This window comes from Actinoplanes regularis, from assembly GCF_900188005.1.
GTDB lineage: Bacteria > Actinomycetota > Actinomycetes > Mycobacteriales > Micromonosporaceae > Actinoplanes > Actinoplanes regularis.
Window position 1 is genome coordinate 1 of record NZ_FZNR01000034.1, and the last position, 57,671, is coordinate 57,671.

Annotated in this window: 49 protein-coding genes (1 of these 49 running past the window's edge); 27 read left to right on the forward strand and 22 right to left on the reverse strand. The window is 70.4% G+C overall.

The window, feature by feature from the left end:
• On the reverse strand, positions 1-558 hold a 558-nt coding region (locus CHC09_RS42130), incomplete at its 3' end, for a hypothetical protein (protein ID WP_218827192.1).
• 266 nt (positions 559-824) lie between these two features.
• Between CHC09_RS42130 and CHC09_RS42135 the strand changes: the two genes are divergently transcribed.
• Complete coding sequence (locus tag CHC09_RS42135; protein ID WP_089298883.1) at positions 825-2,186, forward strand: cytochrome P450; 1,362 nt, start codon at positions 825-827, stop codon at positions 2,184-2,186.
• Between the two features lie 32 nt (positions 2,187-2,218).
• On the opposite strand, the gene CHC09_RS42140 is transcribed toward CHC09_RS42135, so the two are convergent.
• Entirely contained in the window at positions 2,219-3,025 is an 807-nt protein-coding gene (locus CHC09_RS42140) for an intradiol ring-cleavage dioxygenase (protein WP_089298884.1), read from the reverse strand.
• A gap of 211 nt (positions 3,026-3,236) precedes the next feature.
• Positions 3,237-4,103 carry an META domain-containing protein gene (locus CHC09_RS42145; protein ID WP_143232892.1) on the reverse strand — a complete coding sequence of 289 codons (867 nt, stop codon included), beginning with the start codon at positions 4,101-4,103 and terminating at the stop codon, positions 3,237-3,239.
• A 177-nt stretch (positions 4,104-4,280) separates the two neighbouring features.
• Here CHC09_RS42145 and CHC09_RS42150 point away from each other — a divergent pair, with 177 nt between their 5' ends.
• Positions 4,281-4,460: a hypothetical protein gene (locus CHC09_RS42150; RefSeq protein WP_089298886.1), complete on the forward strand. Its 180-nt coding sequence runs from the start codon at positions 4,281-4,283 to the stop codon at positions 4,458-4,460.
• A gap of 14 nt (positions 4,461-4,474) precedes the next feature.
• On the opposite strand, the gene CHC09_RS42155 is transcribed toward CHC09_RS42150, so the two are convergent.
• Entirely contained in the window at positions 4,475-5,002 is a 528-nt protein-coding gene (locus tag CHC09_RS42155) for a hypothetical protein (protein ID WP_143232893.1), read from the reverse strand.
• 201 nt (positions 5,003-5,203) lie between these two features.
• On the opposite strand from CHC09_RS42155, the gene CHC09_RS42160 reads away from it, so the two are divergent.
• Positions 5,204-5,974 carry a DUF4352 domain-containing protein gene (locus CHC09_RS42160; protein WP_143232894.1) on the forward strand — a complete coding sequence of 257 codons (771 nt, stop codon included), beginning with the start codon at positions 5,204-5,206 and terminating at the stop codon, positions 5,972-5,974.
• Between the two features lie 52 nt (positions 5,975-6,026).
• On the opposite strand, the gene CHC09_RS42165 is transcribed toward CHC09_RS42160, so the two are convergent.
• From CHC09_RS42165 to CHC09_RS42215, 11 genes are all read right to left on the reverse strand, one after another.
• Positions 6,027-9,296 carry a hypothetical protein gene (locus tag CHC09_RS42165; RefSeq protein ID WP_089298889.1) on the reverse strand — a complete coding sequence of 1,090 codons (3,270 nt, stop codon included), beginning with the start codon at positions 9,294-9,296 and terminating at the stop codon, positions 6,027-6,029.
• Positions 9,297-9,365: 69 nt separating this feature from the next.
• Positions 9,366-10,379 (reverse strand): GNAT family protein, encoded by a 1,014-nt coding sequence (locus tag CHC09_RS42170; RefSeq protein ID WP_089298890.1) that lies wholly within the window; start codon positions 10,377-10,379, stop codon positions 9,366-9,368.
• A gap of 12 nt (positions 10,380-10,391) precedes the next feature.
• Positions 10,392-11,606, reverse strand: coding sequence for an FAD-dependent monooxygenase (locus tag CHC09_RS42175; protein WP_089298891.1), 1,215 nt, complete (start codon positions 11,604-11,606; stop codon positions 10,392-10,394).
• A gap of 12 nt (positions 11,607-11,618) precedes the next feature.
• Entirely contained in the window at positions 11,619-12,641 is a 1,023-nt protein-coding gene (locus CHC09_RS42180) for a GNAT family N-acetyltransferase (protein WP_089298892.1), read from the reverse strand.
• Between the two features lie 10 nt (positions 12,642-12,651).
• Positions 12,652-13,776 (reverse strand): hypothetical protein, encoded by a 1,125-nt coding sequence (locus tag CHC09_RS42185; protein WP_239138879.1) that lies wholly within the window; start codon positions 13,774-13,776, stop codon positions 12,652-12,654.
• A 17-nt stretch (positions 13,777-13,793) separates the two neighbouring features.
• Positions 13,794-15,014 carry an O-antigen ligase family protein gene (locus CHC09_RS42190; protein WP_089298894.1) on the reverse strand — a complete coding sequence of 407 codons (1,221 nt, stop codon included), beginning with the start codon at positions 15,012-15,014 and terminating at the stop codon, positions 13,794-13,796.
• Entirely contained in the window at positions 15,007-16,290 is a 1,284-nt protein-coding gene (locus CHC09_RS42195) for a lipopolysaccharide biosynthesis protein (protein ID WP_089298925.1), read from the reverse strand. Before CHC09_RS42195 ends, CHC09_RS42190 begins: the two co-directional genes overlap by 8 nt.
• Positions 16,291-16,297: 7 nt before the next feature.
• Entirely contained in the window at positions 16,298-17,794 is a 1,497-nt protein-coding gene (locus tag CHC09_RS42200) for a tyrosine-protein kinase domain-containing protein (RefSeq protein ID WP_089298895.1), read from the reverse strand.
• A 12-nt stretch (positions 17,795-17,806) separates the two neighbouring features.
• Positions 17,807-19,042, reverse strand: a complete 1,236-nt coding sequence (locus CHC09_RS42205) for a glycosyltransferase family 4 protein (RefSeq protein WP_089298896.1) — start codon at positions 19,040-19,042, stop codon at positions 17,807-17,809.
• A 6-nt stretch (positions 19,043-19,048) separates the two neighbouring features.
• On the reverse strand, positions 19,049-20,191 hold the full coding sequence (locus CHC09_RS42210; protein ID WP_089298897.1) for an aminotransferase class I/II-fold pyridoxal phosphate-dependent enzyme: 1,143 nt from the start codon (positions 20,189-20,191) through the stop codon (positions 19,049-19,051).
• A complete protein-coding gene (locus tag CHC09_RS42215; RefSeq protein WP_089298898.1) occupies positions 20,184-20,954 on the reverse strand; it encodes a polysaccharide deacetylase family protein in 771 nt (256 codons plus the stop codon). Before CHC09_RS42215 ends, CHC09_RS42210 begins: the two co-directional genes overlap by 8 nt.
• A 184-nt stretch (positions 20,955-21,138) precedes the next feature.
• On the opposite strand from CHC09_RS42215, the gene CHC09_RS42220 reads away from it, so the two are divergent.
• Positions 21,139-22,152, forward strand: a complete 1,014-nt coding sequence (locus tag CHC09_RS42220; RefSeq protein WP_239138880.1) for a lipid II:glycine glycyltransferase FemX — start codon at positions 21,139-21,141, stop codon at positions 22,150-22,152.
• Positions 22,153-22,189: 37 nt separating this feature from the next.
• On the opposite strand, the gene CHC09_RS42225 is transcribed toward CHC09_RS42220, so the two are convergent.
• Positions 22,190-22,789, reverse strand: a complete 600-nt coding sequence (locus tag CHC09_RS42225; protein ID WP_089298900.1) for a lipoprotein — start codon at positions 22,787-22,789, stop codon at positions 22,190-22,192.
• A 93-nt stretch (positions 22,790-22,882) separates the two neighbouring features.
• Here CHC09_RS42225 and CHC09_RS42230 point away from each other — a divergent pair, with 93 nt between their 5' ends.
• Positions 22,883-23,374, forward strand: a complete 492-nt coding sequence (locus CHC09_RS42230) for a hypothetical protein (protein ID WP_143232895.1) — start codon at positions 22,883-22,885, stop codon at positions 23,372-23,374.
• A gap of 265 nt (positions 23,375-23,639) precedes the next feature.
• Here CHC09_RS42230 and CHC09_RS42235 read toward each other — a convergent pair whose 3' ends face one another.
• Both CHC09_RS42235 and CHC09_RS42240 read right to left on the reverse strand, forming a co-directional pair.
• Positions 23,640-24,614 (reverse strand): NADPH-dependent F420 reductase, encoded by a 975-nt coding sequence (locus CHC09_RS42235; RefSeq protein ID WP_307833954.1) that lies wholly within the window; start codon positions 24,612-24,614, stop codon positions 23,640-23,642.
• A 1,059-nt stretch (positions 24,615-25,673) separates the two neighbouring features.
• Positions 25,674-26,375 carry a nucleotidyltransferase domain-containing protein gene (locus CHC09_RS42240; RefSeq protein WP_089298926.1) on the reverse strand — a complete coding sequence of 234 codons (702 nt, stop codon included), beginning with the start codon at positions 26,373-26,375 and terminating at the stop codon, positions 25,674-25,676.
• Positions 26,376-26,448: 73 nt separating this feature from the next.
• Here CHC09_RS42240 and CHC09_RS42245 point away from each other — a divergent pair, with 73 nt between their 5' ends.
• A complete protein-coding gene (locus CHC09_RS42245) occupies positions 26,449-26,670 on the forward strand; it encodes a zinc-ribbon domain-containing protein (RefSeq protein ID WP_089298903.1) in 222 nt (73 codons plus the stop codon).
• Positions 26,671-26,682: 12 nt separating this feature from the next.
• Here the strand turns inward: CHC09_RS42245 and CHC09_RS42250 are convergent, their stop codons facing one another.
• Entirely contained in the window at positions 26,683-27,585 is a 903-nt protein-coding gene (locus CHC09_RS42250) for a LysR family transcriptional regulator (protein ID WP_089298904.1), read from the reverse strand.
• A 128-nt stretch (positions 27,586-27,713) separates the two neighbouring features.
• Here CHC09_RS42250 and CHC09_RS42255 point away from each other — a divergent pair, with 128 nt between their 5' ends.
• A complete protein-coding gene (locus CHC09_RS42255) occupies positions 27,714-28,157 on the forward strand; it encodes a VOC family protein (RefSeq protein WP_089298905.1) in 444 nt (147 codons plus the stop codon).
• 82 nt (positions 28,158-28,239) lie between these two features.
• Complete coding sequence (locus CHC09_RS42260; RefSeq protein WP_143232896.1) at positions 28,240-29,004, forward strand: tetratricopeptide repeat protein; 765 nt, start codon at positions 28,240-28,242, stop codon at positions 29,002-29,004.
• Here CHC09_RS42260 and glpK (CHC09_RS42265) read toward each other — a convergent pair.
• Together glpK (CHC09_RS42265) and CHC09_RS42270 are read right to left on the reverse strand one after the other, a co-directional pair.
• The gene (gene glpK / locus CHC09_RS42265) at positions 29,001-30,494 is read right to left on the reverse strand and encodes a glycerol kinase GlpK (RefSeq protein WP_089298907.1); all 1,494 of its coding nucleotides are present in this window, start codon (positions 30,492-30,494) and stop codon (positions 29,001-29,003) included. The two genes, CHC09_RS42260 and glpK (CHC09_RS42265), sit on opposite strands and share 4 nt — an antisense overlap.
• A gap of 15 nt (positions 30,495-30,509) precedes the next feature.
• Positions 30,510-31,265 (reverse strand): IclR family transcriptional regulator, encoded by a 756-nt coding sequence (locus CHC09_RS42270; protein WP_089298908.1) that lies wholly within the window; start codon positions 31,263-31,265, stop codon positions 30,510-30,512.
• Positions 31,266-31,388: 123 nt separating this feature from the next.
• Between CHC09_RS42270 and CHC09_RS42275 the strand changes: the two genes are divergently transcribed.
• The 10 genes from CHC09_RS42275 (at position 31,389) to CHC09_RS42320 (ending at position 45,136) form a co-directional block, all read left to right on the forward strand.
• Positions 31,389-32,225 carry an MIP/aquaporin family protein gene (locus CHC09_RS42275; RefSeq protein WP_089298909.1) on the forward strand — a complete coding sequence of 279 codons (837 nt, stop codon included), beginning with the start codon at positions 31,389-31,391 and terminating at the stop codon, positions 32,223-32,225.
• Positions 32,218-33,723 carry a glycerol kinase GlpK gene (glpK, locus tag CHC09_RS42280; RefSeq protein WP_089298910.1) on the forward strand — a complete coding sequence of 502 codons (1,506 nt, stop codon included), beginning with the start codon at positions 32,218-32,220 and terminating at the stop codon, positions 33,721-33,723. Before CHC09_RS42275 ends, glpK (CHC09_RS42280) begins: the two co-directional genes overlap by 8 nt.
• Positions 33,723-35,420, forward strand: coding sequence for a glycerol-3-phosphate dehydrogenase/oxidase (locus CHC09_RS42285; RefSeq protein ID WP_089298911.1), 1,698 nt, complete (start codon positions 33,723-33,725; stop codon positions 35,418-35,420). The genes glpK (CHC09_RS42280) and CHC09_RS42285 overlap by 1 nt, the downstream gene beginning before the upstream one ends.
• Positions 35,421-35,552: 132 nt before the next feature.
• Positions 35,553-35,765 carry a transposase gene (locus CHC09_RS42290; protein WP_089298912.1) on the forward strand — a complete coding sequence of 71 codons (213 nt, stop codon included), beginning with the start codon at positions 35,553-35,555 and terminating at the stop codon, positions 35,763-35,765.
• A gap of 1,402 nt (positions 35,766-37,167) precedes the next feature.
• Positions 37,168-39,144 (forward strand): ATP-binding protein, encoded by a 1,977-nt coding sequence (locus CHC09_RS42295; RefSeq protein ID WP_179277524.1) that lies wholly within the window; start codon positions 37,168-37,170, stop codon positions 39,142-39,144.
• 232 nt (positions 39,145-39,376) lie between these two features.
• Positions 39,377-40,639 carry an FAD-dependent oxidoreductase gene (locus CHC09_RS42300; protein WP_203833417.1) on the forward strand — a complete coding sequence of 421 codons (1,263 nt, stop codon included), beginning with the start codon at positions 39,377-39,379 and terminating at the stop codon, positions 40,637-40,639.
• 4 nt (positions 40,640-40,643) lie between these two features.
• The gene (locus CHC09_RS42305) at positions 40,644-41,504 is read left to right on the forward strand and encodes an alpha/beta fold hydrolase (RefSeq protein ID WP_089298915.1); all 861 of its coding nucleotides are present in this window, start codon (positions 40,644-40,646) and stop codon (positions 41,502-41,504) included.
• A complete protein-coding gene (locus CHC09_RS42310; protein ID WP_089298916.1) occupies positions 41,501-43,021 on the forward strand; it encodes an aspartate aminotransferase family protein in 1,521 nt (506 codons plus the stop codon). Before CHC09_RS42305 ends, CHC09_RS42310 begins: the two co-directional genes overlap by 4 nt.
• Before the next feature lie 47 nt (positions 43,022-43,068).
• A complete protein-coding gene (locus CHC09_RS42315; RefSeq protein ID WP_179277525.1) occupies positions 43,069-44,577 on the forward strand; it encodes an FAD-binding oxidoreductase in 1,509 nt (502 codons plus the stop codon).
• Positions 44,578-44,611: 34 nt separating this feature from the next.
• Entirely contained in the window at positions 44,612-45,136 is a 525-nt protein-coding gene (locus tag CHC09_RS42320; protein ID WP_089298918.1) for an ester cyclase, read from the forward strand.
• A 57-nt stretch (positions 45,137-45,193) separates the two neighbouring features.
• Here the strand turns inward: CHC09_RS42320 and CHC09_RS42325 are convergent, their stop codons facing one another.
• Complete coding sequence (locus CHC09_RS42325; RefSeq protein WP_089298927.1) at positions 45,194-45,619, reverse strand: MarR family winged helix-turn-helix transcriptional regulator; 426 nt, start codon at positions 45,617-45,619, stop codon at positions 45,194-45,196.
• Between the two features lie 140 nt (positions 45,620-45,759).
• Between CHC09_RS42325 and CHC09_RS42330 the strand changes: the two genes are divergently transcribed.
• The 9 genes from CHC09_RS42330 to CHC09_RS42370 all read left to right on the forward strand — a co-directional run.
• On the forward strand, positions 45,760-46,845 hold the full coding sequence (locus CHC09_RS42330) for an alkene reductase (protein WP_089298928.1): 1,086 nt from the start codon (positions 45,760-45,762) through the stop codon (positions 46,843-46,845).
• A gap of 274 nt (positions 46,846-47,119) precedes the next feature.
• A complete protein-coding gene (locus tag CHC09_RS42335) occupies positions 47,120-48,628 on the forward strand; it encodes an FAD-binding oxidoreductase (RefSeq protein ID WP_089298919.1) in 1,509 nt (502 codons plus the stop codon).
• A 60-nt stretch (positions 48,629-48,688) separates the two neighbouring features.
• Positions 48,689-49,516, forward strand: a complete 828-nt coding sequence (locus tag CHC09_RS42340) for an NmrA family NAD(P)-binding protein (RefSeq protein ID WP_089298920.1) — start codon at positions 48,689-48,691, stop codon at positions 49,514-49,516.
• Between the two features lie 43 nt (positions 49,517-49,559).
• Positions 49,560-50,480 (forward strand): zinc-binding dehydrogenase, encoded by a 921-nt coding sequence (locus CHC09_RS42345; protein ID WP_089298921.1) that lies wholly within the window; start codon positions 49,560-49,562, stop codon positions 50,478-50,480.
• 282 nt (positions 50,481-50,762) lie between these two features.
• Positions 50,763-52,199 (forward strand): APC family permease, encoded by a 1,437-nt coding sequence (locus CHC09_RS42350; RefSeq protein ID WP_143232898.1) that lies wholly within the window; start codon positions 50,763-50,765, stop codon positions 52,197-52,199.
• 252 nt (positions 52,200-52,451) lie between these two features.
• On the forward strand, positions 52,452-52,664 hold the full coding sequence (locus CHC09_RS42355; RefSeq protein ID WP_089298923.1) for an acyl-CoA carboxylase epsilon subunit: 213 nt from the start codon (positions 52,452-52,454) through the stop codon (positions 52,662-52,664).
• Positions 52,665-52,725: 61 nt separating this feature from the next.
• A complete protein-coding gene (locus CHC09_RS42360; RefSeq protein ID WP_089298924.1) occupies positions 52,726-54,507 on the forward strand; it encodes an acetyl/propionyl/methylcrotonyl-CoA carboxylase subunit alpha in 1,782 nt (593 codons plus the stop codon).
• A 312-nt stretch (positions 54,508-54,819) separates the two neighbouring features.
• Entirely contained in the window at positions 54,820-56,331 is a 1,512-nt protein-coding gene (locus CHC09_RS42365; RefSeq protein ID WP_089298929.1) for an acyl-CoA carboxylase subunit beta, read from the forward strand.
• A 217-nt stretch (positions 56,332-56,548) separates the two neighbouring features.
• Positions 56,549-57,671 carry part of the coding region annotated (locus tag CHC09_RS42370; RefSeq protein WP_143232899.1) for a type I polyketide synthase on the forward strand (this coding region is incomplete at its 3' end). The annotated region continues 7,963 nt past the right edge of the window, so 1,123 of the 9,086 annotated nt are shown.

The window sequence follows — 57,671 nt, forward strand, 5'->3', positions numbered from 1 at the left end:
CGCCGCCGGTGTGCCGGGCGGCGGAAGTTCCGCCGGTACCGGCGCGACCGCGTTCCCCTCGGCCTCGGCTCGATCGCCCGTTTCGCCGCCGCTGGCACGCGGCGGTGCGGTCACCGATCGCCGGCCCTGATCCTGGTCGAGTGGGTTCGCGTCGATCGCGGTGTCGTACGTCTGCACCGGCGTGGAGCCGGTGAGGATCGACGTCGCGATCTGACCGTGGGTCTCCGGTTTGGACTCGAGCGGCTGGGCGGCCGCCTTCAGGAGTCCGCCGGCCACGGGTTCGTCTCCGGTCGCCGTTCCCAGGAAGGAGCCGTTCACCGGCTCGAGCTCGGGACCCGCGGCGTGCGCGGCGGCGCCGGTGAGCAGCCAGGCCGCCCCGGCCAGGCCGCCGATGACGAGTGAACGCAGGACCCACCGGGAACCGGCACGTCCGGCGCGGCGCTCCAGCCGCCGCTCCGCCCCCTGGCTGCGGGCCGGCATGAGCATGGAGCCGCCGAAGGTGCAGGAAACGGCACCGGACGCCGCGCGCGTCGTGCGCTCGACCCTCCAGCCCGGCATCGGACCCACCCCTCGTCGTCGGCCTCGCATTGATGTTCCGGTTCTCCCGGAACAGGCGATGTCGGCCACTCGGTATTGGTAACGAGGTTGGTGATCGGAAAGTCACGCGAGCGAATTGTGAAGATCGCGTAAATCGAACGTGAGCGGAGAAAGGCTGAACGGTCAGTCCGGCGAGCGGTTGGCGGGCCGGCTGCGTCGCGACCGCGTATTGACGTCGCCGTATGTTCCCCCGGACCCTGTAAAGGGGCCGAGCATTGGAGTGGGACATGGCGGCTGCTTCCCCGGCGACCTCCCGGTGGGTCCGGGCGAAGTTGGCGGTGCCCGTGATCGGCGGCCCGCTGGCCTACATGCACGACCCGCTCACCCTGATGCGCCACCTGTACGCCCGCTACGGACCGGTCGCCCCGGTCTCGATGCCCGGTCGGACCACCTTCTTCGTCCTGGGCCCGGACGCCTGCGGCGCTGTGCTGCAGAACGGGGAGCGGGCCTTCGTCAACGGCTGGGAGTTCCTCGTCGGGCCGTTCTTCCAGCGTGGCCTGATGCTGCTGGACGGCGCGGAACACCGGCGGCATCGGCGCATCCTGCAGCAGGCTTTCACCCGGGAACGGATCGAGTCCTACACCGCCGCCCTGGGGCCGGCGATCGCCGACGAGCTCGACGGCTGGCGGCCGCGGGCCGCCTTCCCGGCGTACCCGGCGCTCAAGCGGTTGACCCTCAACCTCGCCACCCGGATCTTCATGGGCGGTCACCGGATCGCCGATCCGGCCGAGCTCGGCCGGATCAATCAAGCGTTCATCGACTGTGTGCAGGCGGGAGGGGCGCTCCTGCGGGTGCCGGTGGCGGGCAACAAATGGCACCGGGCGACGCGTGGGCGGGCGGCGCTGGAGCAGTTCCTGACCGGCCAGCTGCCGGCGGCGCGGGAGGCGTCCGGGGACGACCTGTTCTCCGTGCTCACCCGGGTCCAGGACGAGGACGGTACGCGCTTCGGCGACCTGGATGTCGTCAACCATATGATCTTCCTGCTGATGGCGGCGCACGACACGTCGACCTCGACGGCGTCGACCGCGCTGTATCACCTGGGCCGTGACGACGAGTGGCAGGAGCGGGTCCGCGAGGAGGTGCTCGCGCTCGGGCCGGATCCGACCGTGCGGCAGCTGAGCGAGCTGCGGGATCTGGACATGGTGATCAAGGAGTGTCAGCGGCTGGTCGCGCCGGTCCCCGTGGTCGCCCGGCGCGCGGTCAAGGACACCGAGGTGGCCGGCGGCCGGATTCCCGCCGGCGCCCATACCGCGGTCTGCCTGCAGCTCTCGCACCACCTTCCGGAGTACTGGAGCCGGCCGGAGGTCTTCGACCCCGAACGGTTCGCACCGGAGCGCGCGGAGGACCGTTCGCACCGCTTCGCCTGGACGCCGTTCGGTGGCGGCGTCCACAAGTGTCTGGGCATGGCGTTCTCCGACCTGGAGGTGCGGACGCTGCTGGCGCGGATCCTCGCCCGGTTCCGCTGGTCCGTTCCACCGGACTACGTTCCGCCGATGAGCAACGTCTCGTTGCCCTATCCCAGGGACGGGTTGCCGATCGACCTCCGGTCGCTGCCGGTATCCGCGAGCCGGCGGAGCCCCGAACGGTGATGCCGGAGCTCCGCCGACCGGCTGCATCAGCCCTAGAGGTTGACGGAGATCGTCAGCTTGGCCACGTACCCGGCCGAGACCGAGCCGGTGACGGTCGCCATCTCGCGCGCCGCCAGGTCGTCGCCGAAGACCATGTCGCTGGCCAGAGTGATCCGGCTCAGGTTGGTGACGCTCGAGGAGTATCCGGTGGCGCTGGAGTACACCGTCTGTGACACGTCCTTGGGGAGCGCGATCTGCGAGGTCTTCCGGATCGGCCCGGATCCGCTGGTGGCGGCGGCCAGCGACGAGTAGACCTCGAAGTGGATGTGCGGCCAGCGCCCCGAGTAGCAACCCGGGAAGATGCTGGTGAAGGTGGCCACGCCGGACGAGTTGGTCACCTGGATGCCGCGCAGGTAGTTCTCGTTGGTCACGCCGGACGAGTACAGCGAGTAGCGGCCGGCCCGGTCGCAGTGCCAGGCGTAGATCGCCGCGCCGGAGACGAGGCCGCAGGCCAGGTTCTGCACGGTCAGCGAGAACTGCAGCGGGACGCCCGGCGCGGTCGTCGTCGAGGTGCCGAAGCTCGAGCGGATGTCGCTGCGGACGATGCCGGACTTCACGCGTACGTCCGGGCCGTTGGAGCCGTCGGCCGGGTAGGGTCCGGCGGTCTCCGACTCGACCTCGGCGAGGCACGCGGCGGCGACCGCGGCGTCGGCGCTCCCGGCGGCCAGCGTGCCGCCGACCACGGCGGCGGCACCGACACCGCCGGCGACGGAGAGCATCCGCCGCCGGGACATCGTCGGCAGGTCGAACTGCAGCCCCTTGTCGTGTACCTCGCGTACGTAGGCGTCGTTGTCTTGCATGTCTCCTCCTCGCGGATGGGGGATTGAGGACGGCGATGAGCAAAACATCGAAACCTATGAATGACCTGTGGTTGATCTCCGTGCGCCGGTCGCGGTCTCATACCGGTTCGGTCATAACCCCGAACCACCATCCGGTACGACCATTCGGGCCCCGTCCGCAGGCCTCTCGGCCGAGCCGGCGTGCCGGTCCCGCGCGGCCCGGTGACCTGACTCAACGGGTCAAGCGCAGGAGTTCCTTTCCGGCGGCGTCCAGCAGGACCAGGGTTCCGCCGTCGAGGCCGGCGCGGCGCGTCTGCCTCAGAAACAGGCCGATCGGGACGCTGTCACAACCGACCAGGGTCTGGACGCCGTCGACGGCCAGCAGCGCTCCGCCGGGACCGGCCACCCAGCCGCCGCTCTGACCGTTGCACCCGTCACTGCCCTCCCAGCGACCACCGGCCCGGAACTCCGCATGGGCCTTCGTGGTCCGGCCCGCGGGCCGCCACGTGCCGAGCAGATTCGAGGTCGTGACGGGGGTGAGACCGGCCGGCAGGGGCACGGCGGCGGCGCCGAGCAGCTGCCGGGACTTGTCGGTGACGGTCGGGCGGCCGGTCATCGAGGAGTCCATGTTGGACCGAGTCGCCGGGACGGCGCCGGCCAGCAAGCGGGTGACCACCGTGCCGCTGTCGTCCAGCAGGAGCCGAGAGGCTCCCTCAGCGCGGTAACCGGTGATCCGCGACAACCACTCCGGCTGGACCTCCGCGGCGGAGGTCGGTTTGTCGGCGGCCGCGCATCCGGACTTGCCGTGCTCGGTGCTGAAGGTGCTGATGGAGCCGACGAACTGGCCGGTGTCGTTGGCCCGCCAGCTGCCGAAGCGGTCCACGCAGCGCTGGAACAGGCCGAGCTCGCCGTCCCCATCGACGCGGAGCACCGTGCCGGCCGGCTGCCCGTCGACCTTCCAGAGGCCGATCAGCGCGATCGGGTCGGTTCGTACCGCCGTCTCGCTGGGAGAGGTGGCGGGGGCCTCGGCTGGTGCCGGACCCGCGCAGCCGGCCAGGAGCACCCCGCAGAGGGCCGCGCCGGCCAGTCGTACTCGCATGAAGATCTCCATTGGGGTTCGACGTGAGCGGCGTCGTGCGGGTTCCGGTCGTTGTGAATGGATCTTGGGGGACGTAGCATGTCCCGCCCGTTCCGCGGCCGTGGCCGCGAACGTCTCAGCAGCTGGTTGTCCCCAAAGGAGGGTTCGTGTCCGAAAGCCCGTGCCGCGTCTGCCGGGGTGCTGATCCTGAACACGGCCCGCCGGGCCCGGGTCGCGCTCCTGCCGGACCCCGATCGGCCGGCCAACGACCGCACGCTCGACCCGGGCAAGCCGCTGCTGGACCGCACCGCGGCCTACGGCCTGCTGGTTCCCGCGCTGCTCATCATCTACGTGGCCGTCAACGCCAGCCACTCCTGACCGGCGTACCGCCGCTACAAGATGATGCAGGCTCGGTGTCGGAGCAGGTCCTCCGCCAGCTCGTCGATCCCTGACGCGGCGCCGACGGCACGCAGAGCCTCTGCCACCGTGGTGCGTACGCTCTCGCCCGGATCGTGGTCGCCGAAGGCGGGAAGGGCCATCAGCAGGTGTTCAGGTCTCCGGGGCAACAGTCCCCACGGAAGGCCGGAGCCGGCACTTCGCTGATGGGCCTCTTGCGCGTCGGTGTCGAGCACCCAATCGATCCCCGGGTCATCCGGCAGGTTGCATACGACCAGGTACATGGCCCCGTTCGTGAGGGGAACGGTGAACACCGGCCACTGGTCGGGCTGCTCGAAGCGGTCGAGGTAGACATCCAGATCCGCGAGATCCGCACCGAAGGCGTGCGGGGCTGACCGTGCCATGCCGACCTGAAGCAGGAACGCCGGCCAGAAGAGCTCGTCAGTCGTCCAGCCACTCGCGTCGACCAGCGGCGAGGAACCCAAGGGCGGCTGAAAACCGTCCAGGTAACCGGGAATGCGCACAACGCAGTTTAGGTCGCTGGGACCGTCCCGCCGCCGAGTCGCCCGATTGGGGCATTGCTCAGCCGTTCGTCGATCGTTCCCTGCCGGATCAGCCCATCGCCGCCCGCTCACGGCACGGGTTGGGACTGGTGCGGCCGGGTGTGACCGATTGGGGCCCGGCCGCCGACCAGCCCCGACGTCCCGATCCGTGGAGTTCGCACGATGTCGTACGACCCGCACCAATACCCGCCGACCCGGCAGTTCGAGCCGGCCCCCTATCAGCCACCGGCCTACCAGCCGGCACAGGCCTTCCCGCCCCCGCCGCCGATGCAACCCGGATGGCAGCCCGGGCAACCGGTGGCGCCGGTGCCCGCCTTCCCGCCACCGCCCGGTTCGAGGGGTAGGAAGGGGCCGGCGATCGTCATCGTGGCCGCCGCGGTTCTAGCGATTTGTGTGGGCGCGGTAGTCGCTGACGACGACGCCGATCCGTCGAGCAGTGCCGCGGTGACCCCGCCGGAGACCACAGTCGCCAGAGCGAAGGCCGCCCCGGAGAAGAAGACGCTGGAGAAGGCTCCCGAGACCACCACGTTCGACGTGGCGGTCGGGTCGACCATCACCAGCCGGGACGGTAAGGACGTGCAGACGGCGACCCTCCGGTCGGTGAAGACGTTCAAGAAGGGCTGCAACAGCCTGGACGTCAATCCGGAGCAGGGCCTGTACGTGGTCGTCGACGTCCTGGTCACACAGAAGGCCGGCAGCGGAACGGTGAATCCGCTCGACTTCGAGTTCGTCGCCGAGGACGGCACGACCGCCAACGCACTCTCCAGCGTCTTCTCCGGTTGTGCCGAACCGTCGCTGACCGCCTCCGATCTACGTCCCGGGCAGAAACGGGCCGGGAAGATCGCCTTCGACGCGGGGATGAAGGCCGGCGCCGTGGAATGGTCCCCGGGCGGGTTCGGCTCGGACACCGTCGGTTCATGGGCGACGAGGTAGCGACCTCACCCCGCACCCCCGGTGCGGCGTCAAGACGCGCCGTGCCGGTCGATCAGGTCATGACGATCGAGAAGGCGTCCTCCCGGACGTCGGTGTCGGGATGCGACCGCAGCGCCAGGACCAGGTCGTGCCACCGGCCGGCCCAGCCGTAGTCGGCGCCGGCCCGGACCAGTCGCGTGGCGAACAGGCCCCCGGCCAGATCACCCCGCCAGGCCAGGCTCTCGATGATGTTGTGCAGGAACACCGGGTCGCTGAACGCCCGGTCGTCGCGCAGCCGGGCGCCGACCCGCTCGGCGGTGCGTACGGCGGTCACCGGTCGCCCGGCGCAGAAGTCGGCGATCTCGATCAGGTTGTCCAGGCGTCCGAGATTGATCATCGCGGCCAGGGCGGCGGCGCGGTATCCCGGTCGGCCGGCCAGGTCCCGCATCGCGGCGATCAGGGCGGACCGGGCGCCGCCGGCCGGGAGCGAGCGAGCCAGCACCGACACGCCCTGCACCAGGAGCTCGATCCGTCGCCGGGCCGGGAGGTCGGTGCCCGGCTTCACGTCCGGTTCCGGCGTCGCGGCGAGCCGGGTCAGCGCCTGGTCGAACGCGGTGTCGCCGCCGGAGCGCAGCAGGGCCGCGACCGCGATGCTCGCCAGGTTCTCGTCCAGATCGGTGAGACGGTCCACGACCAGGTCGGTGACGTCACCGGCCCAGCGGGACCACTCGTGCAGCCGGGCGAAGGCGGCCCGGCGGATCTCCCGGTCGTCGGCCCGGCAGGCCGCGGTGACCAGCGTGGCGTACCGGGGGCGGTGCCGGGCCGGGATGGCGTACGCCCAGGTCTCCAGGACGGCCTGGCGTTCCTCACGGTCACCGGCGACGGCCCGGTCGAGGACGGTCCAGCTCGGGTCGGCGTCGAGCCGCTGCCGGGCGGCGCCGACGACCGCTGTCCGGACGTCGCGGTGCTGGCCGGCTTCGGAGTAGACGGTGAGCAGCAGGTCCATCGACGCCGGTGGGCCGTAGCGGGCCAGGATCCGCACGGCCTCCTTCCGGCTGGTCACCTTGACGCGCGGTGCCGAGGGCGCCTCGGATGCGGTCAGCAACGCGCGGAAGGGCGCGACCAGGTCCGCGGGCGGGATGTACTTGGCGGCGCGGGCGGCCGAGTACATGGCGACCCGGGCGCGATCGTCGCCGGCATGGGCGAGCAGGTGGGGCAGGGCCAGGTCCGGGCGGTCGGTGTGGACGAGGGCGGCCAGTGCGGCCTCGGCGACCCGGACCTGTGCCGCGCCGATGTGCCGGAGTATCAGTTCCCGGCCGGGGTCACCGACCGGCGCGGCCCGGTGGATCGCGGCGATCCGCTGATCGAGCGGGGCGCTCGCGTCGGTGAGAGCACGCTCCTGCAGCGCCACGTAGGTCGCCTGTTGCCGGGGCAGCCAGCGTTGCGCCCGCTGGGAGCGGCCACCGGTCCACACGGCCTTGCGGTCGGCGAAGCGGCCTTCCGGGCGGCGGGTGAGCACCTCGTCCAGCAGGTCCGTGCGCCGGGTCGCGATCGTTCGCCAGACCACGTCGAGCAGCACCGCGGACGGGTCGGCCGCCAGCACCTCGGCGACCCGGCGGTCGCGCTCGCGCGGGTCGTCGAGCCAGCGGCTGATCGCGATCGTCGCCACCCACGGTGTGGTGCCCTCGATCGCCCGGCGCAGCAGGTCCTGCAACTCGGGCAGGCGCCACGCGCGCGGGCCGAGCGCGTCGGTGAGGGCGAAGAGCGGGGCGTAGCGGCCGCGGGCCAGGCCGGCCTCGACCCAGCCGCGGAGCCGGTCGAAGACCATCGTCTCCTGGCCGCGGGGCAGCACCCGATCGAAGCGATGCAACGTCGGCGTGGTCGCGGCGGTGCTGAGCAGGTCGATGGTGAGCAGCGCCCACTCGCGCAGCTCCGGGACGTCGACGTGGTGCCGCAGGGTGTCGGTGGCGAGCCGGCTCAGCGCGGCCGTCGTGCCGGTGGAGGCGTCCCGGGCCTCCACCGCGTCCGTGGTGATCGCGGTCAGGTCGGCCGCCGCGGCGGCGGTGAGCAGGCGGGACACCTGGGAGAGGGCGACCAGCGCGGCGGCGCGCACCGGATCCTGCTCGTTGCGCAGACGGGTGAGCCGGGTGATCACCGTGGCCACCGCCGCCGGATCACGGGACCGGCCGGCCGCCGCGGTGAGCCGGGTGTACGCCCGCGCCCGGGTGCCGGCGTCCCCGGCACGCAGCGCGGCCTCCTGTGCCGCGGCCGCCTCCGGCCACTCCAGGTACGCGCTCAGGTCGAGGGTCCACTCCTCGTCCCGGCGGACCCGGTCGAGCCCGATCAGCCGCCGCGCCTCCCGGGCCCGGTCCGCGGCCGGCAGCAGCTCCAGGACGTCGTACGCCGGCATGAACCGCTCGGTGTCGACGTCGGCCAGTGCCGCCTGGTAGATCGCACCGCGCCGGGCCGGCGGCAGCACCCGCAGCAGCGGCGCGAGCGACGGCAGCCGGCGGGCCAGCGGCGTCAGCTCGTGGTCGGGAAGCACGGCGAGCCGGCGTAGCAGACCCGGGGACAGCTTGGCGCTCCGCAGCCAGCCGGCCCGGCCCGGCGTGGCGAGCAGGCGGGTGACCCGGGCGGGGGAGTGCTTGGCGAGCGGACCGTAGTCGTCCAGGAAGCCCGGCAGCGAGCTCTCCGGCGCGAAGCGGTCCAGCAGGTCGAGGGCTTGTTCAGGGGCGAGGGCCAGGACCGCCGGGGTCAGCCGCGCCCACTCCCGGACCAGCGAGTCCGCCGGGGCGGCGGCCAGCACACCGGTCGCGTAGTCGGCGAGCACGTCGGGAAAGCGCCGGGCGATCGTGACGAGGCGGGTCGCGTAGGCGAGATCGGGCAGCGACTCCCGTACCGTCGAAGGGCCGCAGGCCGGCAGCAGCACGGCCGCCTCGTGGTCGCCGAAGTGTGCCCGGACCTCACCGAGCAGGGCGTCCGCGAGCGCCGGGACCGGTGCGGCCCGCAACGTGCGGTAGATCCGCCGCCGGTCCGCCGCGGCCAGTTCGGTGATCTTCCCGGGAAGCCGGCCGGCTCGTAGCGCCGCGGTGCGCGCGGCCGACCGCAGGTTCGGCAGCGGATCGTGGGTCGCCGCGTCGATGGCCGCCCGGTCGTCGACCACCAGCGCGGCGACCAGCGCGAGATGCCGCTCGTAGCCTCCGCCGGCCCGCAGTTCGGCGCAGACCTCGGCGCGGTCCGGCGCGGTCCGGGCCCACGCGGCGAGGTGGCGCATCCGCCGCTGGTACGGCAGGGGGTCGAGCGCGGCCAGCAGGTCCCCGGTGGTGGTTGGCATGTCGCTCATGTCATCACACGGTGAGACCGATGGTCACCATGTTATTGGCACCGTCGCGTTTTGCCTGCTGAAGGGCGCTCAGCGGTACGGCGGGAACCTCCCCGCCAGCGACGACGGCGTGGGCGCCCCGGCGAGCCGCTCGTACGCCGCCGGATCGGTGATCAGCCGCCAGGTGTGGAACTCCTGCCGCCCCGCCCCGAACGCCGCCTTGTACCGGAACAGCGTGTCGTCCACTCCACCCACCCCGCCACCCAGGTGGTAGACCCGGTTGCCGCGTTCCCGCCCCCACAGTCGCACCTCGTGGTAGAGCAGCTTGTCGGCGTGGAAGATCGGCGCGTCCCGGGTGGACTGCAGGTGGGTGTGCATGATCCCGTCGTACTCGAAGAAGAGGTTGCCGCCGAGGACCTCGCCCTCGCGGACCGCCGTGGCCAGGTGGAGATGGGGGCGCAGCCCGTCCCGCAGCCGATGGAAGTGTTCCCGGGCGAAGAAGTAGAAGTCGCGCGCGCCGACCCGGTGCATCGTCGCGTGGTACGTGTCGATCCACGCGTCGAACAGCGACCAGTCGTCGAAGACCACCTCGACGCCGGCCCGCCGGGCCTTGTTCACCTGGTTGCGATGGCTGCGGTGGGTGTCGGCCCAGAGCTGCTCGGCGGTGCGGGTCAGGTCGATCGAGACGGTCTCACCGTGGCTGACGACGGTGCCGGCGGTCTCCAGCGAGACCCGCGGCGCGGGCAGCAGCGGATGCAGCCGGACGAACGTGGTGACGACGCCGTGCGTGCTCAGCAGGTCGACCATGGCGCCGGCGGCCCGCGCCCAGAACCCGGTGTTGACCGGTGCGACGTCACTGACCGGGCCGGGGTATCCGTACGGGGAGATGGCGTCGGTGAGCCCGGTCTCCGGCACCGGGCGCAGGATCAGCGGCAGGAGCAGGACGTGGTCGGCCTCGTCGTAGCGGAACGCCGCCGGGCTGCCACCGGTGAGCCGGGCGTCCAGCCGGGCGTAGCCGGGGAGGTGGTAGATGTCGTGCCGGGTGCGGTCCAGTGCCTCGGCCCAGGCGGTGTCGTCGGGTTCCAGCAGGGCACCTTCGGCCATCGATCCTCCTTCTCATCCGGTCGGGACGGCCGCGCTGAGGTGCCGGGCCGGCCGCCGCCGGGCCCGGTGCCACCGTCGTGCGCTCAACGTCCAGCGCAGCATCGTGCGCGGGACGGTGCCCTGGGTCGACATGTGCAGCAGGTACCGCCACGCCGGATACTCACCGCGACGATCTGACAGGGCGTACGAGAATCGCTTGGCCGGCAGCTCCGCGTACTCCGGCATCCGCTCGAACCAGGCGCTGCTGGCGTGCGCCGCGCGTTGCAGCGGGGCGAGCGCCACCTTCCGCCGATGCTCGTACTGTTCCAGCGCGGCGGCCAGCGCCGCGCTGTCGGCGAACCCGTCCGCGACGGCGTCCGCCAGCGCCATCGCGTCCTGCATCGCCAGCTTGGTGCCGGAGCCGATGGCGAAGTGCGTGGTGTGGGCGGCGTCGCCCATCAGCACCACGTTGCCGTGGTCCCAGCGTTCGGCGGTGACCCGCCGGAAATTCAGCCAGCCCCGCCCGGCGTCGTCGAGCGGCCGGCCGTCCAGATGGTTCTTGAAGATCTCCTGCAGCCGGGCGTTGCCGGCCGCGGAGTCCAACCGGCCCAGGCCGAGACCGGTCCAGGTCTCCGGGGTGCATTCCACGATGAACGTGCTGGCCCCGTCCGCGAAGGGGTAGGCGTGGTACCAGATCCAGCCGGCCTCGGTCCGTTCGAAGCCGAACGTGAAGGTCCGGAAGACGTGCGGGGTGCCGAGCCAGATGTACTTGTTCCGGCCGGTCTCCACCGCCGCGCCGAAATGCTCCGCGTGCCGGTCCCGGAGCCGGCTGCCCGCGCCGTCGCACGCCACGATCAGGTCGGCCGGCGGCAGCGCGGACGGGTCGGTCAGCTCGTCCTCGTAGCGGACCACCACGCCCAGTTCGCGGGCGCGTTCGCCGAGGATCTCGAGGAGCTTGTGCCGGCCCAGGCTGAAGCCGTACCCGCCGAGATGGGTGACCGGTTTACCGGCCGCGCGCACCTCGTACTCGTCCCACTTGTAGGCGGCCGCCCAGATCCGGGCGGCGCTGACCGGGTCGTACCGGAACAGGTCGTCCAGCAGGTCGTCCCAGAAGACCACGCCCCAGCCGTAGGTGACGCCGGCCCGGTCGCGTTCCAGGACGGTGATCTCGCGGGTGGGGTCGGTCAGCTTCGCCAGTACCGCGAAGTACAGGCCGGCGGGGCCGCCGCCGACGCAGGTGATCCGCATGGCATGCACTCCTCATCGGTAGGAGGGGAAGGTGCCGGTCAGGTCCGCCGGATCGGCGCCGGGTCTGCGCTCCACGACCAGCCGGTCGTACGCCGGACGGTCCGTCACCACCCGCCAGGTGTGGAACGGGTGACGGCTCGGGGAGAACCCGGCCTTGTAGGTGAAGAGCGAGTCGTTGCTGCCGCCCTTGCCCCCGCCCAGGTGGAACACCTCGGCGCCACGCTCCTTGCACCAGCGCCGCACCGAGTCGTAGAGCAGTTCGTCGGCGTACCGGCCGCGGGCCCGCCGGGTCGACGAGACGTAACCGGTGGCGATTCCGTCGTACTCGAAGAACGTGTTCCCGCCGACCACCTCGTCGCCTTCCAGGGCGACCGCCAGGTGCATGCGGTCCCCGACGGCGTCGTGCAGGGCGGCCAGGTGTTCGTACGTGAAGAAGTAGTAATCGGCCGCGCCCACCCGCCGCATGTTCTCGTGATAGACCTCGACCCACTCGGCGAGCCGGTCCCAGTCGTCGAAGACGACCCGGGTGCCGGCGCGTTTGGCCCGGTTGATGTGGTTGCGGTGGTCACCGCGGGTCTGCCGCCACATCTCGTCGACGCTGACGGTCAGGTCCATCGAGACCGTCTCGCCGTGCCGGACCAGCGCGCCGGCCTCGCCGAGCACCGGCGACGGCGGCTTCAGCAGCGGGTGCATCCGGACGAACATCGAGATCACGCCGGCCTCCCGGAGCGTCTCGGTGAGGGCCGCGCAGGCCGCGCGCCAGAACGCGGTCTCGTGCGGCGGGGCATCGCTGACCGGACCGGGGTATCCGTACGGCGACAGGGCGTCCCGCAGTTGTGAGCCCGGGATCTCGCGGACGATCAGCGGGACCAGCAGCCGCCGGGCGCCCTGCTCGAAGTGGAACGCGGTCGGCGCGCCGCCGTACAGCCGGGCGTCGAGGACGACGTAGTCGGGCACGTGGTACATGTCGTGGTCGACGTGCGCCAGCGTCTCCTTCCACTCCCGGGCCGCCGGGTCCAGAAGCGATGCCGTCATAAATGTCTCCTCACCCGCGCAGGATCTTTGCGTTGAGCGCCATGTTCGCGGCGAACTGGTCGTTGACCACCTGGTACGACTCCAGGCGGTGCTGGAGGATCGGGTCGTAGCGGCCGAGCTTCACGAAGCCGTCGGCGATCCAGCCGTTGTCCCTGCCGGTGCCGTCCACGAACTTGCGATACGTGGTGCCACCCGGCCAGATCACCTTGTCGAGGAGGCTGCAGAACGCGGCCATGTCCGCCGGGGTCCAGGTCGACCCCTGGTCACGGGCCTCCACGACGTACGCCATCACCCCGTTGCCGTGCCCGACGTCCTGCCCGGGCCGGCGGGTCGAGCCCCACACGTCGCTCCAGAAGTACGCGGTCGGCTCCACCGGGCTGCGCGTCATCTGGTTGTGGATCTGCGCGCCGATCGTGTTCAGCACCTGCCTGTACCGGGTACGGCGGCCGGCGTCCGCGGTGATCCGGCCCAGGTTCAGCGCGATCAGCGCCCAGTGCGCGGCCATGTGCGTGCGCTCGCGGTAGATGGTCTCGGCGGCGCCCCGGGCGTACCACTTCTCGAAGAGGTTGACCTCGGCGAAGGAGAGCAACTTGTCGTACCGGGCGCGGTAGCCGGCGTTGCCGTACACCCCGGGGGTCTGTCGCATCACGACCAGCAGTTGGGTGGCGTACCGCCAGAAGTAGCTCTCGTAGAGCGGCACCTCGTCGCCGCCCTGCCCGGACTTGCTGGACGCCCAGCCACGGTAGCGGTCCCGGAACGTGCTGCCGGCCAGGGAGGTGGACGGCGCCGACGACGCCACCACGTTCTCGACGAAGGTCAGCGCCCGGTCCAGGTACCGCCGCCCGCCGGTGGCCCGGTACATCGCCACGTTCGCGTCCAGGGTGTACGCCAGGTCGTAGTGGTCCTGGCTGTCCCGCGACCGGCTCATCGGCTGCGCCGTCCGGGCCTGGTAGTCCCAGCTCTGCTCGAAGATCCCGCTCCAGTGGCTGACCGCCTGGATCCGCACGTTCGACGACGCGGTCACCGGTGGGCGGTCCGGCATCGGCTTCGCGCTGCACGGCCGGGCCGTGCTCTCCGCCACGGTCGCGGCCACCACCGAGCCGACGCCGAGCAACAGCAGCGACCGTCTCTGCAAAGGGGAATCCGGGAACTTCACAGTCCTACCGCCTCTCGCTCACGGGCGGGTCCGGCGGCCGGAAATGTCCCGACCCGCGTAACCGTGGCTGCCGCGGCCATCGCAGCGAAGATCCAGAAGAGCCGGGCGTCGTAGTAGTCGCCGGAGAACAGGCTGCTCAGCGCCACGAAGACGGCCGCCGCCACGGCGAGCCCGGTCAACTGCGGGCGGGCGCCGCCACCGTGCACGGTCCTGGCCCAGAGGACGACCGCGCAGGTGAGCAGGCCGAGGCCGATCAGCCCGCCCTCGGCGGCCACCGCCAGCACGTAGTTGTGTGGGTACTCGACCATCTGGTTCACGCCGATCAGGCCGTAGAAGCCGTCCAGCCCGGCGCCCGCGACCGGATGATCGACCGCCATCCGGATGGCCGCCGCCCAGATGTCGGTACGGTCGGAGAGATATTGTTCCTGCACGGTCTGTTCAACGAACCGCTCCTGGAACAGGCTGGTGAATGCCGGTGGAGCCGAGAACCAGATCACGATCGTGGCGGTGACCAGGAAGATCCCCGCGGCGACCACCGGGCCGGGCTTGAGCCGCCCGCGGATCTTCCAGAGCGCGCCGAGGCCCACCGCGCCGCCGGCCATCAGCCCGGCCCGTGACCCGGAGAGCACCGCGGCCAGCAGGAACAGCGGGGTGACCAGCAACGGCAACCATCTGCGCTGGCACATGAAGAGCGCGATCGCGCTGATCACGCCGAGGATCTCGATCCGGACGAAGACGTTCGGGCCACCGCCGAACGCCGAGTACCGGCCCTGCTCGCCGGGGCCGTTGATGAAGATCGCGGCGAGCGCGAAGACGATCGCGGCCACGAAGAACAGCTGGAACGTGTACCGGATCGCCCGGTCCGGGTCGCCCAGCGTCCAGTAGTAGAAGGCCAGCGTCAGCACGCCGAGCAGGATCAGGTCCAGGGTCTGCGGGCCGGTCCGGGACGCCGGCGGTGCCCACAGCGCCGAGGCGATCTGGAACAGGAAGAACAGCAGGGTGGCGATCAGCCAGCCCTCGCGGCGGCGCGCTCCCCGCAGCCCCGGGCGCAGGGTCAGGTCGACGACCAGCACGACCAGGGCTACCACCAGGCCGACCACCCGCAGGTCCACCCAGGCCAGATCGGGAAAGCCGGCCCGGTCCAGGGTGAACCGGCCGCCGATCGCGATGAGCACGAGCAGCAGGCCGGGGGTCAGCAGGATGCGCGGGTCACGCATCGGTCTTCTCCTTCGCCACGCGGCTCGCGATCAGGGCGAAGAGCAGGCAGGCGCCGTACCCGGCGAGCGAGCCGTAGGCCGCGCCGAGGATGCCCATCCGGGGGATGAGCAACAGGTACACCGCGAAGCTGACGACGAAGCCGGTGATCTCGGCGACCGAGACCAGCCCGCCGTGCCCCTTGGCGATCAACAGGCCGAGGGTCACCCGGGAGACCGCGTACAGGCCGGCGGCCACGACCAGGGGCAGGACGACCACCCGGGCCGGGGCGTACTGGTGGCCGAAGACCGGGACGATCAGCAGGTACAGGGCGCCGGCCACGATCGGGACCACGACCAGCGAGTAGACGGCGGCGGCCAGCACGATCGGCCCGGCCTGCAGGCCACCGTCGTGGTGCGAGGCCCGCCACCGGCCCAGGCGGGAGTCGGCGTAGGCACGCAGGGGCCAGGCCAGCAGCTCGGTCATCGTCGCGACGCTGGTGTAGAGCCCGAGCGCGGCCGTGGAGGCGAGCGCCGGGATGACCAGCCGGTCCACCCGCAGCATCGCCATGTTGGAGATCGCGGCCGGGAACAGGGCCAGGCCCTCCCGGCGGACCTGCGTGTTCAGCTCGCGGCGGACCGGGACGGCGTCCGGGTTCACCGGCAGCCGCAGCCAGATCGCCAGATAGAGGACGGTGGGCACGGCGCCCGCGAACAGGTAGGCCAGGAACCACAGCTCCGGGTGGTGCTGGTGGGCGATGAACAGGCCGATCAGCATGGCCAGCAGCAGCACCGACTCGATCACCCGGCAGACCATGAAATCCCGGACCCGGCCCACCGCGATCGCGACCGCCCGGCTGGCCAGCGCGGCCGCCTCGATCACGGTGTACCAGGCCAGCATCGCGACGATCACCGGGCCGGGATTGTGCCGGTGCGGCGCGACCACCGTGTAGAGCACCGCGCCGGCCAGGCCGACCGCCACCGGCAGGAGCAGCAGGCGGCCGTACGCGCGGACGGCGGGCCCCGGCGCCACGTTGTGATAGCTCGCCACGAAGCTGCGCTCGGTGCCCAGCAGCAGCACCTGGGTGGCCAGGTACACCACCTGGAGCAGGAGCGCGACCTCGCCGCGGTGGGTGGGGGTCATCGAACGGACCATCAGGATGTTCGCGGCCATCGCCACCGCGCCGGTCAGGACCTGCGAGGCGAGCAGTTGGACGTACGGTTCGCGGAGTTGCCCGCGTACGAACGCAAGAGGGTCGGGGCGGCGTGACGCGAGTCCCGCCGCGGCGGGTGGGTCCACCCGGAGCTCATTCACCTTCCTTCGGCCCCTCCGGCTTTTCAAGCTCCTTCTCGTCGGCAGCGGCCAGCGCGGCCTTCACCACCCGGGCCCGGCCCCGGACGACTCCGTTCGGCGACTGGGGCACCGGCGGGGTGCTGACCGGGGCCGGATCTTCCGGCTCGTCCAGCGGGATCAGCAGCTCGGGTGAGGAGACCTCGGTGGCGGCCGCCCAGGCCTGCCCGGTGGGAAGCTTGCGCGGCAGGGCGTTGAGGACCGCGCCGGCCAGCTTGGCGCCGATCTTCTCGAGGAGCTCCATCGAGCGTTCGACGTCCGCTGTACGGGTCCGGTTGGCGCGTACCACCAGCAGCGCGCTGTCGGTGACCTTGCCGAGCACCGCGGCGTCGGCCGGCCCGTTCAGCGGCGGCGCGTCCACCAGCACCACGTCGAAGCGTTCGGTGAGCGTACGGACGGTGGCCGGCAGCCGGGGCGAGGCGAGCAGCCCACCCGGATCCGGCACCTGCTCGCCGGCCGGCAGCACGGTGAGCCGCCCGTTCAGCGACTCGCACAGCACGTCCGGGACCTGCGCGGTGCCGGAGAGCACCTCGGCCAGCCCCGGGACCGGGTCCAGCGAGAGATAGCGGCCCACCCCGGGGGTACGCAGGTTCGCGTCGACCAGCACCACCCGCGCCCCGGTCTCGGCCAGCGCGATCGCCAGTCCACAACTGACCGCGGTGGTCCCCTCCTTACGCCCCGGACCGGCCAGCAGCAGTGCCCGTCCGCGCGGGCTGCCGCGCCGGCCGTCGGTCACCCCCGGCAGCAGGCTGCGCAGCCGCCGGAACGCCTCGGCGAGCGCCTGGTCCGGATGCTCGCCCCGGCCGTTGCGGCCGTCCAGCGAGATCACCCCGACCGTGCCCAGGCCGAGCCGGCGCAGGTCGTCCTCCTCGGCGACGGTCCGGCCGACGGCCTCCCGGATCGCCACCGCGATCGCGCCGATCAGCAGGCCGAGGACCGCGGCGAAGCCGACGTTACGGGCCAGGTTGCCGGGCTCCCTGGTGGTCTCGGCGTCCTGCAGGATCGAGATGGACGGGACCGGACCGCCGTCCGGGCTCGCCGGGGTGATCTGCTTGGCGAGGTTGACCAGCACCGACGCGGCGGTGGTGACGATCGCCCGGCTCCGCGCGGCGGACGCGTCGGTCGCCGAGATCTCCAGCAGATCGGTGCCCTCGCTGACCTGCGCGGAAAGGCTCTTGCGCACCTGCTCGGCGGTGACCTGCTCCGGACCCAGCTTGGTGACCACGCCCTGGGCCACCCGAGGCCCGGTGAGCAGGGCGATGTACGAGTTGAGCCGGCGTGCCTCGGCGTCCGGGTCGCCGGTGCCCGCCGAGACGAACAGGATCATCGACGACTTGTAGGCGGGCTTCGCGGTGAGCGTCAGGCCCGCTCCGATCCCGGCGGCCACCAGCACCGGGATCAGCAGCCACAGCCACCGCCGACGGCAGGCCCGAACGTATGCGCGCAGTTCCATGGATCTCCCGTCTCAGGACCGCTCGGACTTCACGGTCCGGCGGCCGGCCGACCTGTCGAGCACGGCCTCGAAGCGCTCGAAGAGCAGGTCCCGGGAGAACTCTTCGACGGCCAGCCGGTGCGCGGCGGCGCGGGCCTTGACCAGCCAGTCCTCGTCCCGGGCATGGGTGGCCAGGACGTCGCCGGCGGCGTCCGGGTCGTGCGGGTCGAGCACCAGTCCCGCCCCGGTCCCGGTGAGCAGGTCGGCCTGCCAGCCGCCGTAGTTGATGGCGATCGGCCGGGCGGCGGCGAGGGCGTCGAAGAACTTGTTCGCCGAGTTGTCCCAGAGCCCGCGGATCGGCCGGACCATGCTGGTCGACATGGTCGCGGCGCCGAGGATCACCGGCAGCTCGGACTTGGGGACCTTCTCCCACATGCGTACGCTCACGTCGAGCAGCCCCAGTTCGGCGGCGAGCCGCCCGGTGCTCTCCCACTCCTTGCCGTGCCCGACGATCAGCACCTGGACGTCCGGGTCCAGCTCGCGCATCCGGGCGGCCGCTCGCACCAGGTAGTCGACGCCGTTCACCGCGCCCAGGGCTCCGGTGTAGACGATCAGCGGCCGGTCGCCCAGCCACCGGTGCTCCGCCCGGAACCGCTTGATCCGGGCCGGGTCGACGGCGAAGAGGTCCAGATCGGCGGCGTTCGGCACCACGGTGACCGGGGTGCCGGGCCGGCGCTTGGTGACCCCGGCGGCCATGCCGGGCGAGAGCGCGATCACCTCGGAGGCGTTGCGATAGGCGAAGTTCGCCAGCGCGCCGGCCAGGCCACGGGCCACCGGGTTGCGCAGCGCGCCCATCTCGATCGGCACCTCCGGCCACAGGTCGCGGACCTCGAATACGAACGGCACCCGGCGCAGCCTTGCGGCGAGTACACCGGGCACCGCGACGGTGAGCGGCGTGCTGGTGGCGAAGACCAGGTCCGCGCTGAGCCGGGACGCTCGCGCCGTGGCGAGCACCATGAACTCGGCGAAAGCGCGCAGCCGCCGTGCATAGGACATGTGGTTGTTGTAGGGGACGCGGAACCAGTGGACGTTCACCCCGTCCTCGTGGGTGACCTTCCAGCCGATGTCACGCTCCCCGGGGGTGATGTCGGTGGTGATCACGTCGACGGTGTGCCCACGGGCGACCAGGCGCCGGGCCTGTTCGTACGAACGGATCCCCCCTGCCATCCCCGGGTTGCAGTAGTACTGGTGGATGTAGACGACGCGCATCCGCCGTCACCCTTTCTGCCCGGCGGCAACCGAGCGGACGGCGGCCACGACACGTTCCCGGTCGTGCCCGGTGAGGGCTGAACCGCTGGGCAGGCACAACCCGCGGTGGAACAGGCCGGCGCTGACCGTGCCGCCGCGCATCACGCAGTCCTGGTACGCCGGTTGCAGGTGCATCGGCTTCCAGGTCGGCCGCCCCTCGATGTCCGCCCGCTGCAGCCCGGCCAGGATCTGGTCACGGGTGGCCCCGAACTTATCGGCATCGATCAGCAGGCAGGTCAACCACCAATTGGGTACGCCGTAATCGGCGACCGGCAGGAAGCCGACCCCCGGAAGGTCGCCGAGCGCCGCCCGGTAGTGGTCGAAGGTGGCCTTCCGCGCCTCGATCATCCGCGGCAGCCGCTGCAACTGGCCCCGGCCGACGGCGGCGAGCAGGTTGCTGAGCCGGTAGTTGTAGCCGACCGTGCGGTGCTCGTAGTGCGCCACCGGCTCGCGGGCCTGGGTGGACAGGTGCCGCACCTGCTTGGCGACCGAGTCGTCGTCGGTGACCAGCATTCCGCCACCGCCGGTGGTGACGATCTTGTTGCCGTTGAAGGAGAGCACCCCGGCCAGCCCGAACGAGCCGGCCGGCCGGCCCCGGTAGGTCGCGCCCAGCGCCTCGGCGGCGTCCTCGATCAGGGGTACGCCGTACCGGTCGCAGGCGTCCAGGATCGGGCCGTAGTCGGCGCACTGGCCGTACATGTCCACCGTGATCACCGCGCGGGGCAGCTGACCGCGGACGGCCCGGCCGCGCAACTCGTCGGCGAGGATCTCCGGGTCGACGTTCCAGCTCTTCGGCGTGCTGTCCAGGAAGACCGGGCGGGCGCCCAGGTACATCACCGCGTTCGCGGTCGCCGCGAACGTGAACGAGGGGGCCAGTACGGTGTCGCCGCGCCGCACCCCGGCCGCGATCAGGGCCAGGTGCAGCGCCGCGGTCCCGCTGCTCAGCGCCACCGCGTGCCGGACACCGACCAGCTCGGCACACCGGGCCTCGAAGGCGTCCAGGTCCGGGCCGACCGGCGCCACCCAGTTCGAGTCGAACGCCTCCAGCAGCAGCTTGCGTTCGACGTCGGTGACGTCCGGCGGGGAGAGGTAGATCCGTGGCTCAGTCATGGACCCGGGTCCGCACCGCCATGATCGGCCACGCCGGGTGCAAGCCCTGCCGGCAGATCCACATCGGTGAGTCGCCGGCGTGCATGGCCGGGCGCAGGGTGGTGGCGAAGCTGCGGTAGCCGGCCTGCTGGGCCGCGAGCACCTCGCGCTCGGTGAAGTCGACATTGGGATAGCCGTACGGCGCGGCGAAGTCCAGCACCTCGACCCCGAGCTCGTCCTCGATCTCCTTCTTGGAGTCCGTCAGCTCGCGCCGTACCTCGGCGTCGGTCTGATCGGCCAGCCGGTGATGGGTGCTGGTGTGTGAGCCGAAGCTGAATCCGGCGTCCCGGATCTCCCTGCAGTCCGCCCAGGTCAGGTTCCCGGGCCGGCCGACCAGGCCGGTGGTGAGGAAGAAGGTGGCGGGCGTGGCCAGCTCGCGCAGGATCGGGGCGACCACCTCGCGCCAGCTCGGGTGGCCGTCGTCGAAGGAGAGGCAGAACATCGGGCCGGTCAGTGGCCGCTGACCGGCGAGCACCGCCAGGGCGTCGTCCCAGCTGATCATCGGGCCGAGCCGGCGCAGGGTGCGCAGGTGACGGCGCAGATCGCCGGCGTACTCCGGCAGGACGTCGTGGTAGAACGGGAAGTACAGGCCGGGCGCGCTGGGCAGGCGGCGGAGCAGCCCGGCCGGGGCCAGCACCCGGCCCTGTGCGCGTGGCCGGGCTCGGAGGCGGCTGCGCAGGCCCAGTTCGTTGAGACGTCGCTTGATCGCCGTCGGCGGCTCCATGCCATTACCTTGGCAAATGGATAGTGGCGTGCGGCAGTAGCAATTGTCACCCTGAACACGAAAAGAATTCATGTCAATTCTCGAATGGCCCGATCAGGTCTTGCGGAATGACCGGACGGCGGGGCATCATCCGCGTTCGACGCCTAATTCGATCGGGGGCGAACGGATGCTTCGACTACAGCGGGTGGAGCCGGCTCCAGCCCTCCACGCCGACCGCGCCACCTACCGGGACCGCCTCATCTTCCACACTCCGGAGTGGCTTGCTTTCGTGGCCGAGTGTCAGCGCGCCGAGCCGGTGCTGGCCACGGTCAGCGACGACGGAGTCACGGTCGGACACTTCACCGGCCTGCTCACCCGGCGCTACGGACTGCGCATCCTGGGCAGCCCGATGGCCGGCTGGACCACGTCCTACCTGGGCTTCAACCTGCTCCCCGGGGTCTCCCGGCGGAACGCTGTGCAGGCGCTGACCCGGTTCGCGTTCGACGACCTCGGCTGTGCCCACCTCGAGGTGCGCGACCGCGGTGCCACCGAGGCCGACCTGGCCGGCCTGGGGTTGCGCTGGGACGCAGCGCCGACCGCGGTGATCGATCTGAACCCGGACGAGGACGCGCTCTTCGGAGCGATGACCAGCGCCTGCCGTCGTAATATCCGGAAGGCCGCCAAGTCGGGGGTGACCATCGAAGAGGCGGATGCCGATCCCGCATTCGCCGACGAATTCTACGACCAGTTACGCGACGTTTTCGCAAAACAGGATCTGGTTCCGACGTATTCCGTGGAACGGGTGAAGTCGTTGATCCGACACCTTGCGCCGGTGGGCCGGATCAGCCTGTTGCGCGCCCGGGACGCCGACGGCCGGTGCATCGCCACGGCGGTGCTGCCCTGGTACCACCGGACGATGTACTTCTGGGGCGGCGCCAGTTACCGCGAACATCAACACCTGCGGCCCAACGAGGCGTTGATCTGGCACGCGCTGCGGTCGGCCCGGGCACGCGGGGTGACCGAATTCGATTTCGTCGGCGGCAACGCGTACAAGGCGAAGTACGGCACCACCGAGGTCGCCGTGCCGTGGGCCCGGCAGTCCCGGTCACCGCTGGTCGCCAAGCTGCGTGACACCGCGAAGCAGGCGTACGCGCTCAAGCAGCGCACCGCCGCCCGCCTGACCCGGTTCAAGGACCCGGCGACCGCGGTGGGCACATGATCAAGGGGTGCCCGGCCCGGTGGGCCGGGCACCTCACTCAGTTGACGGTGAGGGAGGTTCGCGCCAGCTCGTACGCCGGCAGCATCTCCTTGTGCTCGTCGCTGTCGACGCTGTCGAGCGTGACCGCGACCAGGCCCTTGCCGGAGTCGAGGACGAACGCGCGCTCCTGCTCCAGGGAGCCGTCGAGCTGGCTCTTGAACTGGTATTCGACCTCCAGCGCGGGCTTCCCGCCGACCTGCAGCTCGGTGAACTTCGCCTGCTGGGCGTCGGCGCCGATGAACGCCTCCAGGCTCGGGCGCAGCTCGGCCTGCTCGCCGGTCCAGATCCGGATGAAGCCGAGGTTGCCGGCCGGCTTGGCGTCGACCTCGCAGGCCATCGTGAACGGGCCCTTCTTGGTCAGCGCGGCGAGCAGCTCCTCGTCTGTGACGGTGACCTTCTTCGGCTTCCAGTCGGCGGCGAGGCTGAAGCTGACCGGCAGTTCGCAGCCGCTGCCGGCGGCGCCGACCCGGGGGCCCGCCGGGGTGGCCGCGGCCGTCGTCACGGCTTCGGTCGAGGTCTTCTCACCCTCACTGCCGCAGCCGGTCAGGGCGAGAGCGGCGAGGGCGGCGAGGGCGGTGGTGCGGCACAGGGTCTTCACAGGGACGGGAGTATAGAGTTCCGGCCCAGCCGTTTCGATGTGAAGTATTCCCGTTTGATCTTGTTCTCCGTATCGATTACCGTCCGCGCCGTGATGCGTACCCGAGTTACCTCCGCTGTCCTTTTCACCGCCGCCATGCTCAGCCTCGCCGCCTGCTCCGACGACAAGAAGAGCGACGCCGGCGCGGCGACCCCGGCCACCGCCGCCGCCTCCGCTCCGGCCGCCACCACCGCTGCAGCCGCCGCGTCCGGCGCCTCGGACAAGGAGATCTGTGAGGGGGTCAACAAGGCCGGTGAGGCCATGAAGGCCGACCTGATCGCCGCCATGGCGAAGGCCAACGGCGAGCTTCCCCCGGTGGCGGACGTGAAGAAGCTGCTCGGCGCGTTCAACACCGCGGTGCTCGCCGTGACCCCCGCGGACAGCACCAGCAAGGCCGGCGTGGCGGCGCTGCAGATGGCCGCGGACTCGACCAAGATCGCCGCGGCCGCCGACCCGATCACCGCCATGGAGGACCCGGCCTACGAGAAGGCCGGCAACGACCTCGAGGCCGCCTGCAAGGCCGTGGGCGTCAAGTTCATCAACTGATACGTCGCCGTCGGGAACCCGTGACCGCTCGCCGGTCACGGGTTCTCGCCGTTTCAGTCCCGGGTTCCAGCCGCGGGTTTCAGCGCTCGGCTTCCGTGATTGCTTTGCCGGTCGCGGGTTCCCGTCGTTCGGGCGCGGGTTTCAGTGCTTGGCTTCCGTGACCGTCTTGCCGGTCGCGGGTTTCCGCCGTTCGGGCGCGGGTTTCAGTGCTTGGCTTCCGTGACCGTCTTGCCGGTCGCGGGTTTCCGCCGTTCGGGCGCGAGTTTCAGCGCTTGGCTTCCCCGACCGCTTTGCGGACATCGTCGGCGCTCGCACCCGTTCCGGCCGCGCCGTAGGGGCCGTAGACGCCGACGTAGACCGGGGTGTCCCGCTGCGTCCGCCAGTTCTCGGCGAGCGGGCCGATGTCCACCGTGTCGTACCCGATCCGGTCGAGGAACTCGGTGACCACCAGCTTCGCCGCCGCGTCGTCTCCCGCGACCGGCAGCGCGGAGCGATCCGGCGACCCGGCCGGGCGGCCCAGCGTGGCCAGGTGCTCGAACCAGATGTTGTTGAAGCCCTTGATGACCTTGGCTCCCGTGAGGTGCCGCTGCAGCAGCTCACCGGTGGTGGTCTCGGCGTTGTCCAGGGCCTCGATCCGGCCGTCCCGCTCCGGGTAGTAGTTGTTCGTGTCGATCACGACCTTGCCCGCGAGCGGCTCGGCCGGAACGTTGTCGTAAGCCTTCAGCGGCACGGTGACCACCACGATGTCACCGGCCGCGGCCGCCTCGGCGGCGGTTGCGGCGCGGGCCTTCGGGCCCAGTTCGCCGACGAGGTCACGCAGGGTCTCGGGCCCGCGCGAGTTGCTCAGCACCACGTCGTATCCGGCGGCCACGGCCAGCCGTGCGACGGTGCCGCCGATGTTCCCACTGCCGATGAGTCCGATCGTCGTCATACCAACCGCGAACCCACCGATCCGCCTCCCGATTCCTCCCCGCCGCGAGTCGTGACCGGCAGCACACCGAAGCGCCGTGGTCACCACCAGCCACCCGGACCCCGCCCTGCCGACACCACCACCGCACCGAGTCGCCAAAGCCCGGCTGGGCCGCAGGGTCCAGCCCGACCTGTCGATGCGGCCACCGGAGCCAGCCGTCGAAGTCCGGCCGGGCTGCATGGTCCTGTCCGACCTGTCGATGCGGCCATCGAAACCAGCCGCCGTAGTATCACTAGCAGAAGTTGATCTTGAGTGTTGTCTCATGCGCATCCGCGGCGCCGCTGCTGGCGCTCGCCAGCTGCCGTCCGCTTTGGGCCACCGTCCCGGCCGTTGCCTGCGGCTAGCGGATGGAGGCTGGTGTTAGCTGGCCATTGTCCGCTTTGGTCGCTGTGTCGGCCGTCGCCTGCGGTTTGCGGTTGGGCGCTGGTGCTCGCCAGCTACTGTCCGCTTTGGTTGCTGTGTCGGCCGTCGCCTGCGGTTTGCGGGTGGGTGCTGGTGTTCACCAGCCATCGTCCGCCTTTGGTCACTCTCCCGGCCGCCGCCTGCGGTTCGGGGTGGGCGCGTTTGCTTGCCTGGGGGTACGACGGGGATTGCGGAAACTCGCGGTCCAGTTGGTGCTGATGGTTCTGTCGCGGCCCGGGATGCAACCGCCAGACCCAGTCGAGCCACCTCGGCTGGGCCGCAGCGTTGTAACAGCAGTGTCTATATGACCATGCCGACCAGCCAGGCTTCCGATACGAGCCACCGCCACCACGAACGCGGAAACTTGCGCACGCAACCGCGCCCCGCAGCCCCCGGATGGACGTCGCAGCGGCCCACCCGCCCGCATCTCAGGACGACCCCGCCCACCTGTCGTCCGTGAGTGGTGGTGCCTGCCGGCCGCGCCGCGTGGCGGTCAGTTCCAGTCGCCTGTCGTCCGTGAGTGGTGGTGCCTGCCGGCTGCGCCGCGTGGCGGTCAGTTCCAGTCGCCTGTCGTCCGTGAGTGGCGGTGCCTGCCGGCTGCGCCGCGTGGCGGTCAGTTCCAGTCGCCTGTCGTCCGCGAGTGGTGGTGCCTGCCGGCCGCGCCGCATGGCGGTCAGTTCCAGTCACCTGCCGTCCGCGAGTGGTGGTGCCTGCCGGCCGCACCGCATGGCGGTCAGTTCCAGCCATCCGCCGTCCGCGAGTGGCGCCGCTGGCCACACTGCATGACGGCCGGCCCCGGCCGCCTACCCATCCGGCGGCGAGCAACCCCCGAGGGGCCGTGGCCCCACCCGCCATTGCACCCAAGATCAACTTAGATCAACGAGCATCGGCCGGGGCGGGCTGGGGGCGTCGGCGTTGTGGGGTGGTTCAGGATCGGCCTGCGGCGCTTACCGTACGTACGGTGTCGCGCCAGGCCAGCCAGGCCGTGCGAAGGCGCGGGGACGGGACCGCCCGGCCCTGGCGGCGGGCACGCAGCTGGGTGATCAGCCACGGTGGGGCGGCAGCGGCCTCGACGGCCAGTGACTTGGTGAGCAGGCTGCCGTGGGCGAGCGCATGCCGGCCACGGGCCATCGAGGTCAGGGCGAGGTCGGCGAGCACAGGATCGCGGAAGATCCAGGGACGCCGGGCCGCCCAGGCCCAGTAGCCGGTCAGCTCGTTGCGAGCGGCCCGGCGGATGTCGTCGTCGCTCATCGGCGGCAGCAGTTCCGCGGGCGAGCGGCCGAAGACCGGATAGCCGTGCCGGAGCAGTTCAGCCCGGGTGATGCCGGACAGGATCCGCTGCACCAGGCGACCGTGTGTCCAGGTCGGATGACGCGCGCCGAGGTCCTCGACGCGGCCGGCGGTGACGTAGACACAGCCCAGATTGAGCGCCGGATCAAACCCGTCGTGGGCCGCGGCGATCCACGCGGGATCCACCGGGGCGGGAACGACGGCGACGAGATCGAGGTCGCTCACGCCCGGGATGTAGTCGCCGGTCGCCAGCGAGCCCGCGACCAGCAGATCGGTCACCCAGCCGGAGTCTGCCAGCCGCTTTCCGAACTCCTCCACCACCGGCAGCCGCATCACCATGCCGAGCACGGTAGTGCGCCGTCGCTCTGCCCGGGTGTCCCGCCAGTTGGTGTGCCGGTGTCACGCTGGGGGCATGTTCTTCCTGCTCTTCGGTCTGCGGACCCGTGACGAACCGGTCGACAGTCGAGTGCTGACCTGCGAGATCTGCGGTTGGAACGCCCCGCAGACCAGGTTCGCCCGAACCACCAGGTTCACCCTGTTCTTCATCCCCTTGTTCCCGGTCAAGCCGCGAAAGTATCTGCTGCGCTGTGCGCACTGCATGGGTGTGCGCGAGCACCGGCCGGTCCTCGCATAGAACGTCCCGAGATCACCCGGTCGGCTCCGACCGGGCGGTGCTGGCGTCGGTCGCGGCCCGGACGAACTCCTGGATCCGGGCGGTCGTGTTCGCCGCCGGCCAGACCGGTCCCCGCTCGATCGGCGGCGCGTCGTGGATCGGCACGTAGGCGATGTCGGGGCGAGGGTGGTACCGCCGGGTCTGTTCGCCGACGGGCAGGACGCCCCGGCCCAGCGCGACGAGCGTCAGCATCTCGGAGAACGTGCGGCCGTGCGGGCCCTTGGGGACCGGCCGGCCGGACGGGGTGTGTCCGGGTGTGCGGTCGCGCTTGAACTCCGCGGAAGTGACCTCCGGGTACTGGATGACGGGGTGGTCGGCGAGCACTTCCAGCGACACCGATTCGCTTCCGGCGAGCGGGTGCGCGGCGGCCACGGCCAGCATGCGCCGCTCCGTCATCAGGGCGGGCCCGCGGGCCATGCCGTCGAAGGGGTAGGAGGCGACGAGGACGTCGATCGAGCCGTCCAGCAGGCTGGCCCGTGAGTTGTAGAGCTGCACCTCGTGCACCTCGACCTCACAGTCCGGGTGGCGGGCGGTGAACAGGGCGACCGCTTTCAGGAGCACCGGCGCCACGTACTCACCGAGGAACGCGACCCGCAGCCGGCCGGTCATGCCCCGTCCGGCGTCGACGGCCCGCCGCACGGCCGCGTCCATCTGTTCGACGAGCGGGGCCAGGTCGTCGGCGAGTTGCCGGCCGATGGGTGTGATGCGGACACGCCGGCTGGTCCGTTCGAACAGTGGAGCGCCGACCCGCCGCTCGAGTTTCCTGACGACGTGGCTGATCCGGCCCGTGGTGACCCGTAGCCGTTCGGCGGTACGACCGAAGTGAAGTTCCTCGGCGAGGGTCAGGAACGTCTCGACCTCGTGCCGCTCGAGCATGTCGTACGCCCTTCGTTGAATCTGAGTCAACGATCGTATGCGGATCTCGGCTTGGTCGGCGCCGCGCAGTCCGGAATCGTTCAGGAGGTCACCGGGCCGCGACCGGCCCGTCTCCGAAGGGAATCCTCATGAACACGACAGGCACCGGAAGCGTCGTCCGGGTCAAGGCGCTCGACCATGTCGTCCTCAATGTCGAGGACGTCGAGCGGTCGCTGTCCTTCTACTGCGGGGTGCTCGGTCTCGAGCCGGTACGGGTCGACCAGTGGCGAGCCGGGCGGGTCGGCTTCCCTTCCGTCCGGATCAGCCCCGACACCATCATCGACCTGGTTCGACGTCCTCCCCGCGGCTCCAACGTCGACCACATCTGCCTGGTGGTCGACCCGCTGGACTGGCCGGAGGTCATCGCGGCCGGCGTGTTCACCGTCCTCGAGGGGCCGGTGGGCCGGTTCGGCGCCCGTGGCGACGGCGTCTCGCTCTACGTCCAGGACCCGGACGAGAACACCGTCGAGCTCCGCTGGTATCCGGCCGACACCGAGTCGCCGGCTGGCGGGCCGGTGTCACGATCGTCTTGATCGCGGTACCGGAGCGGGATACCACCGAACGGCATCGTCCACGCGCGATGTCGGTTGTTCCGCGGAGCGAATGAGGGGTTCGATGACGCCGTCAACTCGGGACGATGGACGGAAGAAGCCGTGGGGCTGGCCGCTGGCCGGGCTCGTGGCGATGGCCCTGGGCGCGGGCATCATGCCAGTGGACCAGCTGTGGTGGTACCTCCCCGCCGCGGCGCTGGGCGAGGTCTTCCTGCTCTGGACGGCGTGGCGGGAGTCGACGGCGAAGCGAAGTTCCGACCCGGCCGCCCTGCAGGCCCGCCTGGGCCGGGCGCTGGCGCTGCTGGCGCAGCACCGGACCGACGCCGCGCTCGCCGAGCTCGACGACCTTCTCCCGGACCTGAACCGGGTCCTCGGCCCGGACCACCCCGTCACCCTCAGCGCCCGCACGTTCGAGCTGAGGATCCGCGGCGACCGGGGTGACCTGCCCGACCGGGTCGCCGCCATGGCCGAGCTGGTCGCCGACCGGCAGCGGGTCCTCGGCCCGGACCACGAGGAGACGCTCACGGCGCGCTACCAGCTCGCGGACTGGCTCGAGGAGAGCGGGGACATCGCGCAGGCCCGCTCGGCGTACGAGGCGCTGATCGTCGACACCACCCGGGTGCTGGGCGCGGACCACTCCGCCACGCTGATCTCCCGCAGTTCACTGGCGATCCTGCGGTTCCAGGCCGGGGAGCGGGACGGCCTGGCGGAGCTCGCCGGCATCGCCGACGACATGGAGCGTGCCCTCGGCCCGGCCGACCCGTCCACCGTCAGCACCCGCAACCTGCTCACCCGGCTGGCTGACCCAGCTGGACCCGGTGCCGGCTAACCCGGCTGGATCCAGTCGAAGGTGCGTTGCACCGCGCGCTGCCAGTTGGCGTACTCGGTCTCCCGCAACCGTGGGTCCATGGCCGGCATCCACTGGCCGGCGATGTGCCAGTTGCCGCGCAATCCGTCCAGGTCCGGCCAGTATCCGACGGCGAGACCGGCCGCGTATGCGGCCCCCAGGGAGACCGTCTCCACCGCCAGGGGCCGGACCACCGGCACGTCCAGCACGTCGGCGATCATCTGCATGAGCAGGTTGTCCGCGGTCATCCCGCCGTCCACCTTGAGGGTCTTGAGGGTGAGGCCGGAGTTCGCGTTCATCGCGTCGACCACCTCGCGCGTCTGCCAGGCGGACGCCTCGAGGACCGCGCGGGCCAGATGCCCCTTGGTGATGTACGACGTCAGCCCCACGATCACGCCCCGTGCCTCGGAGCGCCAGTGCGGGGCGTACAGCCCGGAGAACGCCGGCACGATGTAGCAGCCGCCGTTGTCCGCGACCGTGCGGGCCAGCGTCTCGATCTCCGGGGCGCAGGAGATCAGCTCCAACTGGTCGCGGAACCATTGGACGAGGGAGCCGGTGATCGCGATCGACCCTTCCAGGGCATAGCAGGCGGGTGCGCCGGCCACCTGGTATGCGACCGTGCTGAGCAGCCCGTACTCCGGCCGGACCAGTTCGGCTCCGGTGTTGAGCAGCAGGAAGCTGCCCGTACCGTAGGTGCACTTGGCCTCGCCGGGGGTGAAGCAGGTCTGGCCGAAGAGGGCGGCTTGCTGATCGCCGAGGGCGGCTCCGATCCGTACCCCCGGAAATGCTTCGCAAGCGGTGCCGAAGGCGCCGATCGACGCCCGGACCTCCGGCAGCATCGCGCGGGGTATCCCGAAGAAGTCGAGGGCGTCGTCGGACCAGTCCAGGGTGTGCACGTCGAGCAGCATGGTGCGGCTGGCGTTGGTCACGTCGGTGACGTGGGCGCCACGGGTCAGGTTCCAGATCAGCCAGGTCTCCATGGTTCCGCAGAGCACCTCGCCGCGTTCCGCGCGGGCCCGCAGGCCGGGCGTGTGGTCCAGCATCCAGCGCAGGCGCGGTCCGGAGAAGTACGTCGCGAGCGGGAGCCCGGAGATGTCGGTGATCCGCGCGGCGCGGGGTTGTGCGGAGAGTTCGTGAACCAGCGAGTCGGTCCGGGTGTCCTGCCAGATGATCGCCCGCCCGACCGGGAGGCCGGTCCGCCGGTCCCACATCACCGTGGTCTCCCGCTGATTGGCGATGCCGACCGCGGCCACCTGGTCGAGGGCGATTCCGGCCTGGCGCAGGGCTCGCGGGGCGAGACGTTCCACGTTGCGCCAGATCTCCATGGCGTCGTGCTCCACCCAGCCCGGCTTCGGGAAGTACTGCTTGTGCTCCTGCTGGGCCAGGGAGACCAGCTGCCCGCGCCGGTCGAAGACGATGCACCGGGTCGATGTGGTGCCCTGGTCGATCGCGACCACGTAGCGCTCGGACATGATCCATCCCCTTTGTTATCGCCGGGCGGCTCCCATTTCCCGCGAGATCGCCCGGGCCGCGTCCCGCACACTGGTGACCAGGCGCGGGCGTGGTGCGTACCGGCTGTCGCAGATCCGTTCGACCGGTCCGGAGACGCCGATCGCGCCGATGACGAGTCCGCCGTAACCGCGGATCGGCGCGGCGATCGCCGCCTGCCCGGGCGTCAGCTCCTCGACGTCCGCCGCCCAGCCGCACTCCCGGACGTGTTCCAGAGCCATCGCCAGCTCGCGTGGCTTGATCAGGGTCTTCCGGGTGTACGCCGCCAACTCCGTCGTGGTGAGACCGGTCCGATACGCGATCAGCACCTTTCCCAGCGCCGTCGCGTGCAACGGCAGCAGCGCGCCCACGTCCAGCGTCTGGAACGTGTCGTCCGGCCGGAAGACGTGGTGCACGATCAGCACCTGTCCGTCCAGGACGGTGCCGATCCGGACCGCCTCGCCGCTGCGCACGGCCAGCGGATCCGCCCAGTTGATCGAGCGGGACCGCAGCTCGTTGGTGTCCAGATAGCTCGTCCCCAGGTGCAGCAGGGACGCCCCGAGCTGGTACTGCCCGGAGACCCGGTCCTGCTCGACGAAGCCGACCCCCTGCAAGGTGCGCAGGATGCCGTGGGTGGTGCCCTTGGCCAGCTCCAGTGACCGGGAGATCTCGCTGAGCCCTAGCCGGCCGGGCCCGCCGGCGAGCATCCGCAGGATCGCGGCCGCTCGCTCGATGGACTGCACTGTTCCCGGCATGTTTCGCACTCTATGCGGTCGTGTGACGACCCGTCGTAATTGATGTTCGACAATGTCGACCACTGCTCGTTGTCCGAAGCCATCGACGTTCATACCGTCCGGGAATCGGACGAAGGAGGGAGCATGGCCGCACGACTCAAAATTCCTGGACTGGTCGGTGAGCTCGCGGCGGAGTTCGCCGGCACGATGATCCTCATCCTGTTCGGCTGCGGAGTGGTGGCGCAGGTCGTCGCCGGCGGCATCGGGGACCACGACAGCATCGCGTGGGCCTGGGGCCTGGGCGTCACACTCGGCGTCTACGTGGCGGCACGGATCAGCGGCGCCCATCTCAACCCGGCGGTGACCATCGCGCTCGCCGTCTTCAAGGGCTTCTCCTGGCGCAAGGTGCTGCCCTATTCACTGGCCCAGTTCCTCGGCGCGTTCGTCGCCGCGCTGCTGGTGCGCTGGAACTACACCGAGGTCCTCAACGCCGTGGACCCGGGGCTGACCATCAAGACCCAGGGCGTCTTCTCCACGCTGCCCGGCAACGGCAGCCTGCCGGTCGGTGAGTGGGGTGCGTTCCGTGACCAGATCATCGGCACGGCGATCCTGCTCTTCGTGATCCTCGCGCTGACCGACGTGGCGAACACCGCTCCCGCCGCGAATCTCGGGCCGTTCGTCGTCGGCCTGCTGGTCGTCGCGATCGGCATGGCGTGGGGTACCGACGCCGGGTACGCGATCAACCCGGCCCGTGACTTCGGACCGCGCCTGGCGAGCTTCTTCACCGGGTACGAGACGGCGTTCCGCGATCAGACCGGCTATCTCTACTTCTGGATACCGATCGTGGGCCCGATCGTCGGGGGTGTTCTGGGCGCCGGTCTGTACCAGTATCTGATCGGACGATTCCTGCCGACCGACCAGCCCCAAGAGGTGGGCGAGGTTCCGGCGGCACCTGAGAGTGTGGAGGCGACCCGTGGCTGACTTCGTCGGAGCCGTGGACCAGGGCACGACCAGCACCCGTTTCATGATCTTCGACCACGGCGGTAACGAGGTGGCCCGCCACCAGCTCGAACACGAGCAGATCCTGCCACAGGCGGGCTGGGTCGAGCACAACCCGATCGAGATCTGGGAGCGCACCGTCGCGGTGGTGCGTACCGCGATGCAGAAGGCGAACCTTTCGGCGAGCGACCTGGCCGCGGTCGGCGTCACCAACCAGCGGGAGACCTCGGTGGTGTGGGACCGGCGGACCGGGCGCCCCTACTACAACGCGATCGTCTGGCAGGACACCCGCACCGACCGGATCGCCGCCGCGCTGGACCGGGACGGCCGGGGCGACGTGATCCGGCGCAAGGCGGGTCTGCCGCCGGCCACCTACTTCTCCGGCGGCAAGATCCAGTGGATCCTGGAGAACGTCGACGGGGTCCGCGAGGCCGCCGAGCGCGGCGACGCGCTCTTCGGCAACACGGACAGCTGGCTGCTGTGGAACATCACCCGTGGAAACCACGTGACCGATGTGACAAACGCGAGCCGGACCATGCTGATGAACCTGGAGACCCTCGACTGGGACGACGAGCTGCTGTCGTTCTTCAACATCCCGCGGCAGATGCTGCCCGAGATCCGGCCCTCGTCCGACCCGAACGGCTACGGCGTCGCGCACGTCGACGGGCCGCTCGGCGGGGACGTGCCGCTCACCGGTGACCTCGGCGACCAGCAGGCCGCCACGGTCGGGCAGGTCTGCTTCAACCCGGGCGAGGCCAAGAACACCTACGGCACCGGCAACTTCATGCTGCTGAACACCGGTACGAACCTGGTGCGCTCGGAGAACGGCCTGCTCACCACGGTCTGTTACAAGTTCGGCGACGCCGCCCCGGTCTACGCCCTGGAGGGTTCGATCGCGGTCACCGGCTCCGCCGTGCAGTGGCTGCGCGACCAGCTGCACCTGATCAAATCGGCCGACGAGAGCGAGTCCCTGGCCGCGCAGGTGCCGGACAACGGCGGTGTCTACTTCGTGCCGGCGTTCTCCGGGCTGTTCGCGCCGTACTGGCGCTCCGACGCCCGCGGAGCGATCGTCGGACTGTCCCGGTTCAACACCGACGCGCACATCGCCCGGGCCACCCTCGAGTCGATCTGCTACCAGACCCGGGACGTGGTCGACGCCATGGCCCAGGACTCCGGCGTCACCCTCGACGTGCTCAAGGTCGACGGCGGCATCACCGTCAACAACCTGTGCATGCAGATCCAGGCGGACGTGCTCGGCGTACCGGTGAGCCGGCCGGTGGTCGCCGAGACCACGGCGCTCGGCGCGGCGTACGCGGCCGGGCTCGCGGTCGGCTACTGGAAGAACACCGACGAGCTGCGGGAGAACTGGAACGAGTCGCAGCGCTGGCAGCCGAACTGGTCGTCCGAGCAGCGGGAACAGGGCTACGGCCGCTGGAAGAAGGCGGTGCAGCGGACCCTCGACTGGGTGGACGTGGACTGATGCCGGCTCTCTCACCTGAAACCCGGGACGCCGCGCTGACCGCCCTGGCGGGGGCCGAGGTCGACGTGCTGGTGATCGGTGGGGGAGTGGTCGGGGCGGGTTGCGCCCTCGACGCGGTCACGCGGGGTCTCTCCGTGGGCCTGGTCGAGGCGCGCGACTTCGCCTCGGGCACGTCCAGCCGGTCCAGCAAGCTGATCCACGGCGGCCTGCGTTACCTGGAGATGCTCGACTTCGGACTGGTCCGGGAGGCGCTGCGGGAGCGGGGCCTGATCCTCTCCCGGCTGGCCCCGCACCTGGCCCGCCCGGTGCGGTTCCTCTACCCGCTCAAACACCGGGGCTGGGAGCGCGTCTACGCCGGCGCCGGCGTCACCCTCTACGACACGATGGCGTGGTCCGGGGCGCTGCCGCGGCACCGGCACCTGACCCGCCGCGGCGCGCTGCGCGCCTGCCCGGCGTTGCGCAAGGAAGCGCTGGTCGGGGCGTTGCAGTACTACGACGCGCAGCTCGACGACGCGCGGCACACCATGTTCCTGGCGCGGACCGCGACGGCGTACGGCGCCCACGTCGCCAACCGGGTCGAGGTGACCGGATTCCTGCGCGAGGGCGAGCGGGTCACCGGAGTCCGTGCCCATGACCTGGAGCACGACCGGACGTTCGAGATCCGCGCCCAGCAGGTGATCAACGCGACCGGGGTGTGGACCGACGACACCCAGTCCCTGGTCGGCGAGCGCGGGCAGTTCCACGTCCGCGCCTCCAAGGGCATCCACCTGGTCGTACCCCGGGACCGGGTGCAATCATCGACCGGGCTGATCCTGCGGACCGCGACCAGTGTGCTCTTCGTGATCCCGTGGGGCCGGCACTGGATCGTGGGCACCACCGACACCGACTGGGCACTGGACAAGGCGCACCCGGCGGCGTCCGCCAAGGACATCGACTACCTGCTCGGAGAGGTCAACAAGGTGCTCTCCCGGCCGCTGGAGCGGGCCGACGTGCAGGGCGTCTACGCCGGGCTGCGGCCGCTGCTCTCCGGTGAGTCGGAGTCCACGTCCAAGCTGTCCCGCGAGCACATGGTCGGCAGCCCGGTCCCGGGACTGGTCGTGGTCGCCGGCGGCAAGTACACGACGTACCGGGTGATGGCCAAGGACGCGGTGGACGCCTGCGTCTTCAACCTGAACCGGTCGGTGGCCCGCTGCTGCACCGACCGGGTGCCGCTGATCGGCGCGGACGGCTTTCCGGCACTGTGGAACCGGCGCGGCCTGATCGCCGCGGAGTCCGGCCTGCACGTCGCCCGGGTCGAGCACCTGCTCGGCCGTTACGGCTCGCTGATCACCGAGCTGCTGGACCTGATCGCGGACGATCCGTCGCTCGGGCGGCCGCTGGAGGGCGCGGACGACTACCTCCGCGCCGAGGTCGTCTACGCGGCCGGCGCGGAGGGCGCCCGGCACCTCGTCGACGTCCTCACCCGGCGTACCCGGATCTCGATCGAGACGTTCGACCGCGGCACGGTCTGCGCACCGGAGGTCGCCGAGCTGATGGCCCGCGTGCTGGGCTGGACCCCGTCGCAGCGGGACAGCGAGGTGGAGAACTACCGGCTCCGCGTCGAGGCGGAGCGGGCCTCCCAGGAACAACAGGACGACGAGACCGCCGACGCGGCCCGCCTCGGGGCGCCGGAGGTCGTTCCCTTGCGGATCTCCTGAAAACCCATTTCCGGGTACGACCTACGTGTCCCGTTCCCAGGCCCCGCGGCCGAGCCCCGTGTCGTCCTCGCGCGAGGTGGCTGCCCGCTCCCGGCCACCACGCGCCCCCGGCGATCCCGGTCGGGCGGGCTCATGACAACGGACGTTACAAAGGTTGCAAGGCTGACCCACCAACGGCTGCAGGCTCCGATCGTGCTGATCTGGGACAACCTCAACACCCACGTCAGCCGCCGCATGCACGCCCTGATCGCCGCCCGGTCCTGGCTCGCCGTGATCCGGCTACCGTCCTACGCTCCCGGCCTCAATCCCGCCGAAGGCGTCTGGCGCTGGATGAACGCGGCCTGACCAACATCGCCACCCACGGCGTCGACCACTCGCCGACCTGGTCAGACAACGACTACGCGCCTGCCAGCAACAGACCGATCTCCTCGCCGGGTTCTTCGCCAACACCGGCATGACCCTCGAGCCCGAACTGCCATGACAACCGAACGTCAGTCCTTCAACCTCTGTACCTGCACCTTCCGGATCAGAATCAGCTCGCTTCGGTCAGTGACCTCCTGGATCACCAGCGGCGACCGAATCGAGAATTCCCTGCTCAGCAGCGTATCGGAGGCACTCTCGCCAGCATGATTAGCGCTAATCATTTTCCGACACCATCGGGAGTGAGGTTCGTTCATTTTGTTTGAAACTCTCGAACAGATGGTTAACTTGTCGGCGCCCGCTTCTCGACATCCGCATCGGACGATATGCTTGCCGCGGCATCGTTCAGGTGGGCGTGCGGTGCCACTTTGTTCCTGGGGGGGAATGATGTTGGCACGGGATAAAGTGCCGCCCATGTACCATTTGCCAGACTGCTCCTGAGCTGTGAGTTGGCTGTGAGCCGGCTGTGTCGCTGACGCCGTGGCAGGCGTCGGTGCTCGGCGTTGAGACCGGCACGCTTTCGCGGGAGTGTCGGCAGGGGTAAGGCGACCTCGGCAATCGCTGGGCGCGTCGGCCTACCTTGCCGATGATCAGCCACGGATCCATTCGCAGAGAATGGGCATTTGCGGTCATAAATCACCGGCTGGTGATTTGCGAATCGCGTTCCGCGTGCTCGCCGGCTGGGCGTTGTGTGGGTCTGGTATACACGGTTCTGGCGTTTTCTGGCGCTCCGTCGTGGATCCGTACCCGAAAATGACGCCGCGGGAGCCGGCGTGGTGGGCGAGGTTCGAAATGGTGGCGACAAATAGCCGACAAACGATTGCTGTACGAGGGGTCGTGCCGCGGTTTCCGGCCGGCTCCACGGGAAGGTGTTCCTTGTAGTCCGGAAGTCGTCTGACCAGCTGAATCTCAAGGTATTTGTCCATTTTTGCGAATTTGTATTGTGTTTTCTTTCATAGCGAACACCGTTGCTCATATCGAAGCCCTCTGATAGAAATTGTTGCGTCCAGTTCGGGGGAGTCGAGGGATCCGAATCTGCCGATAAATAGAGCTGATCCAATTTTTATGGAGCAGAGCCGCCGTGGCCCCCGTGCTCGTTGTCGACGCTGTCGAAGTTTCCGCGCTTCGCGCGGAGACGCGGGCGTAATGGGGATTCCGGACGCTCCTGGCAGGTGGATGTGGTCCCTCGGGTCGGTGGCCGAGCCGCTCGAGCAATAGGGACGGGATCTACTTGACAACTCAATGGATCGCTGTGAGTTCATCGGGCCGAACGGTCTATTGGGCACAGGTCGGATCGGTTACTTCGGGGGAATAGATGCGATTTCGTATGTTGGGGCCGCTGGAAGTCCAGGACGGGGACCAGGTCATCCCGTTGGGTGGCACCAAACAGCGTGCGGCGCTCGGCCTGTTCCTGCTCTGTGCCAACAAGGTGGTGGCCACGAGCAAGCTGCTCGACGCCCTGTGGCCGAACGACGACGCGCCGGCGTCAGCGCGGAAGATCCTCCAGAACGCGGTCTGCGGTCTGCGCAACGCTCTCGCACGCAACGACCGGACCGCGGGGGAGGCGATGCTCATCACCCAGCCACCCGGCTACCTGCTGGTGGTCGACCCGGAGGAGGTCGACCTCTTCGTCTTCTACCGGCTGGTCAAGGACGGACGCGCCGACCTGAGCCAGGGCCGTCCGGAACGCGCGGTCGCCACGCTGCGTCAGGCCCTGGACATGTGGCGCGGGCCGGTGCTCGGCGACCTGGTGGAGATCGGGATCGCCTGGCCCGAGCTGGCGACCGTGGAGAACGCCCGGCTCGATGTCATGGAGGACTACTTCGAAGCCGCGATGGCGTGCGGCCGGCAGGACGAGATCCTGCGCGAGCTCGAGACCATGGTGGAGAGTCAGCCGCTCCGGGAGCGGGCGTGCCGGCAGCTGATGCTCGCGCTGTACCGCAACGGCCGGCACGTCGAGGCGCTCGACGTCTACGCCCGGATGCGTACCGCACTGGTGGACGAGCTCGGACTGGACCCGGGCCGGGACCTGCGTCTCCTCCAGCAGGCCATCCTGAACCACGACCCCGTGCTGGCGGGCGCGCCGGTCGTTCCCGAGGCCCCGCCGCCGGCCCGGCCACCGATACAGCAGGGCACTGCCGTGCGGAACACGGTGAGCGTGCTGCTGGTGCGCGGGCAGACGGATTCCGAGGCCGCGGCCGACCAGATCGACGCGCTCCTGGACGAGACCAGCGGGCTGATCCACAAGACCGTGCGCTCCTTCGACGGCGTACCGACGGTCTCGCTCGGCTCGATGTCGATGGCGGTCTTCGAGGTGGGCGAGGAGGGGGACGGTCCGGCCCGCGCGGTGCGGGCCGGTCTGGAGATCCGGCGGCAGCTGGACGCCGGCAACCTGATGACCCAGATCGCGGTGGCGACGGGAAAGGCCTTGGTCCGCAGCGATCCGGAGACGAACGGCTGGCTGACGGTCCGCGGCTCCGCGGTGGACAAGTGCCAGGATCTGCTCACGGCGGCGGCCGAGGGCGAACTGCTCGTCTGCTCCGACACCCGCCGGGAGTCCGAGTCGAACTTCACCTTCCGCCGCAGGTCGGACGACGCGATGGGCTGGCTGGTCAACGGCATGGCCGAGGAGCTCCTGTCCAGCCACGCCGTGCCGCTGGTGGACCGCGAGAGCGAGCTCGCGCTGCTGAACGGTCTGCTGGACCGGACCGGATACCGGCAGCGGCCGCACTTCGTCACCGTCCTGGGGGAGCCGAGGATCGGTAAGTCGCGGTTCCTGATGGAGTTCGAGCGCCGGATTGCGAGCCGGCCGCAGATCATGGAGTACCTGGTGAGCCGCAGCCCGGCCGGCGGGCTCGTCGTGCAGGGCGCGTCCGGCTCCGCGCCGCGGCGGGAGAAGGTCTCGGCCCGGCTCCGGGAACTCTTCGACGAGGCGAGCCGGAAGCAGGACGAGGCGGGGCGGATGCAGCGGCTCTGGAAGGAGTTCCTCGCCGACACCCCGCTGGAGCGGCCGTTGATCATGATCGTCGACGACCTGCACCGGATGCCGGATCCGCTCCTCGACTTCTTCGAGACGCTCGCCTGCTTCTCCGGGAACGTCCCACTGCTCGTCGTCGGAGCGGCCCGTCCCGAGCTCCTGCGACGAAGACCCGATTGGAGCGGGGGCAGCCCGCACTGCACCACGATCACGCTGGACCCGCTGTCGGACGCCGCGCTGGACCAGTTACTGGAGTTGCTCCACGGCAAATTACCCAGCGATGACCCCGCGCTTAACCGCCGCAGTTTCCGCGCAATGACCGGCTGATTATACGCCTGTCGTTACTTTCGTCTGGCAGAACCGCGGCATCCGACCGAAGCGTCGCGGAATCTGTGACGAGCAGAAACTGAACCTTTTCAACCTGGCCACGGCCTGCTGCGCCGACGCCGGTCAACGGTCCGGAGACAGGTTGGAAAAGGCTCCCTGTGCGCTGAGGAGAGATGCGATGAGCAGCCGTAGGGCTACAAGCGCTGTTGTGCTTGGCGGAGGAATAGCGGGATTGTTCGCGACCCGTGTGCTGGCCGATCAATTCGACAAGGTCACACTTGTCGACCGGGACCACCTGACCGGCCCGAATCTGCTGCGGCGTGGTCTGCCGCAGGGGCACCATCTGCACGGCCTGCTCTCGCGGGGCCAGCAGATCACCGAGGAGCATTTCCCCGGTATCACCGACCAGATGGTCGCGGACGGCTCGGCGGTCGGTGACGCGTCCAACGACGTGCGGTGGATCATCAACGGCAAACGGCTGGTGCAGACGGAATCCGGGCTGGTCTGCCTGACCGCGTCGCGTCCGTTCTTCGAGTCGCACATCCGCGACCGCGTCCTGGCGCTGCCGAATGTCGTGCTGTCCGAGCTGACCGACATCAGCCGGCTCGAGGTCAGCGAGGACGGCAAGCGGGTCGGCGGCGTCTGGGTCTTCCCGGAGGGCAAGCACGAGACCCTGCTGCCCGCGGATCTCGTCGTCGACGCCTCCGGCCGCGGGTCACGCGCTCCGGTGTGGCGCGAGGACCTCGGCTACGGGCGGGTCCAGGAGGAGAAGCACAAGATCGGGATGGGCTACGCCACCCGGTACTACCGCATCCCGGACGAGGCGTTCGAGGGCAACATCTCGGTCAACACGGTCGCCTCTCCCAGCGTTCCGCGCGGATGCATCTGCCAGAAGATCGACGGTGGCCGGGCCATCGTGACGGCCTACGGCATTCTGGGCGATCACCCGCCCACCGATCCGGTGGGTTACCTGGACTTCATCAAGTCCCTCGCCGCCCCCGACATCTACGAGATCCTGCAGACCGCGGAGCCGATCAACGATCCGGTCGCGTACAAGTTCCCCACCAACCAGCGCCGGCACTACGAGCTGATGCCCGACTTCCCGACCGGATTCCTGGTGATCGGTGACGCGGTGGCCAGCTTCAACCCCAGTTACGCGCAGGGCATGACGGTGTCCGCGCTGGACTCCATCGTGCTGCGCAAGCACGTCGCCGGTGGTGGCCCAGTCGATCCGCTCGCCTTCTTCAAGGATCTTGCGACGGATGCGATCGACGGGTGCTGGGACATGGCCGTCAGTTCGGACCTCAACTTCCCCGGCGTGGAGGGGGAGCGGACCCCGGAGATCATCGAGACGCACGAGTTCATCTCGAAGACCCAGGACGCCGCCGCCCGCGACGCCGAGGTCTCCCGCGCCTTCCAGCGCGTGATCGGTCTCGCCGACCACTACACCGTGCTGCACGAGCCGCACCTCGAAGCGAAGATCCTGGGGGGCTGAGACGATGACCCTTCACCGAATCCCTCTCGGCGGCCTCACCTTCGACGTGGACGTCGACGGCCCGGCGGACGGCGCCCCCGTCCTGCTCCTGCACGGTTTCCCGCACAGCCGCCAGTCCTGGGTGGACGTCGCGCCGATCCTGCACGACGCCGGCCTGCGCACGATCGCTCCCGACCAGCGCGGGTACTCCGACGGCGCGCGGCCGGCGAACGTCGCCGACTACGCGCTGCCGCTGCTGGCGGGCGACGCGCTCGGCGTCCTGGACGCGCTCGGCATCGAGTCCGCGCACGTCGTGGGGCACGACTGGGGCGCGGCAGTCGCCTGGTACCTGGGCGCCCGGCACAAGGACCGGGTGCGCAGCCTCGTCGCACTGGCGATCCCGCACCTGGACGCGTACCAGCACGCCTTCCGCGTCGACGAGGAGCAGCAGCACGGCTCCCAGTACGTCGAGATGCTCATGTCCAGTGGCTCGGCCCAGGCGTTCCTGGCCGACGACGCGGCGCAGCTGTGGGCCTGGTTCGCGCAGGCGGGCGAGGGCGTCCTCACGCACGAGCAGGTGGAGCGGTACGTCCACAAGCACTCGCAACCCGGCGTCCTGGACGCGGCGCTCAACTGGTACCGGGCGAACAACCTGCTCGGCGAGCCGTTCGAATTCGGCGCCGTGTCGGTGCCGACCACGTTCGTCTGGAGCCCCTCCGACACCGCGGTCAGCAAGCTCTCGGTGGAGAAGACCGTGGAGTACGTGACCGGCCCGTACCGCCTGATCACGCTGCCCGAGACGTCGCACTGGCAGCCACAGCAAGCACCGCGGGCGGTCGCCGAGGAGATCGTGCGGCTCGCCGCGGAGCAGGGAGACGCGCTATGACCGAGGAACTCGCGGAACCGTACCTTCGCGGCGTGCTGGCCACCGCCGGTCTGGACGTCGAGTACGTCCGGGGCGACGGCGACACGCTCTACTACCGGAAAGGCGACGACGAGGTCCCGGTGCTGGACTTCGTCGGCGGCTACGGATCGACGATGCTCGGCCACAGCAACCCGGAGATCATCAGCTACGCGCGGGAACTGCTCGCCGGGCAGACGCCGATCCACGCGCAGTTCTCCCGCCATCCGTACGCCAACGAGGTCGCGGCGAAGCTGAACACGATCATCAAGCGGGAGACCGGCTCCGACGAGTCGTACTTCGCGATCTTCGCCAACAGCGGTGCCGAGGCGATCGAAGCCGCGATGAAGCACGCGGAGTTCGAGCGCTACGTCCGGCTCGAGGGGTTGCGCGCCGAGATCGGTGCGAACATCGAGGCGGTGCGGGCGGCCGTCACGGACGGCACCGTCGCCGCGGCCGAGGCGAACGCGCTGATCGCGGACGTGACCGCGCACAACGAGGCACTGGCCGGCCGTACGCCCCTGTTCCTGACCCCGGTGGGATCGTTCCACGGCAAGCTCGCCGGCAGCACGCAGCTCACCTACAACCCGGTCTATCGGGTGGTCTTCTCGGCGCTCGCCGCGCAGGCGCGGTTCGTGCCGGTCGACGAGCCCGGTGCCCTGGACGCCGTCGTGGAATCCGAGCGCCGATGGCTGCACGACGTGGCGATCGACGGCGGCCAGGTCAAGGTCGTGCAGCGGCCCTTCCCGGGGTTCTGCGCCGTGGTGCTGGAGCCGATCCTGGGCGAGGGCGGCATCCACGAGATGCCCGCGACGTTCGTCCGCGACATCCAGCGGGTCGCCGCCGAGCTGGAGATCCCGGTCGTGGTGGACGAGATCCAGAGCGGGATGGGACGGACCGGCGCGTTCCTGGCCAGTACTCACCTCGGCCTGCGGGGTGACTACTACGCCCTGGCCAAGAGCCTGGGCGGAGGGATCGCCAAGGCGGCGGTGATGCTGGTGCGGGCCTCGCGCTACCAGAGCAACTTCGAGATGATGCACAGCTCGACGTTCGCCAAGGACAGCTTCTCGTGCCTGATCGCCGCGAAGGTGCTGGACACGCTCGAGGCGGGCGACGGCGAGATCTACCGCACCGCCGAGTCGCGCGGGGCGGAGCTGCGCAACGTTCTGCAGGACCTGATGAAGGAGTTCCCGGAGGTCATCAAGGACGTGCGAGGGCGCGGCCTGATGATCGGGCTCGAATTCCTCGAACAGGGCGAAGCCCGGTCGGCCATCCTGCGGGAGCTGCACGGTTCCGGATTCTTCGGTTACTACCTCTCCGGCTTCCTGCTGCGCGAGCACAGCATCCGCACGTTCCCGACCTCGAGCGCGGTCTACACCCTGCGTTTCGAACCCTCCGCGAACATCAGCACCGCCGACATCGCGAAGCTCGCCGAGGGCCTGCGTGACCTGTGCGGGCAGATCCGGGACACCGACGGGCAGCGGCTGGCGCCGGTCGCCTGAACTCCGTGAGCGGCATGTTCGACACCACCATCACAGGCGAGGATTGCATGCACAGTTCCCATGTCGCGGTCGTCAAGCCCGGCGACGAAACCTACGCAACACTGACCGCGAGTTTCAACGGCAGGTGGGTCGGCACGCCGGATTACATCCTGCTGCCGGTCACCGAGGACGAAGCCGTCGACGCTGTCCAGCACGTGATCGACAACGGGGATCGGTTCGCGATCCACAGCAGCGGCGCGTGCTACGAGGATCTGCTCACCAACCAGCAGATCAGGGCGGTCATCAGCACCTCGCGGCTGAGGTCGGTCGAGTTCGACCCGGAGCGGTCCGCGTTCGCCGTCGGATCGGGCATCTCGACCGTGGAGCTGTACGAGAAGCTCTACGAGGGCTGGCAGGTGACGGTTCCCGCGGGTGCGGGGCCGCCGGTGGCGCTGGCCGGGCAGATGACCAGCGCCGGGTACGGGCCGCTGGCCCGGCAGCTCGGCCAGCTCGTCGACTACCTGGAGGCCGTCGAGGTGGTCGTTGTCGACAGCGACGGCCGCGCGCGCAAGGTCGTCGCCGGCCGGAGCGCGGACGACGCGAACCGCGATCTCTGGTGGGCCCACACCGGTGGCGGCGGCGGAACGTTCGGGCTGGTGACGAAGTTCTGGCTGCGGTCGCCGAACGCCGAGGGCGACGAGCCGGCCGCGCAGCTGCCCGCCCCGCCGCGGGAACTGATCGTCTCGGAGGTCGCGTGGTCGTGGGACGGGCTGACCGAGGAGCAGTTCACCCGCCTGCTGGCGAACTTCAGCGCATGGCACGCGGCCAACAGCACCCCCGCGTCGCCGTCGGTCAACATCTTCAGCGCGCTCAAGCCGCGGCACGTGTCGGCGGGGGAGTTCCTGATGTCGACGGAGCTCGACGCGGCGACGCCGGGCGCCCAGCGGCGGCTCGACGAGTTCATCGCCGCGGTGAACGAGGGCACCGGCCTGACCTACCGGGAGGAGCGCACGACGGTCGGCTGGATCGGGCACGTGACCGCCTGGCGAGGTCTCGGCGGCGACGGCTGGGAAGGTAAGGGCCGGTTCAAGGCGAAGTCGGCGTACCAGCGCACGGCCTTCTCCGGCGAGCAGTTGCGGGCGATCTACCGCCACCTGTCCGACCCGGACTTCGACAACCCGGCGACCATGGTGGAGATCGGCGGGTACGGCGGGGCCGTCAACGAGGTCGAGGCGACGGCGACGGCGACTCCGCAGCGCGACTCGATCATGAGGTTGCTCTATCTGACGATGTGGGCCGACGAGGCCGGCGACGCGGCGCACCTGGCGTGGCTGCGCCGCTGGTACGCCGACGTCTACGCGTCGACGGGAGGTGTGCCGGACCTGCGCGGCACCGGCGACGGTGCGGTCATCAACTACATCGATGCCGACCTGGCCGACGCGGCGCTGAACACGTCGGGTACCGCCTGGCACGAGCTGTACTTCGGCGGCGCGTACCCGAGGCTGCAGCAGATCAAGGCGAAGTGGGACCCGCGGGACGCGTTCACGCACGCGCTCGCCGTACGCCAGCCGGCCTGACCCACCACCGGACATTTCACCCTTAAGGAGCCCCATGTCGACCGCTGAACACATCGATCACCTCGGCGATACCTACGGCAAGGTGCGAGCCCAGCTCGGCGGATCCCTGCCGGCCGATCTCGACGGATTCATGACCCGCTGGTTCACGGCGGTCAACGAGCAGAACATCGACGCGCAGCTCGAGCTCTGCACCGACGACATCTACGTCGAGGACCCGGCGATGCAGGGCCGCTTCACCCGCGGCAAGGCCGAGTTCCGCCGCTTCGCCGAGATCACCTACACCGCGTTCCCGGACATGCGCTTCGCCGAGGTCGGTGCGCCGTACGTCGCGCTGGACGGCAACAGCCTCGCGATTCGGTGGCGTGGCACCGCGACTCTCACCGGTGACATCTCGGGCTGGCCGCCGGAGAACCCGGCCCCGCCGGTCAAGGCCACAGGCAAGGGATTCGACCTCGAGGGCTTCGACATCTACGAGTTCGCCGACGGCAAGATCGCCACGTGGCTGATCCGCTACGACAACCTGGAGATGGGTACGCAGCTCGGGTTGCTGGGGGAGTAACAGCCGGAGTACGGGGTTGATGACCGGGCCGGATCCACGGGCCCGGTCATCGCCGCGTCAGGCCCCCATCGCCTTCTGCAGCAACGCTGTGAGCTGCTCGCGCTCCGCGTCGGTGAGGCTCGCCGCGGCCGCCCTCGGAAACTCGAAGGACTGCTCGAACTCGCCGTAGAGTTCGTCGCCGCTCGGTGTGCGCACGATCTGCCGGGAGCGCCTGTCCTCCGGGTTGGGCTCGCGGTGGACCAGCTCGCGGGCTTCGAGGCGGGCGACGATCTGGGTGATGTTGGAGGCGTCGCAGCGCAGCTCCTCGGCGAGCTCGCCCATGCTGCGGCGGGTCTCGACCCGGCCCAGCACGCAGGCGTGCGCGGTGCTGAGGCCGTGCTCGCTCGCGGCGGCCTCCCAAGCCTGGTTGTAGGCGTCGACGAACGCGAACATCGCCTGCTCGAGGAGGGTCGCGGCGGTCGCGGGTACAGAGGGCACTGCCATGAACAGAGTGTAGTCCACGCACTTGATTCGATAAAGAATCGGCAAGTGCTTGATTCGCTCAAGCAGTCGTGTCTAGGATATGCGTGATCCAATCAAGTAATTCGCGTTGAGGCATGTCCCGCAGCCGTGAGGAGAAACTCGTGAGCACCCTGTTCAACCCGGTAACGGTGGGCAAGCTGCAGCTGCCGTCCCGCCTGGTGATGGCCCCCATGACGCGGAACAGGGCGACCCCGGACGGCGTCGTCACCCCGCTGACCGCCGAGTACTACGCCCAGCGCGCCGGCGCCGGCCTGATCATCTCCGAGAGCATCCAGCCGAGCGTGCAGGGCCAGGGCTACATCCTGACGCCCGGCCTGCACAGCGCCGAGCAGATCGCGGCCTGGCGCACCGTCACCGACGCGGTGCACGACCAGGGTGGCCGCATCTTCGCGCAGATCACCCACTGCGGCCGGATCGGCCACCCCTCGCTGTACCCGAACGGTGAGCTGCCGATCGCGCCCTCCGCGGTGGCCTCCGGCGAGCAGATGATCAGCTTCCAGGGCCCGCTGGACCACCCGACGCCGCGGGAGGCGACCACCGCGGAGATCGCCGGTATCGTCGAGGAGTTCGCGCAGGCCGCCCGGAACGCCATCGAGGCCGGCTTCGACGGGGTCGAGGTGCACGGCGGCAACGGCTTCCTGGTGCACCAGTTCCTCGCCGACAACACCAACCTGCGCACCGACCAGTACGGCGGCTCGATCGCCAACCGCGTCCGCTTCGGCGTCGAGGTCGTGCGCGCGGTCGTCGAGGCCGTCGGTGCCGACCGCGTCGGCCTCCGGGTTTCGCCCGGCAGCCCGTACAACAGCATGGTCGAAGCCGACCCGGTTCCGCTCTACACCGCGCTGCTCAACCAGCTCGCGCCGCTCGGCATCGCCTACCTGCACGTGATCGAGATGGGCACCCGCGACATCACCAAGGCGCTCCGGGACGCCTGGTCCGGCACGCTCATCCTCAACCCGCACGAGACCATGGCGGTCTTCCCGGCCACCGCCGACGTGGCGCACGAGACGCTGGACGCCGGTATCGCGGACGCGGTGTCGCTGGCGGTGCTCTGGCTGGCCAACCCCGACCTCGATGTGCGCATCAAGGCCGGCGGCCCGTACAACACCCCGGACCAGGCGACGTTCTACGGCGGCGACCACACCGGGTACACCGACTACCCGACGCTGGAGAACGCCGGCAAGTAACCAAGACGAACCGAGGCTTGTCCAGGCCGGAAGTCTCAGCCGTCCTGAACAAGCCTCGGTCCCGCGGAAGAACCAGCCCCGCGGAGGCATCGGGTTGCCACCCCCCAAACCCGATCGCCGCCGCAGCAGGACCACCTCGCGGAGGCGATCGGGTTGCCACCCCCCCCGAACCCGCGCCTCCGCGGCCCACAGCAACGTGACCGCTACTTGTCCGACTATCCAGCAGGAGATCTTGGCGTAATGGACGAACAAGTACGAAAGCTCACCGGTCGACGTGGCCGGTGAAGCGACGATCCGGAAAGACGATGCCCGCTACCCGGGGCTGATCAGTGGTGCGAACACCCGTTGGGTCGGCGCTCCCGAGTACGTGCGGCTCGTCTCGTCCGCGGCCGAGGTCGCGGAAGCCGTGCAGGACGCCGTCGACCAGGGCCTGAAGGTCACTGTGCGCAGCGGCGGGCACTGTGACGAGAACTTCACGACATCCACCGACGTCCAGGTCGTGATCAACCTCGCGGGGCTGAACGCGGTCTACTACGACGAGGAGCGCCGGGCGTTCGCGGTCGAGCCGGGCGCGATGCTGGGACACGTCTACGAGACGTTGTACCGGGGGTGGGGCGTCACGATTCCCGGCGGAACGTGCCCCACGGTCGGCGCGGGCGGCCACATCGTCGGCGGCGGTTACGGCGCGCTCTCGCGCCTGCACGGGCTCACCGTGGACTACCTGTACGCCGTCGAGATCGTCGTCGTCGACGAGAACGGGCGGTGCCGCACGGTCGTGGCCACGAGCGAACCCGATGATCCGCATCGCGAACTGTGGTGGGCGCACACCGGCGCCGGCGGCGGCAACTTCGGCGTGATCACCACGTACTGGCTGCGTTCCCCGGACTCCGCGTCGGCGGAGCCGGCCGATCAGCTGCCGGCCGCGCCCGCGGAGGTTCTCGTCTCCGACATCGCGTGGTCGTGGTCGGATCTGACCGAGGAGAGCTTCACCCGTCTGGTGCGCAACTTCAGCGCGTGGCACGAGGCCAACTCCGCGCCGGACTCCCCCTGGACGGGCCTTTACAGCCAGCTCAAGACGCAGCACAAGGCCGCCGGGATGTTCCGGATGAGCACGCAGATCGACGCGAGCGTGCCCGACGCGCAGGGCCGGCTCGACCGGTTCCTCGCGGCGGTCAACGAGGGCACCGGCGTCGACTACTCGGTCAACGACCGCAGTGTCCTGCCCTGGTTCTATGTCGTGCGGGAATGGTTCGGGTTCGTCGAGCCGTCGCTGCCCCGCTGGAAGGCGAAGTCCGCGTACATGCGGAAGGCGATGCCGGCGGATCAGCTCGCCGCCCTCTACCGGCAGCTGACGCGGGACGACTACGACAATCCGTTCTCGATGGTCGCGCTGGTCTCCTACGGCGGCCGGATCAACACGGTCGACCCGGAGGCGACGGCGGTCGCCCAGCGCGACTCGGTGCTGAAGCTGCTCTACGTCACACTGTGGACCGACAAGACCGAGGACGACCGTCACGACCGGTGGATCCGGGAGTGCTATGCCGACGTCTATGCCGCGTCCGGCGGTGTGCCGAGCTCCAATGCCGTCACGGACGGCTGTTTCATCAACTACGCCGACGCCGACGTCGCCGATCCCGCGCTGAACGATTCCGGTGTCCCCTGGCACGAGCTGTACTTCAAGAACAACTACTCCCGCCTGCAGGCGGTCAAGGAGCGGTGGGATCCGCGTGGCGAGTTCAGTCACGCGCTGTCCATCCGCCCGACGCCTGAGCGACTCGGCTGACCGAGCCACCGCGGTAGCCGAGTGATCCATCAGCCCCATCGCCCGAGAAGGATCGATCATATGACCCGAACCGTCTTCGTCACCGGAGCCCGTGGCAAGACCGGCCGCGAAGTGGTGGCGCAACTCGCCGCACTTGGCGACATCGAGGTCCGCGGTGGATCCTCGCGGAGCCCGCTGAAGCCGACAACGGTCGCCTTCGACTGGCGGGACCGGTCGACCTGGCCGAAGGCGGTGGACGGGGCGCATGCGATCTACCTCGGGCGGCCGGACGTCGAGGACTCCCCGGAGCTGGTCACGCGGCTCATCGCCGCCGCACCGGGCGCGCACATCGTCCTCGTCTCCGAGCAGGGCGCGGAGAAGGTCGCGGCCGACGGCTGGGTGCAGCGGGTCGAAGCCGCCGTCACCCGCAACGCGAGCCGCTGGACGATCCTGCGGCCGTCGTGGTTCCAGCAGGTGCTGACCGATCCCCGCTACTTCCTCGACACGATCCGCCGCGACCGGACGATCACCCTCTCCACCGGCGGCGCGCCGATCGCCTGGGTGGACACCCGCGACATCGCGGCCGTCGCCGTGCAAGCGATCGTGGACCCGGCCACCCACCATGGCAAGACGTACACGGTGACCGGCCCGGAGGCGGTCACCACCGCCGACATCGCGGCGGAGATCTCCGCCACGATCGGTGCCAAGGTCACCGCCGTGGTCCCGCCGCTGGAGGGGTCCCTCGCCGGGGCACCGCGGTGGCTCGCCGATGTCGTCGGCGACATGTTCGGCCGCGTGCACGACGGGACGTTCGCCGAGGTCAGCGACGCCGTCGAGCGGGTCGCGGGGAGGTCGCCGCGGACGGTCAAGGACTTCATCGCCGAGCACGCCGCCCTGTGGCGCGCCTGAGCGGTACCCGACGGACCCGGCAAACACGCAGATCGGATTCACGATGAAAGCACTGGTTCACCACCGGGCCGGCCAGCACATGCTGCGCCTGGCCAGCGTGCCGGACCCGACGCCCGGCCTCTCGCAGGCGCTCATCCGGGTCGTCGCGTTCTCCTTCAACTTCGGGGAGGTCGCCTTCCGGACGCCGGACCTGCCGGACGGCACGATCCCCGGGTGGGACGCGGCGGGCGTCGTGGTCGCACCGGCCGCCGACGGCTCGGGCCCGGCGGCCGGGACGCGCGTGGTCACCTTCGGCTGGTCGGGTGCGTGGGCGGAGCTGCGCGCGGTCGACACCAGCGAGCTCGCGGTCGTACCGGACGATGTGGACCTCGGCGCCGCGGCGGCGCTGCCGGTCGCCGGCGTCACCGCGCTGCAGGCCGTCCAGCGGCTCGGCTCCCTGCTCGGCAAACGTGTGCTGGTCACCGGGGCGTCCGGCGGCGTCGGCAGGTTCGCTGTGCAGCTCGCGAATCTGGCCGGGGCGGAGGTCGTCGCGTCCGTCGGCTCGGCCGAACGGGGCAAGGGCCTGCTCGAACTCGGTGCGGCGGAGGTCGTCATCGGCCCGAGGACGATGACGGGACGGGTCGACGGTGTCGTGGACAACGTCGGCGGACAGCAGCTCGCGGACGCGTATCAGCGGCTCTCGTCCGGCGGCGTCATCGCGGCGGTGGGCATGGCTTCCAAGGAGCCGACCACGATCGACTTCGAGGAGGCTCGGATCGGCCACGATCGCGGGCGGATCGAGACGTTCAACATCACCGTGCCGCTCGGCGGTGACCTGCGGTACCTCGTCCGCCTGGCCGAACAGGGACGGCTGGAGATTCCCATCGGCTGGCGGGGCGACTGGCGGTCCTACGAAGCGGCTGTCGCGCGGCTGATGAGCCGGCAGGTCGCCGGGAAGGCCGTCCTCGACGTCCAGGCCGCGTAGGGGAGCGGCGACAGGCTCAGCATCCGGCAGCTCGGGCACGGGATCGATGAATCCCGTGCCCGAGCTGCCGTTCCGCATTCGGCGGACCGGGCGGTCCGGTGCTCGTGACCGCGGGCTTGACCTGCGGTTATGCCGTGTTACCGAAGAATGGGCGGGTGGTGGTCCAGCCCTCGCTAGTTTCGGGCGACCTTTCGACGGTCGACGCACGGGCCGGACCGGTGCGCACGCGAGCATCGGCATCGTGTCGTGCGGCATGACGTGAGCAATGAGGAGCTGATTGTCGTGTCCCACCCTGCTAGAGAACCGGCCCAGGTGGCCGAGGGAAGCCGGTCGTACCTGTCCCAGCCGCAGATCGTCGGCCTGGCGGCCGCGAGCATGATTCCGGCGGTGGGGATCGCGGCCGTACCGGCGCTGCTGCTCGGCTCCGCCGGCACCGGCAGCTGGCTCGCCGCGCTGATCTCCGCGCTCGTCACCGTCGCCGTCGGGTTCTCCGTCATCGCCTTCGCGCGGCGGCACGTGGCGACCGGTGCGCTCTACTCCTACGTCTCCACGGTGTTCGGCCCGTGGGCGCGGATGGTGACCGCCGCCTCGCTGCTGCTGGGCTACGCCTGCATGGTCGCCGGCCTGACGATGGTGATCGGGGTGTACGTCGGTAGTTTCCTGCTCTCCATCGGCGTCGCGGGCGGTCTCGGCGTCGGCGTGCAGATCGCCGTCTACACCGCGGCCGTCCTGATCGCCGTCCTCTGCGCCCGCCGGGGCATCGACCTGTCGGCCCGTACCGCAGTGATCCTGATGGTGGTCTCCATCCCGGTCGTGGTCGTGGTCGTGGTGGCCAGCGCCGTGAACACCGGTCTGCACCTGGGTGACCAGCTCTCGTTCGCCGGCGGCTTCTCCGCGGCCGGGATCTTCTCCGGGGTCGCCGCCGGCACCACGTTCCTGGTCGGTTTCGAGAGCTGCGCGGCGCTGGCACTGGAGACCAGGGATCCGCGCCGCAGCGTGCCCGTCGCGGTCCTGGGCATCCCGATCGTGCTGGGCGTGGTCTACCTGGCCGCCACCGTGCTGCAGGTCCCCGGGCTGATCGCCGCGGCCGACGATCTCGCGACCGGCGCGTCGCCGGCCGCGGCGCTGGCCCGTCACTCCGGGCTCGGCCAGACGTTCGCCACCGCCACCGATCTGGTGCTGGCCGTCGCCACGTTCGCCGGGCTGATCGGCTTCGTCAACTTCGGGGCCCGCTTCGTGGCCACCATCGCCGAGGAGGGTCTGCTGCCCCGGTGGCTGGGCCGGACGCACCCCCGCTTCAACGGCCCGTCGACCGCGGTCACCGTCCTCGGCGGGGTCGGGCTGGTCACGCTGGTCGCCCTGGTGACGCTCTTTCCCGGCTCGCTGCTGGAGATCTACTCGGCTGTCGCGACCCTGATCGTCTACCTCTGGGTCGCGCCGTACGTGCTGATCTGCGCCGCCCACGTGGTCCTGCTGGTCCGGGAACGCGCCGCGCGCCCGCTGCCGATCGCGGCGGCGTTGCTCGGTGCCGTGGCGATGCTCTGGCTGTACGTCAACGGGCTGGTCAACCGTCCGCCGGCGCCGGTCGACGCGATGTCCTACGTGTCCCTGGCCCTGGTGGCCATCGTGGTGATCGGACTGCTGCTCGTCCGCCGGGCGAGCCGGTCGTCGGACCCGGCCGCCACGCCGTCGGAGACCACCACCGCCGAACACCGCTGAACCGCCCCGTGGTGCGCGACCATTCCCGGCCGCGCACCACGCGATGCCGGTTACCGGGCCGGCGATTACCGCCGATTACCCGGCGACCATCGGCCGGTAAGCACCGGAACGGCCGTTCCCGCCCGGTTCCTGTGGCCGGTGGAAGACCGTCGCGTTACCCGCGGTGACCGTGGTGATGCCACCCGGCGGATAGAACCGGAGGCGGCCGGCCGCACGTCCGACCGAACCTCACTCGAACCCGCTGGAGTACCGATGTCCATGCCCCAGTCCTCCGACGACGTGGTCCTGCGCCTCGGCGCGGGCGCGCTGAGCGACGAGGAGATCGCCGCGGTGACGGTGACCCTGCTGGCCACGGCCGGCCGGAAGGGTCAGGCGCCCGCGGTCCGGCCGGCGAGCCGCTGTTCCTGGCGGGGGCCGGCGACGGGTGGCCGGTTCCGGTGCCGGTGCGGCCGCGGCTGGCACTGACATCACAGGCCGGACCGGTGTCACCGGTCCGGGCGGGCTCCGACGGAGGAGGAACGACGAAGTGCGCAAGGTGCTGATCGCCAATCGGGGCGAGATCGCGGTACGGGTGGCCCGTGCCTGCCGGGACGCGGGCCTGGAGTCCGTAGCTGTCTACGCCGACCCGGACCGGGACGCTCCGCACGTGCGGCTGGCCGACGAGGCGTACGCCCTCGGCGGCACGACCCCGGCGACGAGCTACCTCGACGCCGACCGCATCCTGCGGGCCGCCGCGGCGACCGGGGCGGACGCCGTGCATCCCGGATACGGGTTCCTGGCCGAGAACGCCGGCTTCGCCGAGCGGGTCGCCGAAGCCGGGCTGACCTGGATCGGCCCGCCGCCCCAGGCCATCCGGGACCTCGGCGACAAGGTCGCGGCCCGCGCCATCGCCCGGCGCGCCGGGGCGCCGCTGGTGCCCGGCACGCCCGGCCCGGTCGCGGGTGCCGAGGAGGTGACCGCCTTCGCCCTCGAGCACGGTCTGCCGGTGGCGATCAAGGCGGCGTTCGGCGGCGGTGGTCGCGGGCTGAAGGTGGCCCGGACGCTGGACGAGATCAGCGAGTGCTTCGAGTCGGCGGTGCGGGAGTCGCAAGCGGCCTTCGGGCGGGGAGAGTGCTTCGTCGAGCGCTACCTGGACCGGCCCCGCCACGTCGAGACGCAGTGCCTGGCGGACCGCCACGGCAACGTGGTGGTCGTCTCGACGCGGGACTGCTCCCTGCAGCGGCGGCACCAGAAACTGGTCGAGGAGGCGCCCGCGCCGTTCCTCACCGAGGCGCAGGAGGCCGAGCTGAACCGGGCCTCCAAGGCGATCCTGCGAGAGGCCGGCTATGTGGGCGCCGGCACCTGCGAGTTCCTCGTCGGCGCCGACGGCACCATCTCCTTCCTGGAGGTCAACACGCGGCTGCAGGTGGAGCACCCGGTCACCGAGGAGATCACCGGGCTGGACCTGGTCCGGGAGATGTTCCGGATCGCCGACGGGGAAGCGCTCGACTACGGCGACCCGGTGCCGCGCGGCCACTCGATCGAGTTCCGGATCAACGGCGAGGATCCCGGCCGCAACTTCCTGCCTGCCCCCGGGGTGGTGACCCGCTTCCGGCCGGCGTCGGGCCCGGGTGTGCGCGTCGACGCGGGCGTGGAGTCGGGCACGGTCATCGGTGCCGCCTGGGACTCGTTGCTGGCGAAGCTGATCGTCACCGGCCGCGACCGTACCGAGGCGTTGCAGCGGGCCGCGCGGGCGCTGGCCGAGTTCGAGGTGGAGGGCCTGCCGACGGTCCTGCCGTTCCATCGCGCGGTGGTGACCGATCCGGCGTTCGCGCCGCCCGTGGCGGGCACGCCGTTCACCGTGCACACCCGGTGGATCGAGACCGAGTTCGCCGGTGATCTCGCACCCCAGGCGCTGCCCATTGCGGAGACCGACGCGGCGCCCGCGCGGCGTGACGTCGTGGTCGAGGTGAACGGCCGGCGCGTGACCGTGTCCCTCCCCGATGACCTGGCCGGTGAGCCGGCGGGCCCGGTGGCGCCGGCCGCGCGTCACCGGGCCCCGGCCCGGCGGTCGCGCCGCGACGGCGGCCGGCCCGCGGTGGCGGACGGCGCGGCGGTCGTGTCGCCCATGCAGGGCACCGTGATCAAGGTGGCGGTCGGCGACGGCGACCGGGTGGCGCAGGGCGACCTCATCGCGGTGCTCGAGGCGATGAAGATGGAACAGCCGATCACCGCGCACCGCGACGGTGTGGTCGGACGGCTGGAGCTGACCGTGGGCTCGTCGATCGCTCCGGGTTCCGTGCTCTGCGAGATCTCGGAGTCGGCCTGAGTCCGGCGATCAGCTCCCCGGCGGCCGGGCACCCCCTCACCGGCCGCCGGGGTTCTCCGTCGTCGCCGCCGTGAGCGGTCGCGGGTCATGGACGGGTCATCAGGCGTCCTCGCCGGGTGTGGCCTGCTGATTACGTCGCGATGGGCCGGCCGTCGGTAGCGTTTCGGCCGGGCCGGCCTGGTGTTCTTCGACGCGACTTCCCGCCGGCGCCGCGCCCTGCCGGGCAGTGACCCACCGGGGCTCCTCGAGAGAAAAGGGTTGCAGATGAGCGAACGGACGGACCCTACGACTGCCGTCGCCGAGCCGCCGACGATGGCGCGGCTACGCGAACAGCGACACGAACTGCGTGCCGGCATCGTCGGCGAGGCGGGCGCCGCCCGGCAGCGGGCGCTCGGCAAGCGCACCGCCCGGGAGCGCCTCGAACTGCTCCTCGACGAGGACTCGTTCCTCGAGGTGGACATGTACCGCCGGCGGCCGGGCGGCCCGCACACCGACGGTGTCGTCGCCGGGTCCGGCACCATCGACGGCCGCCAGGTGTACGTGTACGCCCAGGACTTCACCATCTCCGGCGGCTCCCTCGGTGAGGCACACGCCTCCAAGATCCACAAAGTGATGGATCTGGCGCTGAGCACCGGCTCGCCGATCATCGGCCTGAACGACAGTGGCGGCGCCCGGATCCAGGAGGGCGTGATGGCCCTCAACGGTTACGGCGGCATCTTCCGCCGGCAGGTCGAGTCGTCCGGGGTGATCCCGCAGATCAGCGTCGTGCTGGGTCCGTGTGCCGGCGGCGCGGCGTACTCACCGGCGCTGGCCGACTTCACCTTCATGGTCCGCGACGTGGCCAAGATGTACCTGACCGGCCCCGAGGTCGTCGCATCGGTCACCGGCGAGCAGGTCAGCCACGACGAGCTGGGCGGCGCCGACGTGCACGGCCAGCGTTCCGGGGTGGCCACCTTCATCCACGACGACGAGGAGAGCTGTCTGGCCGACGTGCGATACCTGGTCTCGTTGCTGCCGCGCAACAACCTCCAGCCGCCGCCGTCGTCCGGGCCGTGCGGAGCCACCACCGATGACCGGCCGCTGCTGGCCGACATCGTGCCGGCGGAGTCGAACAAGCCGTACGACATGCGCGACGTCATCGCCGAGGTCGTCGACGACGCCGAGTTCCTCGAGTTGCACGCGGGCTGGGCGGCGAACGTCATCTGCGCGCTGGCCCGCATCGACGGTGAGGTCGTGGGTGTCGTCGGCAACCAGCCGATCGCCTTCGCCGGGGTGCTCGACTCCGCGGCCTCGCAGAAGGCGGCCCGGTTCGTGCGACTGTGCGACGCCTTCGGCATCCCGCTGGTCACGCTGGTCGACGTGCCCGGGTTCCTGCCCGGCACCGATCAGGAGCACGGTGGCGCGATCCGGCACGGGGCGAAGCTGCTCTACGCGTACTGTGAGGCGACGGTGCCGCGGGTGCAGGTCACCCTGCGCAAGGCGTACGGCGGCGCGTACATCGTCATGGATTCCCGCTCGATCGGCACCGACCTTTCGTTCGCGTGGCCGACCAATGAAATCGCGGTGATGGGCGCCGAAGGTGCCGTGAACATCATTCACCGCAAGCGTGTGGCGGCGGCCGCCGATCCGCAGGCGCTGCGGGCGGAACTCGTCGCCGAGTACCGCGACGAATTGATGCACCCGTATTACGCCGCGGAGCGCGGGCTGGTCGACGACGTGATCGATCCGGCGCAGACCAGGGCCGTGCTGGCCCGCGCGCTGCTGTCGCTGCGGGACAAGCGCAGGACGCTGCCGCAGCGCAAGCACGGCAACGTGCCGCTGTGAGCCGCTGACGTCACCCCGGGAGAAAGGGGTCCTGTCCGGGATGGACGGGGCCCCTTTCTTCGTACGGTAATCGTCTCTGTCCATGGCAGGTAATCGGGCGTCCATCGGCCGCCCTGATTCGCTGAATACCTTTCATTGACCGCCTCGCTGATAGAACAGATCGCGGTTCGATGCGGATTTTCCGCGAGGAGAGCACGAAGAGAGGCAGTCCAACGCGATGACGAGTGAGCACGCGATCGCGGTTGTCGGGATGTCCTGCCGGCTGCCGATGGCCCACGACCTCGACGCCTTCTGGGAGCTGCTGCGCACCGGCACCAGTGCCGTCACCGAAGCCCCGCCGCAGCGGCACGACCACGTGCCCGCCGGACCCGGCATCGCACCCGGCACCCGGTCCGGCGCGTTCCTCGACGCCGTCGGCGACTTCGACGCCGCGTTCTTCGGAATCTCGCCCCGCGAAGCCGTCATGATGGACCCGCAGCAGCGGCTCGTGCTCGAACTGACCTGGGAAGCGCTGGAGAACGCCGGCATCGAGGCCGGCACGCTGCGCGGCACCTCGACGGCCGTGTTCGTCGGCACGCTGCGCGACGACTACGCGGGACTGCTCCACCAGCAGGGCCCGGCGGCGATCACCCAGCACTCGTCGGTCGGCACGCACCGCGGCATCATCGCCAACCGGGTGTCCTACGTGCTCGGACTGCACGGCGCCAGCCTCACCGTCGACACTGCCCAGTCGTCGTCACTGGTCGCCGTGCACCTCGCGGCCGAGGCGCTGCGCTCCGGCGAGGCCACCGCGGCGATCGTCGCCGGCGTGAACCTGAACCTGCTCGCCGAGGGCGCGCTCAGCGCGGAACGCTTCGGCGGGCTCTCGCCGACCGGCCGCTGCCACACCTTCGACGCCCGCGCCGACGGTTACGTCCGCGGCGAGGGCGGCGCCGTCGTCGTGCTCAAGCCGCTGGAGCGGGCGCTCGCCGACGGCGACCGTATCCACGGGGTCATCCGGGGCAGCGCGGTCAACAACGACGGCGCCACCGCCGGACTGACCGTGCCCAGCCAGGACGCGCAGGAACGGGTGCTGCGGGAGGCGTACCGGCGCAGCGGCGTCGACCCCGGCGACGTACGGTACGTCGAGCTGCACGGCACCGGCACCCCGGTCGGGGACCCGATCGAGGCCGCGGCCCTCGGCGCCGTACTCGGCTCGGCCCGCCGCCCCGGTGACCCATTGCCGGTCGGGTCGGTCAAGACCAACATCGGGCACCTGGAAGGCGCCGCCGGCCTGGCCGGCCTGGTCAAGACGCTGTTGTGCATGACGCACCGGCAGCTGCCCGCCAGCCTCAACTTCG

Excerpts from the sequence above, each read along its gene's own strand:
- CHC09_RS42135 (WP_089298883.1), top strand. The coding sequence starts at position 825 with ATGGCGGCTGCTTCCCCGGCGACCTCCCGGTGGGTCCGGGCGAAGTTG.
- CHC09_RS42140 (WP_089298884.1), bottom strand. The coding sequence starts at position 3,025 with ATGCAAGACAACGACGCCTACGTACGCGAGGTACACGACAAGGGGCTG.
- CHC09_RS42145 (WP_143232892.1), bottom strand. The coding sequence starts at position 4,103 with ATGCGAGTACGACTGGCCGGCGCGGCCCTCTGCGGGGTGCTCCTGGCC.
- CHC09_RS42160 (WP_143232894.1), top strand. The coding sequence starts at position 5,204 with ATGTCGTACGACCCGCACCAATACCCGCCGACCCGGCAGTTCGAGCCG.
- CHC09_RS42165 (WP_089298889.1), bottom strand. The coding sequence starts at position 9,296 with ATGAGCGACATGCCAACCACCACCGGGGACCTGCTGGCCGCGCTCGAC.
- CHC09_RS42170 (WP_089298890.1), bottom strand. The coding sequence starts at position 10,379 with ATGGCCGAAGGTGCCCTGCTGGAACCCGACGACACCGCCTGGGCCGAG.
- CHC09_RS42175 (WP_089298891.1), bottom strand. The coding sequence starts at position 11,606 with ATGCGGATCACCTGCGTCGGCGGCGGCCCCGCCGGCCTGTACTTCGCG.
- CHC09_RS42180 (WP_089298892.1), bottom strand. The coding sequence starts at position 12,641 with ATGACGGCATCGCTTCTGGACCCGGCGGCCCGGGAGTGGAAGGAGACG.
- CHC09_RS42190 (WP_089298894.1), bottom strand. The coding sequence starts at position 15,014 with ATGCGTGACCCGCGCATCCTGCTGACCCCCGGCCTGCTGCTCGTGCTC.
- CHC09_RS42200 (WP_089298895.1), bottom strand. The coding sequence starts at position 17,794 with ATGGAACTGCGCGCATACGTTCGGGCCTGCCGTCGGCGGTGGCTGTGG.
- CHC09_RS42205 (WP_089298896.1), bottom strand. The coding sequence starts at position 19,042 with ATGCGCGTCGTCTACATCCACCAGTACTACTGCAACCCGGGGATGGCA.
- CHC09_RS42210 (WP_089298897.1), bottom strand. The coding sequence starts at position 20,191 with ATGACTGAGCCACGGATCTACCTCTCCCCGCCGGACGTCACCGACGTC.
- CHC09_RS42215 (WP_089298898.1), bottom strand. The coding sequence starts at position 20,954 with ATGGAGCCGCCGACGGCGATCAAGCGACGTCTCAACGAACTGGGCCTG.
- CHC09_RS42230 (WP_143232895.1), top strand. The coding sequence starts at position 22,883 with ATGCGTACCCGAGTTACCTCCGCTGTCCTTTTCACCGCCGCCATGCTC.
- CHC09_RS42235 (WP_307833954.1), bottom strand. The coding sequence starts at position 24,614 with ATGCGCATGAGACAACACTCAAGATCAACTTCTGCTAGTGATACTACG.
- CHC09_RS42240 (WP_089298926.1), bottom strand. The coding sequence starts at position 26,375 with ATGGTGATGCGGCTGCCGGTGGTGGAGGAGTTCGGAAAGCGGCTGGCA.
- CHC09_RS42245 (WP_089298903.1), top strand. The coding sequence starts at position 26,449 with ATGTTCTTCCTGCTCTTCGGTCTGCGGACCCGTGACGAACCGGTCGAC.
- CHC09_RS42250 (WP_089298904.1), bottom strand. The coding sequence starts at position 27,585 with ATGCTCGAGCGGCACGAGGTCGAGACGTTCCTGACCCTCGCCGAGGAA.
- CHC09_RS42255 (WP_089298905.1), top strand. The coding sequence starts at position 27,714 with ATGAACACGACAGGCACCGGAAGCGTCGTCCGGGTCAAGGCGCTCGAC.
- CHC09_RS42260 (WP_143232896.1), top strand. The coding sequence starts at position 28,240 with ATGACGCCGTCAACTCGGGACGATGGACGGAAGAAGCCGTGGGGCTGG.
- glpK (WP_089298907.1), bottom strand. The coding sequence starts at position 30,494 with ATGTCCGAGCGCTACGTGGTCGCGATCGACCAGGGCACCACATCGACC.
- CHC09_RS42270 (WP_089298908.1), bottom strand. The coding sequence starts at position 31,265 with ATGCCGGGAACAGTGCAGTCCATCGAGCGAGCGGCCGCGATCCTGCGG.
- CHC09_RS42275 (WP_089298909.1), top strand. The coding sequence starts at position 31,389 with ATGGCCGCACGACTCAAAATTCCTGGACTGGTCGGTGAGCTCGCGGCG.
- CHC09_RS42285 (WP_089298911.1), top strand. The coding sequence starts at position 33,723 with ATGCCGGCTCTCTCACCTGAAACCCGGGACGCCGCGCTGACCGCCCTG.
- CHC09_RS42290 (WP_089298912.1), top strand. The coding sequence starts at position 35,553 with ATGACAACGGACGTTACAAAGGTTGCAAGGCTGACCCACCAACGGCTG.
- CHC09_RS42295 (WP_179277524.1), top strand. The coding sequence starts at position 37,168 with ATGTTGGGGCCGCTGGAAGTCCAGGACGGGGACCAGGTCATCCCGTTG.
- CHC09_RS42305 (WP_089298915.1), top strand. The coding sequence starts at position 40,644 with ATGACCCTTCACCGAATCCCTCTCGGCGGCCTCACCTTCGACGTGGAC.
- CHC09_RS42310 (WP_089298916.1), top strand. The coding sequence starts at position 41,501 with ATGACCGAGGAACTCGCGGAACCGTACCTTCGCGGCGTGCTGGCCACC.
- CHC09_RS42315 (WP_179277525.1), top strand. The coding sequence starts at position 43,069 with ATGCACAGTTCCCATGTCGCGGTCGTCAAGCCCGGCGACGAAACCTAC.
- CHC09_RS42320 (WP_089298918.1), top strand. The coding sequence starts at position 44,612 with ATGTCGACCGCTGAACACATCGATCACCTCGGCGATACCTACGGCAAG.
- CHC09_RS42325 (WP_089298927.1), bottom strand. The coding sequence starts at position 45,619 with ATGGCAGTGCCCTCTGTACCCGCGACCGCCGCGACCCTCCTCGAGCAG.
- CHC09_RS42340 (WP_089298920.1), top strand. The coding sequence starts at position 48,689 with ATGACCCGAACCGTCTTCGTCACCGGAGCCCGTGGCAAGACCGGCCGC.
- CHC09_RS42345 (WP_089298921.1), top strand. The coding sequence starts at position 49,560 with ATGAAAGCACTGGTTCACCACCGGGCCGGCCAGCACATGCTGCGCCTG.
- CHC09_RS42355 (WP_089298923.1), top strand. The coding sequence starts at position 52,452 with ATGTCCATGCCCCAGTCCTCCGACGACGTGGTCCTGCGCCTCGGCGCG.
- CHC09_RS42365 (WP_089298929.1), top strand. The coding sequence starts at position 54,820 with ATGGCGCGGCTACGCGAACAGCGACACGAACTGCGTGCCGGCATCGTC.